Origin of the sequence: Tepidiforma sp. (assembly GCF_034432735.1) — a bacterium.
GTDB lineage: Bacteria > Chloroflexota > Dehalococcoidia > Tepidiformales > Tepidiformaceae > Tepidiforma.
This window is the reverse complement of the sequence record NZ_DAOUBJ010000101.1, coordinates 1-47,582: the sequence shown is the minus strand read 5'-3', so window position 1 is coordinate 47,582 and position 47,582 is coordinate 1. Positions and strand designations below refer to the sequence as shown.

The window sequence follows — 47,582 nt, the reverse complement described above, 5'->3', positions numbered from 1 at the left end:
CCTCCGAGGTTCGCCGGCCGTGAAGCAACTCGCGCTCTCGACCATGTTCGCTCAGCAAGAGCGGTTCGAAGATGGCGCGATGTTCGCTCGCTTCGCCGCCGAAGCTGGGTACGAGGCCATCGAGATTAGTCATTCGACGCCCGCAGAAAAAATCGATGCCATCCGGCGGGCGGGGCTGCTCCCCATCGTCTCCGTCCACCAGCCCGCACCGTATGTGCGGTTGCCGAATGGGCGGGGAAATTCCAGCCTCAATCTGGCTGCCCTGGACGAGGATGAACGGCGTGCTGCGGTGGCGGCTGCCCAGCGCTCGGTCACCGTCGCCGCGGAGCTGGGGGCTACACGCATCGTCGTACACCTCGGTCACGTTGGCCCCTCCGACCAGCAGTTCGAGGAAGAACTCGCCCTGCGGCGTGCATACGACGCGGGCGAGCGGAGCGGCGAGCGCATCGAAGCGCTTCGAACCACCCTCGTCGCCCGCCGTGCCGCAGCGGCGGAACCGCACCTGGCGGCGGCTCGCCGCTCCCTCGAAGAACTGGTCGCGTTCGCCCGGACGCATGGCATCGCCATCGGCATCGAGAACCGCTACCACTACCACGAGATTCCTCATCCCGAGGAGTACGCGGCCCTGTTCGAAGGTTTCTCCCCCGCCGAGGTAGGCTACTGGCACGACGTCGGCCACGCCGAGGTTCTGCATCGACTCGGCCTCATCGACCGCCATGCCTGGCTCGGCCGCTGGGCGGGTCGCTGCATCGGTGCCCACCTTCACGACGTTCTCGGTATTGGCGACCACCGCGCACCCGGCGACGGCGATGTCGACTGGCGGTACATCGTCGAAGGCGTCGGACATCTTTCCGCGTTCACGCTGGAGATCAACCAGCACCAGCCAGACGAGCGGGTCTCGGCCGCGCGCGCGTTTCTCGCGGGGGTCGGTCTCGCTTAGAACTCGAGCTCGAGGCTGATATCGAGCGCCCGCGCGCTGTGCGTGAGAGATCCGACGGAGATGGCATCGACTCCTGTCGCCGCGACTTCGCGCACCGAATCGAGCCGGATGCCGCCCGAGGCCTCGACCTTCGCTCGGCCGGCGATGCGGCGAACGGCCTCGGCCATCGCATCGACCGACATGTTGTCCAGCAGGAGCCAGTCCGGGCGGGCGGCCAGCGCTTCGTCGAGCTGCTCCAGCCGATCGATTTCGATTTCGACCAGCACGCCAGGCGAGCGCCGGCGGATGTCGTCCACCGCTTCGGACAGCGATCGGCCCCGCCGTCGAATCGCCTCCCGGTGGTTGTCTTTCACCATCGCCATAGCGGCAAGGTCGCGACGGTGATTCGTCCCCCCGCCGCATCGCACCGCATACTTCTCGAGATCGCGGAGGCCCGGGGTTGTCTTTCGCGTGTCGAGGATGGCGGCTCCCGTGCCCGCGACAGCATCGACAAAGGCGCGGGTGAGCGTGGCAGTGCCACAGAGCCGCTGAAGGAAATTCAAGGCAACACGTTCGGCCTGCAGCAGTGCCCGGACAGGACCGGCAACGGTCGCGAGTCGATCGCCTCGCCCGAAACGGTCGCCATCGGCGAAGTGGGGCTCGAACTCACACCGAGGGTCGATGAGCCGAATGCACGTCTCGGCCACCGCCAGCCCCGCCAGAACCCCAGCCTCCTTCGCGAGAAAGGTCGCTCTCCCGGCGAGTCCCGCATCGACCACTGCCAATGTCGTCACATCGTCGGCAGCGCGATCTTCTTCGAGCGCAGCCCGGACGAGGCGCTCGATCACCGAGGGGTCGAGGTCAGGGATCACGGACGAACACCTGACGGCGGCGCCAACGGACGTCATCGGTCTCAGGAAAGTCGCTCCGGAAATGACTTCCACGACTCTCGGTCCGACGAAGCGCCGCATGGAGCATGAGCGACGCAACGGTAGCCATCTGTCGGCGCTCGAACGCATCCCGGGTGACGGGTGTGGGCCCGCGCCTCGGCCACGACGAGAGCGTTGCCAAACCGCGCTCGAGCCCGCCGGCGTCCCGTTCGATGCCCGCGCACGCCCACATCATCGACTGGAGCGCGGCGTGGCTCGGCGGTTCCGTGGCAGGGGAAGGCAGCGGAATGGCATCCGCGGTCGGCGGAGCCGACCCGCCGGCCCCACTGGCGATATGCTGGACGACCCGCTTTCCGAAGACGACGGTCTCCATGAGCGAATTGCTCGCGAGCCGGTTCGCACCGTGCACCCCAGTGCACGCGCATTCGCCGCAAGCGTACAGGCCGGGAATCGTGGTCCGACCCCAAATGTCCGTGCGAACACCACCCATCAGGTAGTGCGCAGCCGGTGAAACCGGGATCGGATCGACCCGAATATCGATGCCGGCACCCTTGCAGTAGGCGAAAATCGCCGGAAAACGCGCCGCCAGGTCGATCGATCTCAGGCCGGTGCAGTCGAGCAAAACGTGGTCGGCTCCTTCTCGACGCATCTCGCGGACGATAGCGCGTGCCACGATGTCGCGCGGCGCGAGGTCGGCCAACGGGTGATAGTTCCGCATGAATGCCTCGCCAGCGAGGTTGCGCAAGACCGCCCCTTCGCCGCGAACGGCCTCCGAAATGAGGAAGGTTGGCACCCCCGGGACGCGCAGGGCCGTCGGGTGGAACTGGTAGAACTCGATGTCGGCGATTTCCGCGCCCGTCTCGAAGGCAAGCGCGACGCCGTCGCCGGTCGCGACCTCGGGGTTCGTGGTGTGCGAAAACAGCTGTCCGGCGCCGCCGGTGCCGAGGACGACCGCATTGGCCTCGTAGCGCTCCTGTTCGCCCGTCGGGAGAGCGACCGCCTCCACCCCACGAGCGCGGCCCCCCTCCACGACGATTCGGGTCACCAAGGTATGGTCGAGGATAGTGATCGACTGCTCCTGGGCCGCCGCCGAGAGGGCGGTTTCGATTTCTGCGCCTGTCCGGTCGCCTCCGGCATGAAGCACTCGTGCTCGGCTATGAGCAGCCTCGCGGCCGAGCGCGACTTCGCCCCCGAGCGAATCGAACGACACGCCGTATTCCACCAGGTCGCGGATTCGTGCAGGCGCCTCGTAGCACAGGATGCGTGCTGCCTCCTCGTCGACGAGCCCCGCGCCTGCCGCGATGGTGTCGGCCAGATGCTGGTCCGGCGAGTCGAGCGGGCCAACGGCCGCCGCAATCCCGCCCTGTGCCCACCGAGTGTTGCAATCGTCGATGCTCCCCTTGGTCAGCACGAGGACAGGCCCGAGGTGCCGTGCCTCCAGGGCGACGAACAGCCCGGAGATGCCGCTCCCCACGACGATGACCGCGTATTGCCCGCCGGGGGGAACCGTGCCCACCATGCAGTTAGTGTACGAGTTACACGAAGTCCCGACCAACACGACACGGTGTTCGCCTGTCGGGACAGTGCCCGGTATGCTGGTGAGCCATCGAGTTTTCTGAGAGAAGTAAAGGCCCCTACGATGTTTTCCAAGGTCCTAGTAGCCAACCGCGGCGAAATTGCACTCCGCATCGTCCGCGGCCTGCGCGACCTCGATATCCGTTCGGTAGCCGTCTATTCGGAGGTAGATCGCCTGTCCCAACACGTCCGCTACGCGGACGAGGCACACTACATCGGCCCGGCCGACGCCCGCGAAAGCTACCTGAACATGGAGCGGATCATCGACGTCGCGAAGCGCTGCGGCGCCGATGCCATCCACCCCGGCTACGGGTTTCTCGCCGAAAACGCGGAGTTCGCCGAGGCCTGCGAGGCCGCCGGCCTTGTCTTCATCGGCCCTTCGCCGGAGTCCATCCGGCTGCTCGGCGACAAGATCGAGGCTCGACACATCGCTGAACGGGCGGGTGTTCCCGTCCTTCCCGGTAGTGGCGAGCTCACCTCGGTCGACGAGGCGCTCGCTTTCGCCGAACGCATTGGATATCCGGTCATGATCAAAGCCGCGGCCGGCGGGGGTGGCCGTGGAATTCGTCTCATCGAGCGCCCCGAGGATCTGCCAGGGGCCGCGGCACGCGCGATGCAGGAAGCCGCCGCAGCATTCGGCAACCCGGCCATCTATGTCGAAAAGAATCTGAAGCGCGTGCGCCACATCGAAGTTCAGGTCATCGGCGACCGATACGGAAACATCGTGCCGCTCGGCGAACGCGAGTGTTCGATCCAGCGGCGCCATCAGAAGATCATCGAGGAGTGTCCGTCCGTGGCAGTGGGCCCGCAGCTGCGGCGCACGCTCTCCCGAGCTGCCGTTCGTATTGCCCGCGCTGCGAATTACCATAACGTCGGAACGGTCGAGTTCCTCCTCGATCAAGATGGGCATCACTACTTCCTCGAGATGAACACCCGGCTCCAGGTGGAGCATCCCGTCACCGAAATCGTCACCGGAACCGACCTTGTGAAAGATCAAATCCTCGTGGCAGCTGGAGAAGAGTTGCCCTACGAGGAAGCCGATTTGCTCACACGTGGTTGGGCAATCGAATGCCGCATCGTCGCCGAGGACCCCTTCAACAACTTTCTCCCGTCGGTAGGGCGGGTAGTGTTCGCCCGGGAACCTGCCGGTCCCGGCATTCGGGTAGAAAGCGCGTTGTACGATGGCGTCGAAGTCACTCCGTACTACGACTCACTCCTCGCCAAGGTCACGGCCTGGGGCCGAAACCGCGAGGGTGCGCGCCAGCGGATGAAGCGAGCGCTCGCCGAGTTCCGCGTCGTCGGCGTCGCGACCAATATCCCCTATTTGCAGCAGATCCTCGATCTTCCGGACTTCATCAGCGGCAACATTGACACGGGCTTCCTCGACCGAAACCAAGTCCTCGCCGAAGAAAACTACGAAGAGCAACGGCAGATCGCGGAGATTGCTGCTCTCCTCTTCGTCACGGCTGGCGAGCGTGATAACGGTGAGCAGCCATTCAACGGCCAGTCGGTCCCTTCGAATGGCTATCGAGGCACCATCGGCGCGTGGCGTCGTCAACAAGCCGGAACGACTCTCCTCGGGGGTGGCATGGGCCGATGGCCAAGAAGTATCTGATCCGGACCGAGGAGACCGCGGAGACCTACGAAGTCGAGCAGGATGCCGAGGGTATCCTCGTTCGCCGCGAAGGCGCCGAGCGCTGGACTCGAGTCGAATTGCACCGTGTCGGCGATTCCCAGCTGTACCTCCTCATCCATGAGCACCGGCCGGTAGAGATTTACCTCGAACGCCTCCGGGGAGGCGCGCGTGCCACGATCGGCCGCCACGCGTTCGATTTCCGGGTCGAGCGCTGGCGTCCGCAGGCCGCGAAGCTCGCAGCTCAGCAAGTCCAGACGGGTGTCCGACGGATCACCGCACCGATGACTGGCTCCATCGTAGAGGTGCGGTGCCGCGTCGGTGACCAGGTGGCGCAGGGCGACGTGTTACTCGTCATCGAGTCGATGAAAATGAACAACGAACTTCGGTCGCCCGCCGCTGGCGTGGTGGAGCAGGTCGCGGTGGCGGGAGGGCAGCGAGTCAACGCCGGTGACCTGCTGGTTGCGATCCACGTCGGCTAAGCAACCGCTGGTACCCTTGACCCCCGATCGTTGGCAACGCTACGGTAAGGATGGCTGTGCTAGACGGGGAGCTAGCGGTGCCCTGAACCCGCAATCCGCTATAGCGGGGTCGAATTCCTGCTCGAGGGCTGCGCTTTCGGGGACTGTCCTCTTCAGTCGGCGTCGAGGGTCTGGTCCTGCGCGGCGAGGCGCTCCGAACCTGGTCAGGTCCGGAAGGAAGCAGCCATAAGGGGTCTGCCTCGGGTGCCGCAGCCAACCGGACCTGAGCTGGCTGTCGCAGAGCAAGCCCGGGGGCCAGTTCGACAGCAGGTGCACGGCCACCTATCCCGCCTTCGACCGGCCCGGACCCGCCTCGGGCTCGCGTCAACTCACGAGGAGTCCGCGTGGCGCAGGCCCTGTCCAGGCCGTTCGTCCCTTCGCGCCTGCACCTGCGGCGCCGGCAGTTCGTCCGCCGCGCCCGTGCCCGCCTCTTCCGCGCCCGACACCACACGGCGGCCGTCCTCGCGGTTGCCGTCGTGATGACCCTCGGTTCGCTCGCATATCCCCTCAGAGCCACGCTCGTCGTTTCGGATGCTGGCGCTCGCGTGTACCGGACGGTATTCCCGGGGGAAGTTGCGTCCCTCCCAGGCCTCGATGACGTTGCTCTTCGACAGGCGCGGACCTTCGATGCCAACGGCCTCGCTGGTATCGGCATTCTGAGGGCACGGACCGCAACCGTCTCGGCCGACGGCCGCGAGGTCGTCATCCACTCGCGCGCGTCGACCATCGGTGGCCTGCTGGCGGAGGCGGGCATCGTGCTCGGTCCTCGCGACCGAGTACTCCTGGACGGCGTCGTCGCCAACCCGTCTACGCCGCTGACTGGCGTCCGGTTCACGGCGACGAGTGGCGCCGTTCCTGTTCCGACCGTCCCCACCATTACCGTCCAACGTGCGCGGCGCTACACCGTCTTCATCGATAACCTCCGGGTCGATGTTCAGTCGCCCGCATCGAACGTGGGGGAACTGGTTGCCGACCTCGGGCTCGTTATCCGCGAGGCCGACCTCGTGGAGCCACCGCCGGAAACCCCTCTTCTCGCTGGGACTGCGGTCCGTCTCGCGCCCGCGCGCACCATCGCCGTGGTCCTCGACGGAGTAGGCCAGGTCCTGTACACCCGCGCAGGAACGGTCGGCGAAGTGCTTCAGCTGCTGGAGCTTGGCGACGCCACCATCGATTCCCTTTCTCACGACGTCGACGCCTACCTCGCTGCCGGCAGCACGTTGGTCGTGGGGACCATTCGGACCGTCCGCGAAGAGGTTATCGAACCACTTCCGCCGGCCATCCTCACGGAGGAGGATCCCGCTCTGCCCCGCGGCCAAGTACGGCTGACTCCGGGCGAGGCGGGCGAACTCCGCGTGGTGTACGAATCGACTTACCGGAACGGCGTCCTCGAACGTCGCGAGACGCTCCTTCGCACCGTCGTCCGGCCACCCGTGGCGGCCCGTCAGATCATCGGGACGCGTGACGTGAACGGCGAGGGACACATCGTCCATGGTCCGGACTACAGCGGCCCCTATCGCAAGAAGGTCACCGTCTGGGCCACGTGGTACAACGCCAGCCATGGACCCTGGAAACGCGAGGACCCCTCCTACGGGCGGACGGCGACCGGCGTCATCGTCGATCGTGGGGTCTGCGCGGTCGACCCCGAGTTCATCCCGCTTGGAACGCGGTTCGTGGTGCCTGGGTACGGACTTTGCATCGCTGCGGATGTCGGCGGCGGAATCAAGGGCTGGAAAGTCGACCTTGGTTTCCCGGAGGACGCCGGCCCGAATCCCTGGCGAACCGGGAGCGTAGACATCTATATCCTCGACTGAGTTCGTGCCACCCCCCTACGATGGTCGTATGGCACGTTCGACCTCGGCGAGGCTGCCCGGCCCGCGTCCCCGCAAATCCCTTGGGCAGCACTTCCTGCGAGATTCCGGCGTACTGGCCGATATCGTTGCCGCCCTCGATGTCCCGGCCGGAGGGCTCGTCGTCGAGATTGGCGCAGGGACGGGTCAGCTGACCGCTTCGTTGCTCGAGGCGGGGTACGAAGTGCACGCCCTCGAAATCGAGTCGCGGCTGGTCGGGCACCTGCGTAACCGTTTCCGGCGCCATCCGCGGCTGCACATCCTCGAGACCGACGCGAGGCTCGTCGACTATAGCGACGTCGTGCCCCCGGAACGGCCGTTCGTCATCGCCGGGAACCTTCCCTATTTCGCCGCAAACCCCATCATCCGGAACGCCCTCGAACAGGCCCGCCGCCCTGCCCAGCTCGTCGTGATGGTGCAACGGGAGGTCGCTCGCGAGATTGCCGCCTCGCCGGGCGATTGGTCGTTGCTCTCGATTTCCGTTCATGTATACGCCGAGCCAGAGCTGTTGTTCGATGTTCCCCCGGAGGCATTCGACCCTCCGCCTGCCGTCTGGTCATCGGTCGTTCGGCTTACGACCCGCCCAGCGCCAGCGCTTCCCGAAGCTGAGATTCCCGGGTTCTTCGAATTCGTGAGCAAGGTGTTCCGCAACCCGCGCAAGCAGATTCACAATAGCTTGGCCCGCGGGACGTGGCTGCCGCCAGGGGGCGCCCGCGATGCGCTCCACCGGGCTGGGATCGACCCCACCCGACGCCCCGAAACCTTGAACCTCGACGAATGGCGCGCCCTTCAACGTTCCTGCTCGGAGGTGCTGACGCTTGCGTGAGCTGCTGGTGGCCCGCGCGCCGGCCAAAGTGAACATCGCGCTCGACGTGCTCGGCCGCCGCAACGACGGGTACCACGAGCTCGATACGCTCTTCCAGGAGCTCGAGTTGGCCGACGACATCGCACTCGAGCCAGCAGCTAGCCCCGAGATCGTGGTGGCCGGGCCCGAGGCGGGAGCGGCCCCGCCCAAGGAAGAGAACCTGGCGCTCCGCGCCCTCGCCAGCGCCGCTGCTGCTGCGGGCCGTGAGGCGATCTACCGAGTACGGCTCGTCAAACGCGTTCCTATAGCCGCCGGGCTCGGAGGGGGCTCATCCGATGCCGCGGCCGTCCTTCGACTGTGCGCCTGCGTATGGCCAGAGATTCGAACGAAGCTTCCCCCCTTGGCGCTGGAGCTCGGGAGTGACGTTCCCTACTTCCTGGTTGGCGGCACGGCTCGTGGCCGCGGGCGCGGCGAGCAGCTCGAACCACTGCCGCCTCTTGCCCCACACGACGTGGTGCTCTTTTTCCCTCCAGACGGACTCCAAGTTCCTCGCCAAAAGACAGCTGCGGTGTTCGCGGCGTTGGCTGTCCATTCGTTGCCGCCGCCCGCGGTTCCGCGCGTGCTACGGGCCATGCAGAAGGGGGAAGTTACCTCCCGCGACCTCGAGGGTGCGAACGCTCTGGAGGCCGCTGCGCTGGCAGTTCTCCCCGGCCTCGCGGCGCATCGCCGCCGCGTCGAGGACGCCATTGGCGAGCCGGTGGCCTTATCTGGCGCTGGCCCGACGTGGTTTTGGATTGGACCAGCCGGGTCCGGCAGCGGGATCGCCGATCGCGCCCGTTCCGCAGGCCTGCGATGCGTCGTCACCCGGACGGCGTCGCGGTGACCATGTCGACCATCATTGCCGGCTGGGCGATGGGCCACGTCATGGCCATCCTTTCCACATTCGCGCTCACCTATCTGGCCTTGCAGCCCGGCGCCGCCCGATTCTTGCGACGCGTACTCGACCCCGAAGTGCCTGGGGCGCTTATCGCGGTCCCGATCTCAATCGGGACCGCGGTTCTCTGGTCCATGGCCGGGCTCGTATTGGCCTCGTTCTATATCTTGGGCGACTTCCGCGCGATGCCCCCTGCCCTCGGCGCACCGAGTGGACCGTGGCTATTGCTGATCGCCGCGTTGGCGTGGCTTCCGGTCCCGCTCCTCTGGCTCATTTCACGGCGGCACTGGTGGCTCTGGCTTGGCATGTCGGGCGCGTTCGTGATGCTGTTCGGCTGGGCGATGCCCCTGCTCGGGGAGCAGTGATATACTCGCCGCACTCGTGAAATTCCGAACGAATCTCGGGAGGGCGCCGTTTGCCGGGAACCATCATCGACATGCACCTCCACACCACCCGGGGCGCCTCGGATTCCATGCTCGACCCGGATGACCTCATCGCCGAGGCGCGCCGCGTGGGACTTACCGGCGTCAATATCACCGAACACGACCGCATGTGGGAGCCGTGGGACCTCAATCCCTTCCGAAAGAAGCACGAAGGCATCTTCGTCTCCAACGGCATGGAAGTCTCGACCGACATGGGCCACATTCTCGCGATCGGGCTCAAGGGCTACGCTCCGGGCATCCGACGACTAGAGAAGCTGCGGGAGGTGGCGGACGAGCAAGGAGCGTTCCTCATCGTAGCGCATCCGTTTCGCCACTTCTTCGACCCGGTGCACTTCAAACGCGAGGGAAAGGAGCCGTTCCGCCTTACACCCGAGGAAGCAGCGAAGCTTCCGGTCTTCCAACTCGTCGACGCCATCGAGGTGCTGAACGGCTGCAACACCCCGCGCGAGAACTACTTCGCGCTTCAGGTGGCCAAAGTGCTCGGCAAGCCCGGTACCGGCGGTTCCGATGCCCACAGCACCCAGGGCATCGGCTATTTCACCGCCGTCTTCGAAGAGGAGCTCGTGAGCCAGGAGCACATGGTGGACCAGCTCCACAAGGGGCGCTTTTTCCCTGGCCGCGGCCTTCCCGAGGGCAAGCTCGAGAACTACTGGGAGACCGCGGAGCCCATCCCGTTCTACGAATGATGCTTCCGAAGTTCCCCCAGGTTCTCTTCTGATGGGTACCGGTCGGAGCGCCTGGTTGACCATCGGCGCCGCCGCGGCCGCCTGCGTTCCCGGCATCGTCTTCCGGTTCGCGGGCTACCACCCCCCTGCCGTTGCTGGGGCGGCTACCTTTGGCATTGCCATCCTCGCGGCGGCCTTTCTCCTGAGCTGGGGGGCGGAAACGGCCGAAATGGATATTTCGCAAGGGCTGGCGTTGGCCATCATCGCCATCATCGCCGTCCTCCCGGAGTACGCAGTCGACTTCGTCCTCGCCTGGAAGGCAGGTGCCGACCCGGCTGAGGCTCAGCGTGGCCTCGCTGTCGCCAATATGACCGGCGGCAACCGATTGCTCATTGGCCTTGGTTGGCCGGTGGTGTTCTTTCTTTTCGTCTACCGGACGCGCATCCGCGAGCTGGTCGTCGGTCGCGAGCGGAGCCTCGAGCTCACGTTCCTCGCGATCGCGACTGCCTATGTGATCTTCATTCCGCTCCGCGATCACGTAAGTGTCATCGACACGATAGTCCTCGTGTCGCTGTTCATCATCTACATGTTCTTCACGTCCCGGGTCGAGACCGAGGAAGTCGAGCTCGTTGGACCCGCAAAGGCGATCGGTGCGCTTCAGGCGGCCCGTCGCCGCGCTGTCGTGGGCGTGCTCCTAGCCTACAGCGCGGTCGCTATTTTCGCGTCCGCGGAGCCCTTTGCCGATTCTCTCGTTCACATCGGCGAGCAGTTCGGCGTGAGCGAGTTCTTCCTCATCCAGTGGCTGGCCCCGTTGGCCTCCGAGTCGCCGGAGGTCCTCGTGGCCTGTCTCCTCGCGTGGCGCGGGCGCGCCGCGGCGGGTATGGGTGTTCTCATCTCGTCGAAAGTCAATCAGTGGACACTCCTCATTGGCACGTTGCCGATTGCGTTTCTTGTTTCCGCCGGCGATTTCGGCTGGACGACCGGCCTGCCGCTCGATGCGCGGCAGCGCGACGAGATTTTCTTGACCGCCGCACAGAGCGCCTTCGCGATCGCCGTTTTCGCCAATCTGCGGATGTCGCGCTTCGAGGCATCGGCGCTCCTCGCCCTCTTCGCCACCCAGCTTTTCATCACGAACGAACATGCGCGCGTGCTCTATGGCCTTGCGTACGTCGTGCTCTGCATCGTCCTTCTCGCCTGGAACTGGCGCGCAGTGCCGCGAACCATTGCCGATGCCGCGACCATCATGAAGGGCCGTCCGATTCACGAAGAATCAGCGATCGAAGAGACAGCCGCTCGAGGCCGATAGCGCTTGGCTCCCGTCGGGATCTGCAAGGCGCGGTCGCCGAGATGGCGTCCGTCGATGAGCGCCGCGACCCTGGCAGGCCGTCTCCGACTGCCAATCGATGAGGAAAATGGTACGCCCGGGAGGATTCGAACCTCCGACCTTTGGGTCCGCAACCCAACACTCTATCCCCTGAGCTACGGGCGCATCCGAAACCATGGTGCCGAAGGTGAGATTTGAACTCACACGCCCACAGGGGGCACTACGCCCTGAACGTAGCGCGTCTGCCATTCCGCCACTTCGGCACGAACCGATTATCGGCCGACCGGCAACCCCGTTCAACCGAGAATCGCGTGGTGGGCGGTACTGGACTCGAACCAGTGGCCTCGTCGGTGTGAACGACGCGCTCTAACCATCTGAGCTAACCACCCGCCAGCTACCTCAGTCTATGTCCCGACCCGACCCTGTTCAAGCCGTCGAGTCCACATCCTGCCCTCCGCGTATCGGCCTGCTACAGTTGCCTCCATGAACGACCGATTCCGCATCGAGCGAGACGCCCTCGGCGAATTTCCGGTTCCGCGCGATGCCCTCTACGGTATCGATACCGCGCGCGCTATCGAGAATTTTCCCATTTCTGGTCAACGCTTCCCGCCCGCGATTATCCATGCCATCGCGTTGCTCAAGGCGGGCGCTGCCCGGGCGAACCAGCAGCTCGGTTTGCTCGATCCGGCCCTCGCCGAAGCCATCATGAAGGCCGCGACCGAGGTCGCCGAAGGCCACTGGGACGACCAATTTCTGGTGGACATCTACCAGACTGGCTCCGGCACTTCGAGCAACATGAACGTCAACGAAGTCATCGCCAACCGTGCGAACGAGCTTCTGGGTGGGGGCCCACGCGGCGTCTATCGCCCGGTCCACCCGAACGATCATGTCAACCGCGGGCAATCCTCGAACGACGTTATCCCTACCGCGATCCATCTCGCCGCTGTCCGCCGCATCCGCGAGCATCTGCTCCCAGGCTTGTATCGGCTCGAGACCGCCCTTCAGGCCAAGGCGAACGAGTTCGACGACGTCGTCAAGACCGGCCGAACCCATCTCATGGATGCGGTCCCTATCCGGCTCGGGCAGGAGTTCCGTGGCTATGCAGGGCAGATCGAACGGGCACGGCGTCGGGTGACGGCGGCGGCCGAGGCCATGCGCGAAGTGGCGCTCGGCGGGACTGCCGTCGGCACCGGACTCAACACTCACCCCGAGTTCGCCGGTCGAGTCCTCGCGTATGTCTCCGAGGTAGCGCGGGTTCAACTGGTCGAGACGACGAATCATTTCCAGGCACAAGCCGCGATCGATGGGATCGTCGAAGCCAGCGGTCACCTTCGTACGGCGGCCGTCGCTCTCGTCAAGGTGGCCAACGACCTGCGGCTCATGGCGAGCGGCCCGCGCGCCGGCATCGGCGAGATCGAGCTCCCTGCCTTGCAGCCGGGCAGCAGCATCATGCCGGGCAAGGTCAACCCCGTCATTCCGGAGGCCGTCGTTCAGGTGGCCGCCAGGGTTGTCGGTAACGACGCGACGATCGGGATGTGCGGTCAGTGGGGATTCTTCGAACTGAATACCATGCTCCCGCTGGCCGGCTCGGTACTGCTCGAGTCGATCGACCTGCTCGGGAATGTGGCGACCGTATTCGCCGAGAAGTGCATCGGAGGCATCCGCGCAACCGACCGCGGTCCTCGCCTCGTCGAACAGGGGCTCGCGGTGGCCACTCCGCTGGCATTGGAGATCGGCTACGACCGTACGGCCGAGCTGGTCAAGCTCGCGCTCGCCGAGGGTATCACCGTCCGCGAGGCTGCCCGTCGGGAGCTCGGGCTCTCCGATGCCGAGCTCGCCCGCCTGTTCGACTTCCGCCGGATGACGGGCGAGCGATGAGCAGCAACGCCCCGGCTGACCAGGGCTCTCCCGACCCGCCCCCGCGGCCAGTGCTTCCTGGTTCGGCCCGCCTGCGCGGGCTCCTCCGGTGGACAGTGGAGGATGACCGACAACCGCGCGGCCGCGGCTACCTCATCGCGGCCGCCTTCGTTGCCGGAGCTGTGGGGCTGCGTGCGCTCCTTGGGCTCCTTACCGAGGGACTCGCACCGACGTTCGTCATCTTTCTCGGTGCGGCGGCGGCGGTCGCATTCCTCGCCGGAACAGGGCCCGCGCTCGTCGCGACAGTGGTCTCGGTGGTCGTTGCAAGCCTCCTTTTCGTCGGAGAACCGGACCGGTTGGACATGACCGCCGCAAACGCGATCCTCGCTTCCGCATTCTTCCTCGAAGGGGTCCTGATCGCTGTATTCGGAGGCAGAATGCGGCGCCTCCTTCGCCGGCTCGTCGAGCGCGAGGCGGCGGTCACTGAACTCTACGAGCGCTCGGTCGCTCGCGAGCGAGAGCTCACGCGTGCCAACGAAGCGCTGCAACTGCTCGCGGATGCAAGCGGAGCGCTGAATCGGTCGCTCGACCTCGAACGGACGATGGTCGCGCTGGCATCGCTCATGGTGCCGCGCTTCGCCGATGCCTGTTTTGTGGACCTCATCGAAGACGGCAGCCTCCGGCGTGTTGCGCGTGCATGCGCCACCGAGGGGCTTGCCGCAGCCGTCGAGGCGTTCGAACGCGCCGAGGCAGCCGATGACATTCGAAGAGCGATTGGGAATGCAGTCCGCGAAGGCAACGCCTGGTTCGCCCCGGCAGTCAGCGACGAGCTGCTGCGGCGCCTCGCCGGTGGGCCGGCTTTGCTCGACGTTGCGAAGCCCCTGCGTGCGCGTTCGGTCATCGTGGTTCCAGTCGAATCGCGCGATGGTGTCTTCGGGGCGATGACCTTTTTGCGCGTGGGCGAGTCTCCGCCATTCGATGGCCGCGACCTCGACGTGGCTCGCCAAATTGGTATCCGCGCTGCGACGGCCTTCGAACATGCCCGCCTGTATTCGGAGGTCCGGAGGGCCAATCGCGCAAAAGACGAATTTCTCGGATTCATTTCCCACGAGCTGAGGACGCCGATAACCGTGATCCACGGTGGCGCCCGCGTCCTGAGATCGCGGCGAGCTGAGATCTCCGCAGAGGTCGCCGATGGAATTCTCGCCGATGTCGAGCGGGAGGCGGAGCGGTTGGCGCGGATGCTCCAAAATCTGCTCGCACTCTCCCGGGCCGAGCTCGATTCCGAATTCCCCGTCGAGCCAGTCCTGCTCCAGCGGCTCGTGCCTCAGCTTGCCCGCGCCCTCGACCCGGGCAATGCCTGCCGGCTCGAGGTGCGCGTCGAGACGCATCCGCCGCCCGTCGCCGCCGACCCTGGCTACCTCGAACACGTTCTGCGCAACCTCGTTCAGAACGCAGCGAAGTATGCCCCGGCAGGATCGAAGATCGAGGTCGTCGTCGCGGGCGATGCTATCGGTGGCACCGTTGCAGTCCTGGACGAAGGCCCGGGGGTGCCGCCGGATGACCTCGAGCGGATCTTCGAGCGGTTCTATCGGTCGGACCGAACGGCGAGCATCGCTCCGGGAGCTGGTCTCGGCCTGACCGTATGCCGAAGGCTCATCGCGGGCATGGGCGGCAGCATTCACGCCGAGCTCCGGCCAGAGGGCGGGCTCGCGGTCATCTGTCGGTTACCTGCGTACCGTGCCCAGGAGGCGGACGATGGGTGCTGAACCACTGCTGCTGGTCGTCGATGACGAGCCCGGTGTCCTGAGGCTGATCAAGCTCGAACTCGGAGCGCGGGGGTTCCGTGTCGTGACGGCTTCCAACGGCGAAGAGGCGCTCCGCCTGGCCGATGAGCAGCGCCCCGATGCCGTCGTCCTCGACCTCATGATGCCGGGGCTCTCGGGCCTCGAGGTCATGCGCAGACTTCGTGAGCGGTCCAACGTCCCGATCCTGCTCGTCACCGCCAAGGACAGGGACAGCGATAAGATTCGCGGTCTCGAATCAGGCGCCGACGACTACGTCGTGAAGCCCTTCAACCCTGACGAACTGGGTGCTCGAATTCGAGCTGTCCTCCGGCGGACTGTCGCTGGAGAAGTCCAACGGGTGATTCGTGCGGGGAATGTCGAAATCGACCTCGACCGTCGCCTCGTCCACAAGAGTGGCGCTCAGGTTTCGCTTACGCGGACGGAATGGCTCCTCCTGCAACACCTCGCCGCCAACCCCGACAAGGTCATCCTCGGCCCGGAGCTTCTGACCAAGGTCTGGGGCCCGGAATATCGCGACGACCTGCAGTATCTCCGGGTTTGGGTTTCGCGGCTTCGTGCCAAGCTCGAGGACACACCGTCGGAGCCGCGGATCATTCGGACGTTGCCGGGAATTGGCTACATGCTGGCGACCGATGATTCCGAAGATGGGGGAGCCAAGTAGCTCGGACTTAGGGGTCGAGCGGGTAGAAGACGAGCCCGGTGCCCAGTTTCGGGTGGAAGAAGGTCGACTTTTGGGGCATCCGCTCGCCCTGGTCAGCGAGCAGCATCACGTCCTGGATGCGCACGGGGTTGAGCAAAAAGGCCGCCGATCTGCCCGGTGACCGATCGAGGAAGGCAAACACCTCATCGAGGTCGTGCGTGTATTCCACGGCACCGGCGGCCAAGTCCGCGTCGGTGAATTCCCAGAGCGGCTCCAAGACGCCGTAGCGGAGGACGTTGGGACCGATATTCGCCCACGCCTCGGAGTGACCGGGAGGAACACGCCCGGCGAGCGAGGTGCCGGGCCGGCGTCGAAGCGCATGCACCTGCCGCGGTTCGAGCTCGAGCGCCACGGTATCGCAGGTCGCAAGGAGTTCGAGGAGCGCCGCCCGCCCCTCGGCTTCACCCTCCGGCAACTTCACGTGGTCGATCTCGAACGCCTCGCCGAGCCGCTGCCGCCAGTCGACAGGGGCCGGACGCGGCACGAGGCGGTGGATCGGGCGAATCACCAACCCAGGGTCGCCGGCGGCGACAATCGCGGCCATGGTGAACCGAGCAGGGTGGTCGGCTGGAAGCCGTTCGCGCTCCATTCGCCAATTGCGATAGTCGACTGCCGTCTCGTATCGATGGTGACCATCGGCGATGTAGAACGACTCGGCGAGCAGCGGAGCCAACTGGCGCATTTCGAACGGCCCACCTTCGACGGCCCAAAAGCGATGATGGTCGCCTTCCAGGCTGGTCGCCGTGGACGTGGGTGGCAGCTCGCTGATGACCCGTTCGATGAACGCGCGCAGCTGCCCGGCACGATCGCGTGCGATGCAAAACACCGGGCTGAATTGCACCCCGGTGGTCTGAAGGAGCCGCAGACGGTCCGCTTTCGGCCCGGACATCGTGAACTCGTGCGGTTTCACGAGGCCTGTTTCCCAGGGCTGCGCCTCGACGGCCGCGACGATGCTTCTGCGGCGGTAGACGTGCCCGTCCTCGACGAACTCTTGCTCGTAGACATAAATCATCGGCCGCTCGTCCCGTTTCAGGAGGCCCCGTTGGACCCAGTCCTTCACGAGACCTGCGACTCTCTCGTATCGGTCGTCGCCCCCTTCGGCAAGTTCGAGGTGAACGGCGTTGCAAGGGTTACGGGCCGCGAGTGCGCGCTGCATGGCCGGCGTGATGACGTCGTAGGGTGGTGCGAGGAGGTGATCGAGGGGACCGGCGGCTTCCGTGTAACGCAGGCCGCGGAAAGGTATGAACTGGGGCATCGGCGCTCCCTGTCTCGGCTCTCGAAGTTTGTTTCGCGGGGCGCCCGGCCGGTAAGATCCGAGTCCCCATGCCAACATACTGCGTCTTCTGCAACATTGTCGCGGGCAAAGAGCCCGCCAATATCATCTACGAAGATGACGAAATTATCGTCATCCAAAATATTCTGCGCTGGGTTCCTGTGATGCTCCTCGCAATGACGAAACAGCACACGACCCAGTCGGAGCTCTGGGCTTACCACATGGGCAAAGTCGGGCCCATTGCGGCCGAAATCGGTCGCCAGCTCTGTCCGGGCGGATTCCGTTTACTTTCGAACTTCGGTTACGACGCCATGCAAAGCCAGGAACACGGCCACCTCCACATCCTGGGCGGCACTTTCCTCGGCCACTATGTCGGCTAGCTCTGTACGAGCGCTTCGGCCTGCTTCGCGAAAAGCTCCCGAATTCCCAGCCTCGCCAGGTCGATCAACGCATTCATCGCGTCGCGGGTGAAGGGCTTGCCTTCGGCCGTTCCTTGGACTTCCACGAAGGAGTCTTCGCCCGTCATGACCACGTTGAAGTCCACTTCGGCCGCCGAGTCCTCCTCGTAGCAAAGGTCGAGCATCGGCACACCCTGCACGATACCGACCGAGACCGCCGCGACCGGGGCGGTGATGCACGCTTCGCTGACGATCCCTGCGCTCGCGAGTTTCCGCACGGCGAGCCGAAGCGCGACATATGCCCCGGTGATCGAGGCCGTCCGGGTCCCGCCGTCCGCTTGCAGCACATCGCAATCGAGCGTAATGGTCCGGGGACCCAGCAGCTCGAGGTCCACGACCCCGCGGAGCGAGCGGCCGATAAGCCGCTGGATTTCCTGAGTGCGCCCCCCGGGGCGGCCACGTTCGACCTCGCGCTGGCTCCGTGTGTGTGTAGCTCGCGGGAGCATCGCGTACTCGGCGGTGACCCAGCCGCTCTGCGTGTTCCGCAGGAAGGGCGGTTGACGGTCTTCCACGCTGGCAGCGCAGAGGACGCGAGTCCGACCGAACTCGACGAGGCAGCTCCCTTCGGCGAAATCGAGGACGTTGGTTGCAAGGTGAACACGGCGCAGCTCGTTCGGAGCGCGCCCATCGATTCGGGTCGTCATGACGGGCTCCGGGATGGGGGAATCGCAATCCGAGCGTATCCCTCGGGCCCCTCCTGGGCAAAGCCTACCGTTCGGTCTCGACCCGTACCTTGTGGGGTGAGAGCACGACGCGAACGTGCCCGTTCATGTCGGTCCGCAAGACGAGAGCGTCGCTCAATGCGGCGAGCGTCGCCGGGTGTGGATGCCCGAACGGGTTGCCTCGGCCGACGCTGATGACAGCGATGCCGCCATCGGCGAGCGCCAGAAAGGCTGGGTCGCTATCTCGCGAGCCGTGGTGCGGCACTTTCATGAGGTCGACCCTGCCATCGACCCGACCGGCGACGGCTGCCTGTCCGCGGGCATCGAGGTCGCCGGCCAGAAGTACCCGACGTTCCCCGTAACTCACGAGCAGGACGAGCGACCGTCGATTGAGGTCATCCGTGGCGTATCCGGATGACGGCCAGAGCACGTCGAACGTTACCCCGTCGACGATGAATCGGTCGCCCGCCGCGGCGACGACCGTCCGGCGGCCAACGGATTCGGCGACGAGCATCGCCGTGCGTGTCGAGTTGGTATCGCCGTTGGTCACGACCCGCGGGAGCCGGTACCGCGCATCGAGGCCAGGGAGACCGCCGATGTGATCCTCCTGCGGATGGCTCACGACGACCACCTCGATCGTCCGGTCCCACGGCGGCATCCGCTTGCCCAACTCCCGCGCCAGCCGTAGTTCGCTCGGGCCGCCGTCTACCAGCACCTGGGTCCCGCGCGGGGTGGTGACGAGAATGGCATCGCCCTGACCGACGTCGAGCACGTCCACCGTGAGCGCTGGCGGGCGGCCGCAGGCGCTCCCCGCAATCAGGAGGACTAGCCCGACAGCTGCTCCACCGATGACGAGACGACTGCCCAACTCGGCTCGCTCATATGCGGCGTCCGGCAGTTCCAGGTCTGGAGGCTGGAAGCGGTAGGCGACCACCGCCACCACACTGAGTGCCGCGGTCGCCGCGATGCCGATGTCAGTCAGTCCTTCCTCACTACCGACGGACGCCCACCGGAGGCCACCGGCTGCAGCAGCTGCCTCGAGGATGAACGCCAGCGGGTAGTACGCCAACGTACCGGTGACTTCGGCTGCGGTTCGCGAGACGAGGCCCAGAGCTGCCGTTGCGAGCGACGCCCAGAACGCCAGCGTCAGGACTGGCTGCACGACGAGGTTGGCGAGCGGCCCGACCACCGAAACGGTACCGAAATGGGCCCAGGTAATTGGCGCCGAAGCAGCCGAGGCGGCGAGCGAGAGGGCCATTACCTCGGTCGCCCAGTCGGGGAGCCAACTGGTCGTCCACCATCGCCGGGTTGCATCCAACGCATACCGTAGCCACGGGCCGATGGTGATGAGGCCAGCGGTCGCTGCGACGCTGAGTTGGAATCCGGCATCGAGCGCAAGCCCCGGCCAAGCTGCGGTCAAGACGATGACAGCGGCGGCGAGACCCGGCAGCCCGCTCTGCGGCCGTCCGACCAGCTCGCCGGCGAACAAGATCGCTGTCATCGCCGCTGCGCGGGCGACGCTCGGCTCGAAGCCCGCCAACGCCACATAACCTGCAACTGCTGCCGCGGCTGCAGGCCATGCGCGGGCGCGGCCTACGAGGCGCGAGCCAACCGCGAGCGTCATGGCGGCGACGAGGACGAGATTCGCACCCGAGACCGCAACCAGGTGCCTCAGGCCGCTCGCGTTGAACTGTGCCTTCACCTCCTCCGAGAGACCACCATCGCGTCCGAACGCGATCCCGCCCGCGAGCGATGCAGCCGGTTCCGGGATGGCGCGTTGCAGCGACCGGTCGAGTGCCAGGCGGAGCCTGGTGAGCTCTCTCCCGAGACCGGCGCCCGCTTCGAGGAATTCCGTCTTCGGGCGCCACATGACTGCTCCGATGCCCTGATTTGCCAGGTAGCTCCGGTAATCGAAGCCATCGAAGACGGGCGCTTCTTCCAGCTCACCTTCAAGGACGAGGCGGTCGCCGGGTAGGTACCGCTCGTACTGGTGGAGCCATACCCGGACTGTGCCGGGACGCGTCATCGTGCTCCCGTCGGCGAAAATCGCTCGCTCCACCCACACGTCGTACCCGGTCGTGAGCTCTCCGGGCTCGGGTTCGCTGGCGACAACTCCGGAGAGGGTAGCTTCCTGGCCGACCGCAGAAGCGATCGGCGGGACAGGTCTGTCGAGGGATTGCTCCAAGCGCAGACCGGCGACCCCTGCCGCCACGACCGCGGCCGCGACGGCTGGCAAGCTCGCTCGCCGATGAAGCGTCAGCGAAGCCCCGGCCGCCGCCGTCCAGGCAGCGCCCATCCACCAAGGAGCACCCCAGGCACCGACCGGCAACAGTCCGAGGACCCACGCCGCACCGACGGTCACCAATAGCATCGGGCGGGAGGCTACCAGAGACGGCCCAGGGCGGACACGCTCCGTTTGACGGGCCCTCGAGGCGCCGGTAGAGTCCGGCGACGAACCCCTCCCCGCAGTCCCAGCAGACAGGAGCAGCTGCATGGCCACACAGCGGCGCGACGCCGCCATTGTCGGTATCTACGAATACCCCAAGCGCAAGGCGCCGGGGGTGACTCCACTCCAAATCAAGGCGGAATGCGCTGCCCGCGCTCTCGAAGACGCCGGCCTTTCGTGGAAAGACGTCGATGGCCTCTACGATGCGCAGGACGGTGCCGGAATGGCGGGACTGAGCCTCGCTGAGTACTTTGGCTTCAAGCCAAAAGTCATCGACACGACCGCAGTCGGCGGCAGCTCCTACGAGTTCCACGCTGCGCACGCGAAACGGGATATTGCCGCTGGCCGGTGCAAGGTGGCGCTGCTGACCTACGGTTCTACGGCGCACAGCGATGCTCGCCGCATCGGCACCATGGGCGGCGGTAGCATGGGCGCCCCCAGCCCACTTTCGAACATGACCGACCCGTATGGGATGACACTCATCTCGAACTACGCCATGGTGGCCCGGCGCCACATGTATCAGTACGGGACGACCAGCGAACAGCTTGCCCGTATTGCGGTCGCGACACGTGCCCATGCCATGCGCAACCCCCAGGCCGTCCAGGCCATGACCGACCTCGAATTCCAGGACATTCGGGAGATCACCGTCGACGATGTACTCAACTCGAGGATGATCGCCGACCCTCTCCATCTGTTGGATTGCTGCATGGTGAGCGATGGCGGAGGGGCCGTCGTCATCGCTGCCCCCGAGGTAGCGCGCGACTGCCGCAAGAAGCCCGTCTGGATCATCGGCACTGGGGAAGCGACCAGCTACTCCGAGAATGGCAGCGACATCACCGTGAGCGCTGCCGCTCAGTCGGGGCCAAGGGCGTGGGCAGAGGCCGATGTCACGCCCGAGGAAATCGACGTCGCGATGATTTACGACTCGTTCACGATCACCGTCCTCGTCATGCTCGAGGATCTCGGCTTCTGCAAAAAGGGCGAGGGCGGTGCGTTCGTATCGGAGCAGCGTCTCCGCTTCGACAGTCCGCTGAAGCCGGCACTCAACACCGATGGCGGGGGCCTGAGTTCCAACCATCCCGGGATGCGGGGCATCTTTCTCCTCATCGAAGCGACCCGGCAGCTTCGGGACGAGTCGACCTCTCAGGTGCCCGACGCCCGACTTGCCATCGCCCATGGCAACGGCGGCATGCTCGCCACGAGCCACACGGGCGGCACTATCATCCTTGCGAGGGACTGATATGCCCGATAGACCGCAGCCCCGGTTTCCCGAGCCCGATACGCAGCCTTTCTGGGAGGCAACGAAGGAGCGCCGCCTCCTCTATCAGGTCGACCGCGACACTGGCGACGTCGTCTTCTTCCCGCGCCGCCACAACCCGAAGAACGGTTCCTCCAACCTCGAGTGGCGCGAATCGAAGGGGCTCGGCACCGTCTACACCTTCAGTGTCGTGCGGCTCAACCGCCACCCATCCTTCGCCGAGCTCGGCCCGTACGCCGTTGCCTACGTCGACCTCGACGAAGGCTTCCGCATGTTGACCAACGTCGTGAACGTCGCCGACCCAACGAAGGACGTGTACATCGGCCAGCGGGTGAAGCTCACCTGGCTCGAACAGTCCACCGGACTCGCTATCCCCGTCTTCGAGCCCGTCTGATACCCTCAGGTCAGGCGCGGACCTTCGGCAGAATGGCCTGGATGTCGATGAACCGGTCGGCGGCGTGCCTCAAGTTCGAGGCCGTGCTGCTACCCACGGACACCACTTCGACACGGACGCCCTTCGCCTGCACGACCTCGACCAAGCGCTCGAAGTCGCCATCTCCCGAGACGAGTACGACGACATCGAGCCGATCGAGCATTTCCATAATGTCGAGGGCGATCTCGATATCGACGTTCGCCTTGATGGTTCCATCCGCAAACCGGCGGAGCGGCTTCGTCACGACGCGGTAGCCCTGGTCGAGGAACGGCTCGGCGAAGCGCTGCGTTTCGATGCTTACCCCTGGGTCGTCGTGCACCGGAGAGTAGGCTACCGCCCGCACTAGCTGCCTGCCTTCGGAAAGGTAATCGAGCAGCTTTTTCCAGTTGACCCGGTGCTTGAGGCGATCGAGCGCCAGTTCGATGTTCGCCGCATCGACGAAGACCCCGATCCGCGGGGCAGGTGCTGCAGCCGGCCCCGACGCCTGAACTACGCGCCGAGCCAGGTCTTCCTGTACGCGCACGAGCTGCGCGAGCTGTCCGGCTTGCGCCTCCAGTGTTCGCGTGAGCGTTGAAATCTCGTTCGCCAGCTGGCTCAACTGCCTCTCTGCTGGTACCGGTGGTACCGGTGTCGATGTGCGGTCCTTCCGCGCGGGTGCCGTCGGTTCCAGCTCTCCGGGTGAGGGTGTCGCTTCGCGGGCTGGACCGCTGCGCTGCTGGCGACGTTGTCCGGGGCGTTCACCGGCTTGCGCGTCGCTCGAAGACTCGGATTGCGCGCCCGAGTCGGCCATGGCTGCAACCCGCGACCGGCGGCGGCGCGGGGGGTCCGCGGAAGGCGCCTGCGGTTCCGGCTCTTGTGGTGCGGCCTCTGGAGTCGCCGGCTGGGTCACCGTGGGGGCGAGGTTATCGGTTTCTGTTTTCCTCGGGGCACGACGACGCCGAGGCTTCGCCTCCGCGAGCGCTTCGGCCGACGGTTCGGGTGGAGGAGGTGGGGCCGGCTGCTCCGCCGGCATGGCCGCGGTTTTTTCACGCCGCGGAAAAATATTGAGTACCATAATCCATTCTCGGGGTTATCCCCCCATCCTTTGCAAAACACTGATTCTGGCTGCCACGTTGCGGGCGATGCGGTCGAAAGCGCGGGCAGATTCCGATTCGGGAGCACCGTACACGACCGGGATGCCTCTATCCGCGCCCTCACGCACCGCTGGCTCGATCGGGATTTCACCGAGGAAATCGATGCCGAGCTCCTCTGCGGCCTCCCGCGCGCCGCCGTGGCCAAAGATGTCATACCGCTTTCCGGTGTCCGGCGCGATGAAGTAGCTCAGATTCTCGATCATCCCGAAGACCGGCACGCCGAGCTTTTCGAACATCGCGACCGCCTTCATTGCATCCTCGACGGAGACCGCCTGCGGGCTCGACACGATGACCGCGCCCGTTATGGGGGCATCCTGAGCCATGCTCATCGATGCGTCGCTTGTCCCTGGCGGGAGGTCGATGATGAGGTAGTCGGTGTCGCCCCAAGGGACGTCGTGCAAGAGCTGGCGAACGGCGCTGCCGATCATCGGGCCACGCCATACGACCGGGGTTCCGCGTGGCAGGAGAAACCCGATCGAGACAACCCGGACGCCATACCGTTCGACGGGCTTCAGCCCATCGCTCGACCCCGCCTGAAGCCCCGGAGCCAACCCGAACATGGTGGGCAGATTCGGACCGGTGATGTCGGCGTCGATCAACCCGACGCTCGCTCCGGCGCGAGCGAGGGCGACCGCGATATTCGTCGCCACGGTCGATTTGCCGACTCCCCCTTTGTTGGATGCAACCGCGATGATGTTCCGAACGCCATCGATCGGCTTTTGACCCTCGCGGGGGTCGGTGGCCCGGACCTTGGCGCCCCATGCGATCTCGACGGCTTCGACGCCGGGGACCGTGGCGAGCGCGGCGCGGACATCCTCTTCGATGCGTTCCTGCAAGGGGCACGCTGGCGTGGTCAGTTCGACCGTGAGAGAGACCCGCCCGCCATCGATCGCGACATCCTTGACCATGCCGAGCCGGACGATGGAAGCGTGAAGTTCGGGGTCCTGGACGCTTTCGAGGGCGGCGGCGACTGCGTCGCGGTCTATCGTGGAGGCCGAAGTCATCCGCAATGGGCCTTTCGACTGGACTGGAGTTGCAGGGAAACCGGCCGGGCCGCGGGCCAATGGGCGAGAACCTGCACTCCGATCGTACCCCCTTTCACGAACCAGGCCAAACCCTGGGGCACTTTACCGCAGGTTACGCCCTCTCCCCATAGCCTCGTTTTGCGCCCCCAGCCGGTGGTATACTCTTGATTACCGACCGGTAAGCACCTTCGCGGAGCAGCCATGATAGAGACGACTTCTACGCCGGCGCAGACAGGCCAAGTGCTCTGCCGCCATCACTGGGTCATCGAGACCCCGAACGGAGCCATCAGCACCGGTCGCTGCAAGCGATGCGGCATCGTTCGCGATTTTCGCAACTCCTCGGAGGACCCGCTCTGGGACAGCGACAGCTTCAGCCTGAATGGTTCCCGTTTCCGCGGCAGGCGGACTTCGGACTCCTGACGCATCCGACGCATTCGTAGAGAAAGCGAGCGACGGGCCGGGCACTGCTCGGCCCGTCGCCGTTCTGCGCGGTACACTGAACACGTGCCGCCCGACCTCTCCGTGGAACTCGCTCCGAAGCACAAACGGAGTCTCCTCCTTCGGAACCCCGTCATGCCGGCGAGCGGAACGTTCAGCTGGGGCCTCGAGTTCCTGCACCACTTCGGTCCGGCCGGGATCGGGCGGCTGGGCGCGGTGGTCTCCAAAGGGGTAACAATGGAACCCAGGGCGGGCAACCGACAGCCGCGCGTCGCCGAGACCCCGGCAGGCATGCTCAACTCGATCGGGCTCCAAAACGTCGGGATCGAAGCTTGTATCCGCGAGTTGGCCCCCGAGTGGGCCCGTTGGGACACACCAGTCATCGTCAACATCGCTGGCGACACCGTCGATGAGTTCGGCGACATGGCCCGAATGCTCGACGGTGTTCCGGGCGTTGCCGCTATCGAGCTCAATATCAGCTGTCCTAACGTAGATACCGGAGGCATGGAGATAGGCCAGAGCGTGGAAGCCTCGGCCAGGGCGACCCGCGCGGCAGTTCGAAACACCGACCTGCCGGTCATCGTCAAACTCACCCCGAATGTGACAGACCCCGTAGCCCTTGCTCGGGCCTGCGCCGACGAGGGCGCTGCGGCCATCTGCGCGATCAACACGGTGCTCGGCATGGCGATCGATATCGAGCGTCGGCGGCCTGTACTTCCCCGGGCGCGCGGGGGCCTCAGCGGACCTGCGATCAAGCCAATTGCCCTGCGCATCGTGTACGACGTGGCCGGTGCGGTCGATGTCCCGGTCATCGGATGCGGCGGCATCAGCACCGCCCGCGATGCCATCGAATTTCTCATGGCCGGGGCAACGGCCGTCCAGGTCGGGACGGCCACGTTCGCGAACCCGCGCGCCCTTCTCGATATCGTGGATGGGCTCGAGGCCTGGTGCGTGGCCAGCGGCGTGACCCGCATCTCCGACATCATCGGATGTGCCCAGCCAAGTCCGGTGGCCTGACCATGCTTGCCGCTCGCCTCGAACGTCCGGGCGCCGTAGGGACCAGACCGCTCGCCATCGAACGGATCGCCCGGCCGGAGCCTGGTCCGGGTGAATTGCTCATCCGCGTGACCGCATGTGGAGTCTGCCGCACCGACCTTCAGCTGGTCGAAGGCGACCTTCCAGCCAAGCGACTCCCCATCGTTCCCGGGCACCAGGCCGTCGGGGTGGTCGTAGCGCTCGGAGAAGGTGTACACGGCTGGAAGCCGGGAGATCGCGCAGGTGTCGCATGGCTCGCGGGTGCCTGCGGCATTTGTCCTCGCTGCAAAACAGGCCGCGAGAATCTCTGTGAAGCCGCCGCCTTTACCGGCTGGGACCGCGACGGCGGCTACGCCGGCTATCTCACGGCGCGAGCCGACTTCGCCTTGCCACTCCCCCTCGGCTTCGACGACCTCCAGGCGGCACCGCTCCTTTGCGGCGGTGTGATCGGCTACCGTTCGCTCGAGATCAGCGGTATCCAGCCGGGAGGGCGTCTCGGCCTCTTCGGCTTCGGTGCTTCCGCGACCCTTGCAATCCAAGTGGCGCTCCACTGGGATTGCGAAGTCTACGTCGTGACTCGCTCCGCGGCGGAGCAGGAGCGAGCTCGCGCGCTGGGTGCCGTTTGGGCCGGGGGCTACGACGAATCCGTGCCCGTTCCCCTCGATGCCGCAATCACCTTCGCGCCGGCCGGCGATGTAGTCATCCGTGCGCTGGCCTCGATCGACCGAGGTGGCACGGTCGCCATCAACGCCATCCACCTCGACCGCGTGCCGCAATTTCCCTACGAGCTCCTCTGGTGGGAGCGTTCGCTCCGGAGTGTGGCGAATTTCACTCGCCGCGACGCCCGGGAGTTCCTCGAACTCGCCGAGACTATTCCAATCCGAACCGAGTTCGACGTGTATCCGCTGGAGGCCGCCAACGAAGCGCTGGCTGCGCTGGCGGAGGGTCGTGTTCGCGGGGCAGCGGTGCTCGACGTCGCTGGTTCGCTAGGCAGCGACGCGTAACAATTCCCCCGTGACCTACCGCGTCGGGATCATCAACGTCACCGGCTATGCCGGGCTGGAGGCGGCGCGCCTTCTTTGGAGCCACCCAGCGGCCCGCCTCGTTGCGGCCACCGGTCGCTCGCTTGCTGGCCAACGGCTCGGCGAAGCCTTCCCGTCGCTCGGTCTTTACGACGAGCTCACCATCACGAGGCAATCGACACCGACGTCGATATCGTCTTCTCTTCGCTTCCCACCGCCGAGAGCGCAAAGGCCTGTGCTCCTTTTGTCCGCAAGGGGATTCCGGTCATCGACATCGCTGCAGACTTTCGGCTCAAGGCTCCCGGTGCGTTCGAAGCATGGATGGGAGGAGGAAACCCGCATCCCGCGCCCGACCTCCTGGCCGAGGCCGTCTACGGCCTGCCCGAGCTCAACCGCGAACGCATTCGGAAGGCGCGGCTCGTGGCCAACCCTGGTTGTTACCCCGCCGCAGCCATTCTGGCCCTCGCTCCGGCTGTTTCGGCGGAGATTATCGAGCCGTCGATCATCGTGGACGCCAAGTCCGGCATCTCCGGCGCCGGGCGGGGTGGTGGTAGCGGGTTCGGTTACAGCGAGGTCAACGAGGACGTGTCCGCCTACAAGATCGCGAACCATAATCACCAGCCCGAAATTGCCCAGGAACTCGGTGCCTTGCGCGGCGGTGTCGAACCACGGGTCACGTTCGTGCCCCACCTCGTCCCAATGACCCGTGGCATCCATGCGACCTGTTACGCGCCACTCGCACGCACCATTTCGCAGGGAGATGTGTTCGCGCTTTATCGCGATTTCTACCGCGATGCGCCTTTCACGTCAGTGTCGGGGACGCCGCCTCACACCAAGCACACCCTTGGTACGAACCGCTGCATCGTCCACCCTGTCGTCGATGCTCGCAATGGCGTACTCGTCGTCGCCAGCGTCCTCGACAACCTGGGCAAAGGGGCCGCTGGGCAAGCCATCGAAAACATGAACCTGATGCTCGGCATCGACCAGACGGCCGGGCTGCAGTTGCCGGCGGTCTACCCTTGATGTTCGCGGTCGACCCCTCCGGGCACGTCACCACGCCGCGCGGCTTCCGCGCTGGCGCGACATTTGCCGGCGTCAAGACCTACGGCGAGGGCAAGCTCGATCTGGCGGTGCTCACGTCCGATTACCCCTGCGCGACGGCAGCTGTCTACACCCGCAGCCGGCTGCGGGCACCCTCGATCGAGATCAACCGCGCAAAACTCGCCGCGCGAGCGGCGCGCGGTGTCGTCGTCAACGCGGGCGTCGCCAACGCCAGTACCGGCGAACGCGGCTTGCGAGATGGTTACGAGCTTGCCCGGCTCGCCGCCGCCCGTGCCGGCCTCCCCGAAGAAGAGATGCTCGTCTGTAGCACTGGCGTCATCGGTCACTACCTGCCGATGGACCGCTTGGCATCCGCGATGCCGGCGATCGAGCTCACGCCCGAGGGCGGTCCCTCGTTCGCGCGGGCGATCATGACGACAGATACCCGACCGAAGACGGGCGCAGTTCGCTTCGGTCCGTATACCATCGGGGGCGCCTGCAAAGGTTCTGGCATGATCCATCCGAATATGGCGACCATGCTCGCCTTTTTGACGACCGATGCACCCGTCGAGCCAGGCTTCCTCCAAGTGTGCTTCGCGAGGGCAGTCGACGATTCCTTCAACCTCGTCTCGGTCGATGGCGATACCAGCCCCAGCGATACCGCCATCATTTTCGCGAACGGCGCAGCCGGCCATGAGTTGATTTCCGCGGAGTCGCCCGATGCCTGGGATTTCGCACTCGCGCTTCGTTCGCTCTGCGTTCACCTTGCTCGGGAGATTGCTCGCGATGGCGAAGGCGCAACCAAGCTTATCGAGTTCACCGTCACGGGCGCAGCCACCGTCGAGGATGCCCGCCACCTGGTGCGCCTCCTCAGCACTTCCTATTTGCTCAAGTCGGCAATCCACGGCGCTGACCCGAATTGGGGCCGCATCGCCGCCGTCGTCGGCAGATCGGGCGTCACGTTCGAAGAGGATGCGGTGACCATCGATCTCTGCGGTACTCGCGTCTTCGAGAACGCTCGACCTGCTCCGTTCGACCCTGCGGCGCTTTCCCTCGCCTTGCGCGGCCCGGAGGTTTCGGTGAGCGTCCATCTCGGGGCTGGTAGCGAAGCAGCGACCGGCTGGGGCTGTGACCTCTCTGCCGAGTACGTCTCGATCAACGCGGACTACCACACGTGAGCCACCGACCTTTCGTCATCAAGATTGGGGGAAGCACGCTCGGGGCGACCGATACGACCTACGCCGATATCGCCGCCCTTGCCCGAAAAGGCGATGTCCCGGTGGTGGTGCACGGTGGCGGTGCAGAGGCCAGCCGCTGGCTCGACGCGATGCACATCCCCTCGCGGTTCGAGCGCGGCCTCCGAGTGACCGACGAACGCGTGCTACCCGTGGTCGTGGCCGTCTTCGCCGGACTCGTGAACAAGCGAATTGTCGCGGCGATCGATGCCGCTGGTGCGCGAGCGGTGGGGATCTCTGGGGCCGATGCCCGTCTGCTCCGGTGCCGAATCGCCGACTCGGCGCTCGGCTTGGTCGGTGAGCCGCTAGAAGTCGACCCGGCGCCGATCCGGGCATTGCTCGACGCGGGACTGGTGCCTGTCATCAGCTCCATAGGCTGCGTGCCCAGCCAACCGGCGGACCAGCTGGTCAACGTGAATGCAGATACGGTGGCGGCAAGCGTCGCGGCTGCCGTCGGGGCGCGCCGGCTGGTGTTCCTGACCGACGTCGAGGGTGTCCGCGGGCCGGATGGCGAGCGCATCGACCGGCTCGATGCCGCACGTGCCCGGACACTCGTTGTCGATGGGACCATCTCCGGTGGCATGATCCCCAAGATCGAAGCCTGTCTCCACGCTGCCGGCCTTGGCGTTGAAGTGCAGATTGTCGACGGGCGCGTGCCGGGGGCCCTTCGCTCGCTCGATAATGCCGGGACCATCATCATCCCTGCAGTGTCTTAACATTCGCGGCCCGTTCGCGTGTTACCCTTGGGGGACTCGCACGACACCATGGAAGGCGCCGACCCCGTTTCTCCCCCGGCATCCATTCGCCCAATATCGGATGGCGAACCATTGCACGCCCGTGACCTCGATGATCCCGAGCTCTATCTCAACCGCGAGCTGAGTTGGCTGGAGTTCAACCAGCGCGTCCTCGCCGAGGCAAGCGACCCGCGCAATCTGCTCCTGGAGCGCGTCAAGTTCCTCGCTATCACCGCGAGCAATCTCGACGAGTTTTTCGCCAAACGGGTGGGGTGGTTGCGACGAATGCTCGCGACTGACGCCCGAGCGCGTACTGTCGATGGGCTCACGATCGCGGAGCAGTACGAGCTCGTCATCGACCGCTGTCACCGGATGCGCAACGAAATCGAGGAAGTCTGGCGAATCGAGCTCGTGCCCCAGCTCGCCGCCCATGGCGTGCGGGTGGTCAGATTCGTCGATCTCGAGCCCGAAGCGCAGCAGCGGCTGCAGGAGTACTTCGAGCGCTCTATATTCCCGGTACTCACGCCCTTGGTTGTGGACCCGGCTCATCCGTTTCCCTTCATCTCGGGCGGATCCCTCTCGCTGGCGCTCAACGTGCGCCACCCCGTGACCGGCCAGGACCGATTCGCCCGAGTGAAGGTGCCGCCCAATCGGCCGCGCTTCGTCGATGCCGGAGACCTCCGCTTCGTGCTCCTCGAGGACCTGATCGCCGCGCACGTCGGGATGCTCTTCCCCGGTATGGAGGTGACCGACTGTCAGGAGCTCCGCGTCCTTCGAAGTGCGGAGACTGGCACACCGGGCGAGGAAGCGGACGACCTGCTGGAACTTATCGAAAGTGCCCTCCGCCGGCGCCGCCTGGCAGAAGCGGTTTCCGTCGAAGTCACTGGCAGCCTCCCGCCTTCGCGGATGGAGCTGCTCCTCGAGGAGCTCCAGGTGACGGAACGCGAGGTCTATCGTTCGGCCGGTCCGCTGGGGCTACAAGACCTGTTTCAGCTCGCCAGCCTCGAGCTTGCCGAGCTTCGCGACCCCCCTTTCGCTCCAGCCGTGCCTTCGGCCTTCGCCGGAACAGGGGACGCCGCAGAGTTTTTCACCACCCTCCGCGAGCGCGACCTCCTCGTCCATCATCCCTACGAGTCCTTCGACGAGACGGTTGTCCGCTTCGTCGAGGAGGCTTCTGAGGACCCTGCCGTCCTGGCAATCAAGGCGACGATGTATCGCACCTCGCCGGACTCGCCCATTCTCGAGGCGCTCATCGATGCGGCTGGGCGCGGCAAGCAAGTCGCCGTTTTGGTGGAGCTCACAGCACGCTTCGACGAGGCGAACAATATCCTCTGGGCACGCAAGCTCGAGGCGGCTGGGGTTCATGTCGCCTATGGTCAACCCGACCTCAAGATCCACTCGAAGATCTGTTTGGTTGTCCGCGAAGAGCCAAGCGGCGTTACCATGTACGCCCACATCGGGACCGGGAACTACAACTCTCGGACGGCTCGCGTCTACACCGACCTTGGTCTCTTCACCGCCGACCCCGGGATCTGCGGGGACATCCTCCGCATCTTCAACCTCCTCACCGGTTTTGGCGAACATTTCAGAACCGACGTTGTACTCGCCGCACCATCCAACCTTCGGTCATCGATCGTCGAACGTATCGAGCGGGAAATCGCCCACGCTCGCGCCGGTCGCCCCGCTCGACTCATCTTCAAGATGAACGCTCTCGAGGACTTCGAATGCACCCGATTGCTCTACGAAGCGGCCATGGCCGGTGTGCAGGTCGACCTCGTGATCCGCGGCATCTGCCGGCTCCGCCCCGGCCTGCCTGGGCTCTCCGAAAACGTCCGCGTCGTCAGTATCATCGGACGGTTTCTCGAACATGCGCGCGTCTATTACTTCCACAACGCCGGCGACCCGGAGTTTTTCATCGGGAGTGCCGACTTGATGAAACGGAATCTCGACGAGCGCATCGAAGTGCTCGCTCCTGTCCGAGCGCCCGACCATCGCGCCCAACTCCTCGAACTGCTCGAACTGCAGCTCGCCGACCGCCGCCAGGGGTGGCACCTGCACGACCGCGACTGGCACCGCGACGAGTCGGCGACGGGGCCAGGTTGCCAGGCACTCCTTCTCGAGCGCGCGCCGTTTTCGTAAGTCCGTGGTCTTCCGGTTTCGTGGCGCCTGCCAAGGCCGTACCATGGCCACGGAGGCTGCCATGACCGACTGGATCGCCGAAGAACACCGCTACCTTTTCCAGAACTATGGGCGTCAGCCGGTCGTGATCGAACGCGGACTGGGCACGCGCGTCTGGGACGTCGATGGCAACGAGTATCTCGACTTCGTCGGTGGCATCGCGGTCAACGTGCTTGGTCACAGCCATCCGGCGGTCGTGCGGGCAGTCGCGGAGCAGGCCGAACAGCTGATTCACACCTCCAACCTCTTTTACACCAAGCCGATGATCGAGCTGGCGCGCATGCTCGTCGAGCATTCCGGCCTCGATCGGGCCTTCTTTTGCAACTCGGGGACCGAGGCCGTGGAGGCGGCCATCAAGCTGGCCCGACGGTGGGGCCGCGACACGCGAGCCGGCGCGTACGAAATCATCACCACCCAAGACGGTTTTCACGGTCGAACGTTGGGTGCCCTCTCCGCGACCGGCACAGCCCGTTACCGCGAACCCTTCGAACCGCTCCTTCCGGGATTCGCCATCGTTCCATGGAACGACCTCGATGCCGTGCGCGCCGCGACGAGCGAGCGCACCGTCGCGGTGATGGTGGAGCCGATTCAGGGTGAGGGTGGGGTCAACATGCCCGCGCCGGGGTACCTGGCCGGGCTCCGCGAGTGGTGCACCGAACGCGGGCTGCTGCTGATTTTCGACGAGGTTCAGACCGGTATCGGGCGCACCGGCGAACTGTTCGCCTTCCAGCACGAGGGCGTGAGGCCAGACATCTTGGTGCTCGCGAAGGGACTCGCGGGCGGCGTCCCCATTGGAGCCATCCTCGCCCGCGAGGACTTGGCGGCTCACTTCGTCAAGGGGGACCACGGCAGCACCTTCGGTGGAAATCCCCTCGCGACCGCAGCCGCGCTGGCCACGCTGCGCGAGGTCATGGCGCCGGGTTTTCTCGCGCGCGCACGCGAATCGTCTGCGCGCCTGCTCGCGCGGCTCCGCGCAATCGAGGACCGACACGAGCTCGTAACCTCGGTCCGCGGAAGGGGGATGTTGCTCGCGATCGGGCTCGCCCGTGAATGCTCTGCACAGGTGGTTGACGAGTGCCGGAGACGTGGCCTGCTGGTCAACAACGTTCGCCCGGATGCCATTCGGTTGCTTCCGCCGCTCAACGTCACGGACGAGGAGATTGACCGCGCCTGCGACATCCTCGAGGCGGCCATTGCCTCGCTCGATGCCCCACCGAAATAGCTCCCGCGGAGAGAAACGATGGGCGACGAATTTCGCGACTTCACTCTCGCCGCCGTGCAGGCGACGCCAGTCTTCCTCGACCGTGAGGGATGCATCGAGAAGGCGTGCCGGCTCATCGAGGAGGCGGCTCGCCGGGGCGCCGACCTCGCGGTTTTTGGCGAAACCTGGATTCCGGGTTATGCCGGCTGGGCGGAGCGGCGGGGAGCCGGCGGAATCGGCGGGCTCCTGCGCCGCTACATCCTCAACGCTGTCGAGGTCCCATCCCCCGCCACCGAGGCCCTTTGCACTGCCGCTCGGCGGGCCGGAATCGATGTCGCCATCGGGATCGCCGAGCGGGACGCCGTTACGCAGGGAACCATCTACTGCACGCTCCTCTTCATTGGGCGCGAGGGAGTCATCCTCGGAAAGCATCGCAAGCTGAAGCCGACCTTTTACGAGCGAATGGTTTGGGGCGAAGGCGATGGAAGCACGCTGCGGGTCTACGAGCGGCCCTACGGCCGGCTCGGCGGCTTGAACTGCTGGGAGCACCAGATGGTGCTGCCCGGCTATGCGCTGATCGCCCAGGGCGTGCAAATTCACGCCGCAGCCTGGCCGGGCGCCACCTTCACCCGCCAGGAAGTGCTTTCGCGCGCGTTCGCTATGCAGTCTGCGGCGTACGTCGTGATGGCTGGAGGGCTCCTGCGGGAGCACGAGATGCCGGAAGAAGTCCGCGCGGCCGGGATGAAGCCGCTCAACGGTCACTCCGCCATCGTCGGCCCGGATGGCGAAATCGTGGCGGGGCCACTGCTCGATGAGGAAGGCATTCTGATCGCGAACGCGAATCTCGGTCGCGTCATGCTGCAGCGGATGATCGCAGACCATGCTGGTCACTACAGCCGCCCCGACGTCTTCGAGTTCCGGGTGAACACCCAAGCGAAACGCCCGGCTCGGTTCGAACCAGCGACGGGCCTTGACGAAGCGCTCCGACGCGTGAAGGCAGCGCTCGACGATGGCACCCTGCGAAGTGCTTCCGAACTTCGAGCTGCCCTTGCGGATACGGCGCCTGCGCTGCTCGGGGAGGGCGAGTGAGCGCGTTGGTCGGCCTCGCCTTCCTCATCGTCGCTGCCATTGGCTTTTCACTTGCGGCGCTCGGGTGGCGGACTATCAAGACCCAAGCCGGCGTGAGCCCACTGAACCGCACGCCCGGTCCGTGGCTCGTTTTTGCCGGTGTCGCGCTCGCGGCTTCTGGGTTGGCGGTGGCGCCTTTTGCCTTCGCCGCTGCCCTCCCGGGCGCTTTTGCCGCGGTTCTGCTCTTCATTCTGGCGGCCATGACGGTGGCAGTCGCCGTGTCGGGCGCGATTGCGATTCGTCGCTCTTCCCGTCGCCCGAACGGAATCGGAGGGACGCGGTGAGCGATGACCGTGCTTTCGCGGCGCTGTTCCTCCTGGTCGGCCTGACGGGTTGTTCGCTGGTCTACCTGGGCTGGCTCGGCGGCCAGGGGCGACTTCGCCCCAACCGATGGGCTGGCATCCGCACCTCGTTCACCATGGCCAACGAGGAAAACTGGTACCGCACCCACCGCGCTGCCGCCCCGATCCTCATCGCGGCTGGCATCGTCCAGGGGTTGGGTGGGTTCCTTCTGGCGGGCGTGGCGACCGCTGGTCGGCTTCCGCCTTTGGCTGCCATCGGCGCTTTGCTGACGCTCGCGGCGGTAGCGCTGGTTGGCGCGATCGGTGGCTGGCTGATCGGCACGCGGTCCGCAAAGTCGCACTAGTGGCGCCCCCGCGCGATACTACTGGCGTACCCACTTCGCTTCGGGACTGGAACCAGCTGTGCCGAAACTCGTCCTCGCCTACTCCGGCGGCCTCGATACCACCACTGCCATCAAATGGCTGACCGTCGAACAGGGCTACGAGGTAATCGCCCTGAACATCGACGTTGGGAAAAGCCGCGAGCAACCTGTCGTCGAGTCTCGTGGCCTCGCCGCCGGCGCCGTAAAGGTGCGCGTCATCGATGCGCGCGAGGACTTCCTCCGCTATTTCGCATTTCCGGCCTTGGCTGCTGGTGCTGTCTACCAGGACCAGTACCCACTCGCCACGGCCCTCGCTCGGCCCTTGATGGCAAAGCTGCTCGTGGATGTCGCTCACGAGGAGGGCGCGGTGGCGGTGGCGCACGGTTGCACGGGGAAGGGCAACGACCAGGTGCGCTTCGATGTCGGTATCCAGACGCTCGACCCCTCCCTCAAGATCGTCGCTCCCACCCGGGAGAACGCGATGCCCCGCGAATACCAGATCGAGTACCTCAAGAAGCACGGGGTGGACATTCCATGGGGTGCGAAGGGGCCGTTCAGCATCGACGAGAATCTGTGGGGCCGAAGCGCCGAGGCCGGTGTCCTCGAAGACCCGTGGGCCGAACCGCCCCCCGAGGCGTTCGAATGGACGCGTGACCCGGAGGAAGCGCCTGCGACGCCGGCATACCTCGAGATCGAGTTCGAATCCGGTCTCCCGGTTCGCCTCGATGGCGAGGCCCTCGGGCCGGTCGAGCTGGTCGAGCGCCTGAACGACCTTGGCGGCCTCCACGGCGTAGGTCGCATCGACCACATCGAGGACCGGCTCGTCGGCATCAAGAGCCGCGAGATCTACGAAGCGCCCGCGGCGACCATCCTCCACACTGCCCATGCCGCCCTCGAGGCGATGACGCTTTCGAAGCAGCAGCTCAGGCTCAAGAAACTCATCGCTACCGAGTATGCAGAGCTCATCTACAACGGCCTTTGGTTCAGCGCCCATCACCAGGACCTCGCAGCCTACGTGGCGAGCACCCAACGCCACGTGACCGGTACCATCCGCGTCAAGCTCCACCGCGGCCGGGCCCTCGTCGTTGGACGCAGGGCCGCTCGGTCGCTGTACGACCGAGGCCTCGCTACCTATGATCGGGGCGACACATACGACCAGTCGGCCGCCGTGGGCTTCATCAATATCTGGGGGCTGCAAACCCGAACGCAGGTCCGGACGCAGCTCCTGGCGGAACTTCCCGAGGCGCTCCGAATCGCGACGGCGCATCAGCACGACTGACATCGAACAGAGGGGAACCACGACATGGCCGTTGCCACCGAACCCGCCGGGGCGATCAGCTACGAGGGTCCGAGTCCAGACACGGAGTTCCTCGGTTTCTCACAGGCGAATTTCCTCGTTACCGTACCTGGTTGGAAAGCGCGCGAAGTCGCCATCCTGTTGAACGCGCCCGCCGCCCGCCGCCTGCTGGCAGAACTCGGTCGCGAGGACACATCCGAAGCCCGCGACCAGCTGGCTCGACTCGTGGGCGAGGCATGGCTGAAGCGCGTGATCGAAGGACGAGCGCCCTTCGAATCCATCGTCACGGTGTCCAACGGGTTTCTCGACGAGCACCCCGACCTCCTCGCGGAGGTCCGAGCTGCCGCTAAGACGTCCTGACATGACTGTCCTACGCTCGAGCGGGGAGTGGTGGCGCGAAGCAGTCTGCTACCAGATCTACCCGCGAAGCTTTCAGGATTCGAACGGGGACGGCATCGGCGATCTCGAAGGCATCATCCGGCGCTTGGACTACCTCAACGACGGCACGCCCCGATCGCTCGGGATCGATGCCATCTGGCTTTCGCCAACCTACCCGTCGCCGATGGCCGATTTCGGGTATGACGTGGCGGATTATTGCGACGTGCACCCGGATTTCGGGACGCTCGAGACCATGGATCGACTGATTCGGGCTTGTCATCAGCGCGGCATCCGTGTGCTCCTCGATTGGGTCCCGAACCACACGAGCGACCAGCACCCCTGGTTCCTCGAATCTCGCTCTTCGAGGGACAACCCAAAGCGTAACTGGTACGTGTGGCGCGACCCGAAGCCAGACGGTTCACCACCCAACAACTGGCGTTCGGTCTTCGGCGGGCCGGCATGGACCTTCGATGAAGTCACTGGCCAGTACTATCTTCACTCGTTCCTCGCAGAACAGCCGGACCTGAACTGGCGCAACCCAGAGGTCGAACGAGCGATGTTCGACACGCTCCGGTTTTGGTTCGAGCGCGGGGTCGACGGCTTCCGCATCGATGTCGTTGGGCGCATCCTCAAGCACCCCGAACTGCCGGACAACCCTCCGAATCCGGAGTGGCGCCCAGGCGACCGTGAGCGCTTCAGCCAACTGTGGGTCTACAACCACAATTACTCCGACGTCTACGCCGAGGTTCGCCGCATCCGTCGCGTGTTCGACGAGTTCCCCGACCGCGTGGCCGTGGGAGAAGTCTTCGGAACGCCGGACGAGATCGCCCGCTATTACGGCGACCCTCAGGAGCCCGGCCTCCACCTTGCGTTCAATTTTCACTTCATTCACGAACGCGGCCACGAACCGACCCCGTGGCACGCGCCCGTGTTGCGCCGCATCATCGCCAACGCGGAGCGATCTGTCCCCGAGTTCAGCCAACCCTGCTTCGCGCTCAACAACCACGACCGCTCGCGGTTCGTCTCGCGCCACGATGCCGACGGCCGCGGTCGGGAACGTGCGCGAGCCGCGGTACTGCTCTTGCTCGGGCTCCGGAATACTCCGTTCATCTACTACGGCGAAGAAATCGGGATGGCCGACGTCGAAATCCCACCGGAGCGACAGCGGGACCCAGCCCGATTCCGCGCCATCGGCCGAGATCCTGCGCGGACGCCGATGCAGTGGGATGCTTCTCCTGGGCGTGGATTCACGACAGGCGAGCCATGGCTGCCGTTTGGCCCTGAGTCGCCCAACGTTGCCGAGCAAGATGGCGACCCCGATTCACTCCTCGAGCTTTACCGACGCGCAATCTGGCTACGAAAAGAGTTGTCCTCGGTGCGCCGCGGCAAGCTCAGTGCGCTAAGCAGTGACGATAGCGTCGTCAGCTGGTGCCGAAGCGAGGAAGGGACGCCGGCGGTCGCGGTGGCAATCAACACGAGCGCCGAGCCGGCCATTGCCAAGCTGCCATTCACGCGCGGACGCGTCGTGTTGTGCACCAACCGGGCGATGGAAGGCCTGCTCGCGTCAGGCAGTGTCGAGCTCCCGCCTCTCGGGGCGGTGTGGGCGATCGAAACGGAGGGCTGAGCTGGACGCTGCCCTCTGCTATGCTCCCCGGTGTGACTGGCCCTCGGCGAAAGGTTCTTCTTGCCGGCGGCGACGGCCGCCCCGCTCTCGGAAGCGCGCGCTCGCAACAACCCGGTGATCGACAACCCGACGAGGCGTGCAATTGTCCGGTCCTCGACGCCACCGAGTGGGACGCCGTCGAGAGTGACTGGGGCGACATCGCCTTCCTTGCGACGAACGTCAATGCGATCGCGGGCGTGCCCATCGGTTTGGATCGGGCGCGCGAGGCACTGTTCGCCCGCGCGGCAGAGCTGGGGCTGCGGGTTCCCGAAGACCCGATGCTTCTCATCAGCGAAGGCGCCTTTCGGCGCCGCGTTCTGCTGGAAGTCGAAGGCGATGGGGCGCCGACTGCCGTCGTTCGCCCCGGAGGTTTCGCCTACACGCGACTTTTGGAAGCGCCCTGGGGCGAGCTGAAGCGTGCGGCCGGCCGATTTCGCGATGAGGCCGAGGCGCGTTACGGCAAGCAACCCGACCAGATATTCGCCTGGTATCTCACCTGCCGCGTTTGTTCGAGGGCGCGAAATTTCGAGACGCTCCTCGTCGCCCACTATCAGCCGTGAGCGCAGAAGAACAGCTCGCGGTTTTCGTCCGGGTCCTGCTCGGGTTGGTCCTCGGGGCCTTCGTCGGCCTCGAACGTGAGTTCCGCGGCCACGAGGCCGGCATTCGGACCAACGCGCTCGTGTGCGGTGCCGCAACCCTCTTCGGCGCTGTTTCATTGGAGCTCGGCGACGACCGCGTCGCCGCTGGTGTCGTGCAAGGAATCGGTTTCATCGGAGCGGGTATCGTGTTCCAGCGGGGGCGCTCGGTGCACGGTGTGACGACCGCTGCGACGATCTGGATGATGGCAGCCCTCGGGCTCGCCATCGCCAGTCGAATGTACCTCCTGGCTTGCCTCGTCGCCGTCATGGTGGTTCTTCTTCTCGAGCTTGCGCCGGTCAGTGACTGGGTACTCGCACGTTCTCGGCCGCGGGGATGGCGCCGCTCGATAGAAGGCGGGCGCGCCAGCGGCGGTGACGCTTCGGAAGGGCCGCCAGTATCATGAGGTTCGCCATGGGACCGAACATCTGGGCCCGCCTTCGTTCGCCCCGCAGCCGCTGAGGCGGCGGGGCGTTTCGATTCCCTTACCTCCACCGGTACGACCCTCACTGGAGCCGCAGGTCATGTCCGAACGCTACGACCCCGCCGTGATCGAAGCCAAATGGCGCGAACGCTGGCTCGCCGATCGCCTCTACCATGCTCCGGACGACGACCCCCGCCCGAAGTGGTACGCCCTCACGATGTTCCCGTATCCCTCGGGGGACCTTCACACTGGTCACTGGTACGCGATGGCCCCGAGCGACGCGGCCGCCCGATACCGGCGAATGCGTGGCTACAACGTGCTCTTCCCGATGGGATTCGATGCCTTCGGTCTTCCAGCCGAAAACGCCGCCATCAAGCGTGGTATCGACCCGAAGGCTTGGACATACGCCAACATCGACAGGATGCGCGGCCAGCTCCGCATGATGGGGGCTTCCTTCGACTGGGACCGCGAAGTCATCACGAGCGACCCCGAGTACTACAAATGGACGCAGTGGTGGTTCCTGAAGTTCTACGAAAAAGGGCTCGCTTATCGCGCCGAGGCAGCGGCCAACTGGTGTCCAGGCTGTCAGACCGTGCTCGCCAACGAACAGGTGATCGACGGCCGCTGCGAACGTTCGGACGACATCGTGGAACGGCGTTTCCTGACGCAATGGTTTTTCCGCATCACGGCTTACGCTGAAGAGCTCCTCAGATTCGACGGAATCGAATGGCCGGAACGAATCAAGGTGATGCAGACAAACTGGATCGGACGTTCGGAGGGCGCAACGCTCGAGTTCCCGATCGACGTACCTGGCATCGAAAAGCCGCTCGAGGTGTTCACCACTCGACCCGATACCGTTTTCGGGGCCACCTTCATGGTGCTCGCACCTGAGCATCCGCTGGTCGAACGGATCACGACCGCAGAGCAGCGTTCGGCGGTGGACGAGTATCGGGTTCGCACGAGCCGAGAGACGGAAATCGAGCGCCTTTCGACGGAACGGGAAAAGTCCGGCGTTTTCACCGGGGCATACGCGATCAATCCGTTCAACGGTCGACGTATTCCAATTTGGATCGCGGATTATGTACTGGTCACCTACGGGACCGGGGCCATCATGGCCGTCCCGGCGCATGACCAGCGCGACTTCGAGTTCGCGCGAAAATACGGGCTTCCCGTCGTCCCTGTGTTCGACCACCCCGAAGTGGACGTCACGAAGCCGCTCGAGGCGGCGTTCACCCGCGGTACCAGGATGATCAACTCCGGCCCGTTCGATGGCACGCCGGCCGAGGAGGCGATTCGCCGCGTCGTCACCTTCGCAGAGGAGCAGGGCATCGGCCGGGCGACCGTTACCTACCGACTGCGTGATTGGCTAATCTCCCGGCAGCGCTACTGGGGTGCCCCAATTCCCATGATTCACTGCCCGGACCATGGGATCGTTCCCGTGCCCGAGAAAGATTTGCCCGTCCTTCTCCCCGAGAATGTTCGGTTCGACCCCACGGGCCAGTCGCCGCTCACCCAGGTGGAGGAATGGGTCAATGTGCCGTGCCCGATCGATGGGCGTCCTGCTCGGCGCGAGACGGACACGATGGACACGTTCATGTGCTCGAGTTGGTACCAGATGCGCTACATCGACCCGCACAACGATGAAGCGCCTTTCCGAAGGGAGCTCGCGCACAAGTGGCTTCCTGTCGACCAGTACACCGGCGGCGCCGAGCACGCGGTGATGCACCTGCTCTACACGCGCTTTTTTTGGAAGGCAGCTCGCGACCTCGGCATGGTCGAAGGGGATGAGCCGATGCTTCGGCTTTTCAATCAAGGTGTCATCCTGGGCCCCGACGGCAACCGGATGTCGAAAAGCCGCGGGAACGTGGTCGCCCCGGACGAGCAGGTCGCCCAGTGGGGCGCGGATTGCTTCCGTTGCCAGCTCATGTTCGTCGGTCCGTGGGACCAGGGCGGCCCGTACAACCCCACGGGCATGGCTGGCATCAGCCGGTGGCTTCACCGACTCTGGTCGCTCGTTGTCGACGACGTTGAGTTGACCGATGCACCGGACGCCCCGGCGACGCGAGAGCTCCGCCGCATGACTCACAAGACCATCATCTCGGCGACCGAAGATATCGAGCAGTTCCGCTTCAATACGATGATCTCGCGCCTGATGGAGCACACGTCGGCGCTCCACCGGGCCCGCGAAAGTGGGCCGGTCGACCGCTCAGCATGGGACGAGGGCATCCGCACGGCTCTGCTCCTCACCGCGCCGCTCGCCCCCCACATCACCGAAGAGCTCTGGCAACGCATCGGCGGTCCTTACTCGATCCACTTCCAGCCCTGGCCAGAGGCGAACCCTGAGCTCGCGCGCGATGTCGAAGTGGAAATCGCCGTCCAGGTGAATGGCAAGGTTCGCGACCGGTTGGTTGTGCCCGCTGATGCCGACGAGGAGTTCGTGGTTGCCCGAGCGCGCGATCTCGGGCGGATCGCTGCTGTGCTCGAGGGCCGGCAGCCGCGGAAGGTCATCTATGTCCCCGGGAAGCTGGTCAACCTGGTGGTTTGAGTGTTTTGTCGCTCAGGTTAGCCATCAAAATCACCGGGAGTTTACATTCGTGGGTGGACGTTCCGTGGCCGCGGCAGTAGGGTTCACGTGGAGGGGATGCGCAGCCCGCAAGCGCTCGCCCTCGAAGGAGACTTCATGCAAATCAAGAAGAATCCCCGCGAAGTCGGCTACCACCCCGAAACGATAACCAGGTACGAAAACGAACGGCCCGCCGCCGATTCCGAGCTCTACGGGGCGACCGCTCCCGAGGGCTCGTATGTCCGAGGTACGGCACCCCGCCCCGCAAGCCCGAATCCTCGCACCGAAGACCCCAGGGCGGAGGCGCCGGTTCGAAGCGAGAGCACCATCGACCGCCATTCATCGTTCGACGGGCGATTCGAGACCGAGCAGGACCTGCGCATCGAAGGTGCCGTCAGCGGCGAGGTGATTTGCCGCGGCATGCTCACCTTGGAAAAGGATGCGGCGGCTCGCGCGCGCATTCATGCGCGCGAGGCGACCATCAAGGGGCGGGTCGAAGGCGACGTGGTATGCACTGCGCGGCTGACCATCACGTCGACGGCGGTGGTGACAGGTACGATCCGCGCCCCGATCCTCGTGGTCGAGGAAGGGGCTTCCCTTTCCGGCAATGTGGATACAACGCAAAAGAGCAGCGACCTCGTGACCCGTTCGACCGCTCGGACTTCCGAGGCGGTTCCGGCCGAAACGCCGGCCCGGGCCCGGCGCGAGGCACCCTCGTTCGCGCTGGTTTCCAGCGACGCTGAAGCGGCGGTCGCCGAGCGGCGCTGAGCGCTCACTCGAACCAATTCCGCCGCCATAACAACAAGGGGGATTCGCCATCGAGCGAATCCCCCTTTGGCTTGGTGTGGACGCCAGTCGATCCGCCAAGCCGCGCCTTCGAAGTTCGTCAGGAGACCGTAAAATAAACCACCCCGTCGACCACCCACGTGTTGACATTCTTTTCAATCCGGCGCGCTGCCCGGCTCACTCGCATGGCAATGGCCCGAGGGGTTTCTCCGGGTGAGGGGACGAGCTTCCCCACCTTTCCCTGCGAAACCTGTTCCACGTACTTCTCGTACTCACGCATGCGAGCGGCAAGGCGCCCAGTCTGGCGAGCTGGTCGTGGGGCTTCGCTGTCCTTGATGACCGAAAACACTGCCATGTCTCGGAACTCCTTCATCGACGTTCTATCACATCGCAAGACGTGAACCTTCCTGTGAAATATAGCGCGTCTAGATTCGCAAGGACAAAGGCTTTGGGGGAGTCTGCTCAATTCGATTCGCGGTCGAGCTGTTCGAGGTTTTCCTGTACGGAGCCGAGCAGCTGAGTGAGCAATCGCTCTACGCGACCGAGGACTTCTCGGGTGTAACGATTGAGGTTTTCCAGCTCCTGTCGCGTTGCCTCGGCCGCTTCGCTCAGGTGGGCTGCAGCGGTCGCATCTGCCTCGGCGACAATTTGGCGGGCGCGGGCCTCCGCGTCCATGAGCAGCTGCTGGGCTCGCTCCTCGGCGGCCCGCGTTACCGCGTGCTCGTCGAGCATCCGCGCGCGCTCCAGCTCGGCGCGTTCCATAGTACGTCGCGCGCTTTGGTGGGCCGAGTCGATGATCTGTTGCCGAGCTTCGAGAATCTGGCGGGCTTGTTTCAGGTCGGCCGGAATGGCGAGCCGAAGCTGGTCGATCAGGTCGAGCAGGCGCCGCCGATCGACGACGAGGTTCCCGCCAACGGGCAGGCGGCGCGATTCGAGCACGAGCTGTTCCAGCTCGTCGATGAGCTCTAGAAACTCGAGCTGCGCCCCTTCCGGGCTCACGGCTACTCCTGGCCGAGTTTTCGGCGGAGGGCCGCCCGAACATGTGGCGGCACCAAGTCGGCAACATCGTACCCGAGGCGCGATACTTCGCGAATTCGGCTCGCGCTGATGTACAGGAATTCTTGATTGGCCATCAGGAAGACGGACTCGAGGTGAGGCGCCATTTTGCGGTTCATCATCGCCATGTCGAACTCGACCTCGAAGTCGCTGACGGCCCGGATACCTCGCACGATGGCGACCGCGCCCTTCCGCTTGGCGAATTCGACGGTCATTTCGTCGAATCCCTCGACTTCGACGGTTGGGAGGTTCGCAACGGCCTCTTTAACCATGTCGATGCGCTCTTCCCAGGTGAACATCGTCGCTTTGTCCCGCCCTTTGACCACGGCAACGATGACCCTGTCGAACAGGTGAGTCATGCGTACAATGAGGTCAAGGTGTCCATTGGTGACCGGGTCGAACCCGCCCGGGTAGACTGCGATCCTCATTACCCCTCCAAGTGGCGGTAGAACGCGACGGCGGTGTCACCGTAAACGCGCCGGTCGCGGAGTTCGAGCCCCAGCGGCCGCACCGGCGGATTGTATCGACTTCCATGCTCGTAGACGACCAGACCACCCGGAGCGAGTAACCGGCTCAGTCGCGCCAGGACTTCTTCCCGCGCCGGATCGTCGTAGGGCGGGTCGAGGAAGATGAGGTCGTACGGCCCATCGAGGCGGTCGAGGGCACCCGGAAGTCGGGTCCGCAGCACCGCTGCGCGGTCGCTGAATCCGGTCCTCGCGAGGCTTTGCAGGATCGCGTCGACGCAGGCAGCTTCGCCTTCGACGAACGTCGCTCGAGCTGCGCCACGGCTGAGCGCCTCGATTCCGAGCGCACCTGTCCCAGCGTAAAGGTCGAGTATGCGGGCACCTTCGACGGACGTGGAAAGGATGTTGAAGATCGCCTCCCGCACGAGCCCCGAAGTCGGCCGAAGCCGAATCCCTTTCGGTTCGGCGAGTGGTACTCCGCGAGCACTGCCGCCGGCAACCCGCACGCCCCGAGTGGTCATTTCAGTTCCTCGTGGTCGGGGTCGATGTTGGGTTTGCCGACTGGCGTGGCCGAACCACGACGTCGACCGAGTTCTCGAAGAGCGCTGCTCCATCGCTGAGGGTGAGCGAAATCGTGTAGTTCCCCGGCTCGGCAGGTGTGAACCAACGCGCCGACCCTCGCCCGGTGTCTTCGATCGTGCCGCCGCTGACCGACCAGCGTGGCTTGAGGTCCTCGGGATTCGGCTGGAGCAGCGTCGGGAGGCCACTGGTGACGAACGGAATGACGGCAGGCCATATATCTCCGAGCAATACGTTTTCGGACGCATCCTCGATGGCGACTCCGCCGAGTCGATACGTCGGGATGAGCTCGAGTTTGAATCCGACGCTGAATACATTTTCGAGGTACACCGTCCGGCTGCCGCCACCCTGAGGCTGTTTGTAGCTGAACGCCACTGTCGCCGTTTCCGGATACCAGCGAACTCCGGTGAGCCCCTCGTCTCGGTCGATGTTCGTCCCAGCGACGTCGATCTGGGTATTGGTCACGATCGCGTCGGCCTGTGCGCGAATGGAGACACGAGTTGCGATGTTCATCGCGTCAGCGAGCGTGAGTCGGTTGATCGTCTCACCGCCAGTCTCCGTCGCGTAGGGCGAAATCGTGAGCACCAGTTTCGAAGGCGGAACGCGGTCCACGAGTGACTGCAGAACTTCGGGCATGACGAGGCGATAGGTGGCCTGGTCGCGATACGGTGCGATTTTGATGAGGTCCACACGCTCGGCGATCGCCTGGTAGTCGTATGCGCCCTCGTCGATTCGATTCTGGGCCTTGATCGGCGACGGTAACGTGATGGTGAGCTTCTTGCCTTGCTGATGCAGTCGTTCAGCGAGTTCGCCGATGAAGAGCGTGAACGACGTCCGCTGGGTAGCCGGCAAATCGAGGTAGGCGATATCGATACCCGGCAGCCCCAGTTCGTTGACCTTGGCGACGATTTGCTGCACGTGGTTCGTCCGCGAGCGAGCATCGGCGAGGAGCGACTCCACGACTGCCACCTGTCCTTGAACCGATGCATTCGCCGCCACGACCGGATACACCTCGTACCCGGCATTCTGCGCGACCGTTCGACTCAGCTCCCCGCCGACGCTCCCGTCCGCGAGCGGTGCGAAGTCGATAGGGTGAACGATCGTCACGTGTGGGGCCGCTTGGGGATTGAGTGGCGCGTTATGAGGCAGATACGCTACGACCTCGCCTGCCGGTGTATTGCGCCGGAGCACCGCGATCACCGCTGGCGCGTCTTTGAAAGTCCCGGTGACCACCTTGCCCTGAGCGTCGAGCACTGCTGGAGCTACCGGCTCCCAGCGCTGAGCTGACTCGTCATAACGAAAAAAGCTCAACATCCGGCCGTCGGTGGCCGGACGGAGCAAGGCGGCCTGGACCTGGATGTCGAACCCCGTCTCGGTGGGAACCGCCTCGGGGTTCCGCTCGAAGATCCGCGAGGCGAACTCGTAACCGTCGGGCGCGGCGATGTCGCGGTTGGATGGACAGTAAACGCTGACGCAGTCGTCGCCGCCGCACAGCTGGCCATAGGTGAACCAACCCAGCAGCGCGACTCCGAAAAGGATGGCTGCGAGTGCTGCGATGCGCGCCGTCGGAGGCTTGGCCCGCCCGCCACGCAGACCTTGGCTGGCTCCGCCCGCTCCCCAAGGCAGGCGACCGCCGCCACCGATCATCGGCGGCGGGCTCCCGGGCGCGAATGACGAGACGATTCATCGTTGTGCAAGGCGAACCTCGGTCTCGATTATCCGGCCATTCCGATTGAGGACAACTTTGACGACGTCGCCCGGCCTGTGCATCGCGAGCGCGTTGAGCAGTGGCGTCTGTCCGTCGACCGGCGTGTCTCCGAGCTGGACGATGACATCACCAGCACGAACGCCCGCCTCGGCCGCAGCCCCGCCTTGGCGGATGCCGAGAATCACCGCCCCCGACTTCGTTGTGAGCGCTGGGAGTCGGGCTGCTACCTCCTCGTTGAGGTCGATGTGTTCGAGCTCGAGCGTCGGACGTGGAATCGGGCCTCGGGCCGCGATGATCGCTTCTGCGACTGCCATGGCGCGGTTCGAAGGAATGGCGAAGGCGATGCCTTCGATCGCTTGGCCCCCCGAAGTTTGGCGCAGGATCGTGGTTGGCAATCCGACGAGTTCACCCGCGAGGTTGACGAGCGCCCCGCCGCTATTGCCATTGTTGACCGCCGCATCGGTCTGGATGATGTCATCGTGTCGCATTCCGTCCAGGATGCGCGAACGATTGACGCCGCTGACGACCCCCATGCTCACCGAGCCGTAAAGCTCGCCGAGCGGATTCCCGATTGCGACCACCATTTCGCCCGGTTCGAGGCGCGACGAATCCCCAATCTCCATGACGCTGAGCCCAACTGGAGCAACCTGAAGCACAGCGATGTCGTTGAATGGGTGGTCGTGGCCGATGAGCACGGCCGGCCGCTCGGTGCCGTCCGCGAACACGACCTTGAGGTCATCGGT

The 47,582-nt window shown here is 65.2% G+C and carries 44 protein-coding genes, 3 tRNA genes, 1 other RNA gene and 1 pseudogene; 33 read left to right on the top strand and 16 right to left on the bottom strand.

Translation table 11 applies throughout. The annotated features are described in order from the left end of the window. A partial coding sequence (locus VAE53_RS09795) for a sugar phosphate isomerase/epimerase (protein WP_322819193.1) occupies positions 1-940 on the top strand: 940 nt, incomplete at its 5' end. Here VAE53_RS09795 and nadC read toward each other — a convergent pair. Continuing rightward, positions 937-1,791 (bottom strand): carboxylating nicotinate-nucleotide diphosphorylase, encoded by an 855-nt coding sequence (gene nadC, locus VAE53_RS09790; RefSeq protein WP_322819192.1) that lies wholly within the window; start codon positions 1,789-1,791, stop codon positions 937-939. The two genes, VAE53_RS09795 and nadC, sit on opposite strands and share 4 nt — an antisense overlap. Then, the gene (locus tag VAE53_RS09785) at positions 1,781-3,328 is read right to left on the bottom strand and encodes an L-aspartate oxidase (protein WP_322819191.1); all 1,548 of its coding nucleotides are present in this window, start codon (positions 3,326-3,328) and stop codon (positions 1,781-1,783) included. Before VAE53_RS09785 ends, nadC begins: the two co-directional genes overlap by 11 nt. A gap of 45 nt (positions 3,329-3,373) precedes the next feature. On the opposite strand from VAE53_RS09785, the gene VAE53_RS09780 reads away from it, so the two are divergent. From VAE53_RS09780 to VAE53_RS09740, 9 genes are all read left to right on the top strand, one after another. Further along, a complete protein-coding gene (locus tag VAE53_RS09780; RefSeq protein WP_322819190.1) occupies positions 3,374-4,999 on the top strand; it encodes an acetyl-CoA carboxylase biotin carboxylase subunit in 1,626 nt (541 codons plus the stop codon). Beyond that, entirely contained in the window at positions 4,981-5,499 is a 519-nt protein-coding gene (locus tag VAE53_RS09775) for a biotin/lipoyl-containing protein (RefSeq protein WP_322819189.1), read from the top strand. Before VAE53_RS09780 ends, VAE53_RS09775 begins: the two co-directional genes overlap by 19 nt. A 54-nt stretch (positions 5,500-5,553) precedes the next feature. Next, positions 5,554-5,816, top strand: an RNA gene (gene ffs, locus VAE53_RS09770) — signal recognition particle sRNA large type. Between the two features lie 66 nt (positions 5,817-5,882). After that, positions 5,883-7,349, top strand: a complete 1,467-nt coding sequence (locus tag VAE53_RS09765; protein WP_322819188.1) for a ubiquitin-like domain-containing protein — start codon at positions 5,883-5,885, stop codon at positions 7,347-7,349. A gap of 28 nt (positions 7,350-7,377) precedes the next feature. Further along, on the top strand, positions 7,378-8,211 hold the full coding sequence (gene rsmA, locus VAE53_RS09760) for a 16S rRNA (adenine(1518)-N(6)/adenine(1519)-N(6))-dimethyltransferase RsmA (RefSeq protein WP_322819187.1): 834 nt from the start codon (positions 7,378-7,380) through the stop codon (positions 8,209-8,211). Continuing rightward, the gene (gene ispE, locus VAE53_RS09755; protein ID WP_322819186.1) at positions 8,204-9,073 is read left to right on the top strand and encodes a 4-(cytidine 5'-diphospho)-2-C-methyl-D-erythritol kinase; all 870 of its coding nucleotides are present in this window, start codon (positions 8,204-8,206) and stop codon (positions 9,071-9,073) included. The genes rsmA and ispE overlap by 8 nt, the downstream gene beginning before the upstream one ends. A 2-nt stretch (positions 9,074-9,075) precedes the next feature. Further along, the gene (locus VAE53_RS09750) at positions 9,076-9,489 is read left to right on the top strand and encodes a hypothetical protein (RefSeq protein WP_322819185.1); all 414 of its coding nucleotides are present in this window, start codon (positions 9,076-9,078) and stop codon (positions 9,487-9,489) included. 50 nt (positions 9,490-9,539) lie between these two features. Then, positions 9,540-10,253, top strand: coding sequence for a PHP domain-containing protein (locus VAE53_RS09745; protein WP_322819184.1), 714 nt, complete (start codon positions 9,540-9,542; stop codon positions 10,251-10,253). Between the two features lie 55 nt (positions 10,254-10,308). Then, positions 10,309-11,538, top strand: a complete 1,230-nt coding sequence (locus VAE53_RS09740; protein WP_322819183.1) for a hypothetical protein — start codon at positions 10,309-10,311, stop codon at positions 11,536-11,538. 107 nt (positions 11,539-11,645) lie between these two features. On the opposite strand, the gene VAE53_RS09735 is transcribed toward VAE53_RS09740, so the two are convergent. From VAE53_RS09735 to VAE53_RS09725, 3 genes are all read right to left on the bottom strand, one after another. After that, positions 11,646-11,721, bottom strand: a tRNA-Arg gene (locus VAE53_RS09735). Positions 11,722-11,732: 11 nt separating this feature from the next. Beyond that, positions 11,733-11,819 (bottom strand) — tRNA-Leu (locus tag VAE53_RS09730). A 49-nt stretch (positions 11,820-11,868) separates the two neighbouring features. Further along, a tRNA-Val gene (locus VAE53_RS09725) sits at positions 11,869-11,945 on the bottom strand. Positions 11,946-12,039: 94 nt separating this feature from the next. On the opposite strand from VAE53_RS09725, the gene VAE53_RS09720 reads away from it, so the two are divergent. Genes VAE53_RS09720 through VAE53_RS09710 form a run of 3 tightly spaced genes read left to right on the top strand, consistent with a single transcriptional unit; the run spans position 12,040 to position 15,882 of the window. Next, complete coding sequence (locus VAE53_RS09720; protein WP_322819182.1) at positions 12,040-13,434, top strand: class II fumarate hydratase; 1,395 nt, start codon at positions 12,040-12,042, stop codon at positions 13,432-13,434. After that, positions 13,431-15,182 carry an ATP-binding protein gene (locus VAE53_RS09715; RefSeq protein WP_322819181.1) on the top strand — a complete coding sequence of 584 codons (1,752 nt, stop codon included), beginning with the start codon at positions 13,431-13,433 and terminating at the stop codon, positions 15,180-15,182. Before VAE53_RS09720 ends, VAE53_RS09715 begins: the two co-directional genes overlap by 4 nt. Next, positions 15,172-15,882: a response regulator transcription factor gene (locus VAE53_RS09710; RefSeq protein ID WP_322819180.1), complete on the top strand. Its 711-nt coding sequence runs from the start codon at positions 15,172-15,174 to the stop codon at positions 15,880-15,882. The genes VAE53_RS09715 and VAE53_RS09710 overlap by 11 nt, the downstream gene beginning before the upstream one ends. 7 nt (positions 15,883-15,889) lie before the next feature. On the opposite strand, the gene VAE53_RS09705 is transcribed toward VAE53_RS09710, so the two are convergent. Beyond that, complete coding sequence (locus VAE53_RS09705; RefSeq protein WP_322819179.1) at positions 15,890-17,176, bottom strand: DUF1015 domain-containing protein; 1,287 nt, start codon at positions 17,174-17,176, stop codon at positions 15,890-15,892. Positions 17,177-17,244: 68 nt separating this feature from the next. Between VAE53_RS09705 and VAE53_RS09700 the strand changes: the two genes are divergently transcribed. After that, positions 17,245-17,574 carry an HIT domain-containing protein gene (locus tag VAE53_RS09700; protein ID WP_322819178.1) on the top strand — a complete coding sequence of 110 codons (330 nt, stop codon included), beginning with the start codon at positions 17,245-17,247 and terminating at the stop codon, positions 17,572-17,574. On the opposite strand, the gene rph is transcribed toward VAE53_RS09700, so the two are convergent. Both rph and VAE53_RS09690 read right to left on the bottom strand, forming a co-directional pair. Beyond that, positions 17,571-18,296: a ribonuclease PH gene (rph, locus tag VAE53_RS09695; RefSeq protein WP_322819177.1), complete on the bottom strand. Its 726-nt coding sequence runs from the start codon at positions 18,294-18,296 to the stop codon at positions 17,571-17,573. The genes VAE53_RS09700 and rph overlap by 4 nt on opposite strands. Before the next feature lie 64 nt (positions 18,297-18,360). Continuing rightward, on the bottom strand, positions 18,361-20,685 hold the full coding sequence (locus VAE53_RS09690) for a ComEC/Rec2 family competence protein (protein WP_322819176.1): 2,325 nt from the start codon (positions 20,683-20,685) through the stop codon (positions 18,361-18,363). 121 nt (positions 20,686-20,806) lie between these two features. Between VAE53_RS09690 and VAE53_RS09685 the strand changes: the two genes are divergently transcribed. Next, a complete protein-coding gene (locus VAE53_RS09685) occupies positions 20,807-22,000 on the top strand; it encodes a hypothetical protein (protein WP_322819175.1) in 1,194 nt (397 codons plus the stop codon). 1 nt (position 22,001) lies between these two features. Further along, positions 22,002-22,412: an OB-fold domain-containing protein gene (locus tag VAE53_RS09680; RefSeq protein ID WP_322819174.1), complete on the top strand. Its 411-nt coding sequence runs from the start codon at positions 22,002-22,004 to the stop codon at positions 22,410-22,412. A 10-nt stretch (positions 22,413-22,422) separates the two neighbouring features. Here VAE53_RS09680 and VAE53_RS09675 read toward each other — a convergent pair whose 3' ends face one another. Next, a complete protein-coding gene (locus VAE53_RS09675) occupies positions 22,423-23,049 on the bottom strand; it encodes an NYN domain-containing protein (RefSeq protein WP_322819173.1) in 627 nt (208 codons plus the stop codon). A 471-nt stretch (positions 23,050-23,520) separates the two neighbouring features. Then, complete coding sequence (locus VAE53_RS09670) at positions 23,521-24,588, bottom strand: Mrp/NBP35 family ATP-binding protein (RefSeq protein WP_322819172.1); 1,068 nt, start codon at positions 24,586-24,588, stop codon at positions 23,521-23,523. Between the two features lie 525 nt (positions 24,589-25,113). Between VAE53_RS09670 and VAE53_RS09665 the strand changes: the two genes are divergently transcribed. From VAE53_RS09665 to VAE53_RS09585, 17 genes and pseudogenes are all read left to right on the top strand, one after another. Further along, positions 25,114-26,064, top strand: coding sequence for a dihydroorotate dehydrogenase (locus VAE53_RS09665; RefSeq protein ID WP_322819171.1), 951 nt, complete (start codon positions 25,114-25,116; stop codon positions 26,062-26,064). A gap of 2 nt (positions 26,065-26,066) precedes the next feature. After that, complete coding sequence (locus VAE53_RS09660) at positions 26,067-27,086, top strand: zinc-binding alcohol dehydrogenase family protein (protein ID WP_322819170.1); 1,020 nt, start codon at positions 26,067-26,069, stop codon at positions 27,084-27,086. Positions 27,087-27,096: 10 nt separating this feature from the next. After that, positions 27,097-28,127 (top strand): annotated as a pseudogene (gene argC, locus VAE53_RS09655) (N-acetyl-gamma-glutamyl-phosphate reductase). Continuing rightward, positions 28,127-29,323, top strand: a complete 1,197-nt coding sequence (gene argJ, locus VAE53_RS09650; protein WP_322819194.1) for a bifunctional glutamate N-acetyltransferase/amino-acid acetyltransferase ArgJ — start codon at positions 28,127-28,129, stop codon at positions 29,321-29,323. The pseudogene argC and the gene argJ overlap by 1 nt, the downstream one beginning before the upstream one ends. Then, positions 29,320-30,096 carry an acetylglutamate kinase gene (argB, locus tag VAE53_RS09645; protein ID WP_322819169.1) on the top strand — a complete coding sequence of 259 codons (777 nt, stop codon included), beginning with the start codon at positions 29,320-29,322 and terminating at the stop codon, positions 30,094-30,096. The genes argJ and argB overlap by 4 nt, the downstream gene beginning before the upstream one ends. 111 nt (positions 30,097-30,207) lie before the next feature. Beyond that, complete coding sequence (ppk1, locus tag VAE53_RS09640) at positions 30,208-32,253, top strand: polyphosphate kinase 1 (protein WP_322819168.1); 2,046 nt, start codon at positions 30,208-30,210, stop codon at positions 32,251-32,253. 61 nt (positions 32,254-32,314) lie between these two features. After that, entirely contained in the window at positions 32,315-33,514 is a 1,200-nt protein-coding gene (locus VAE53_RS09635; protein WP_322819167.1) for an acetylornithine transaminase, read from the top strand. Between the two features lie 18 nt (positions 33,515-33,532). Next, entirely contained in the window at positions 33,533-34,582 is a 1,050-nt protein-coding gene (locus VAE53_RS09630; protein ID WP_322819166.1) for a carbon-nitrogen hydrolase family protein, read from the top strand. Then, positions 34,579-34,905: a hypothetical protein gene (locus VAE53_RS09625; protein WP_322819165.1), complete on the top strand. Its 327-nt coding sequence runs from the start codon at positions 34,579-34,581 to the stop codon at positions 34,903-34,905. Before VAE53_RS09630 ends, VAE53_RS09625 begins: the two co-directional genes overlap by 4 nt. Further along, a complete protein-coding gene (locus VAE53_RS09620) occupies positions 34,902-35,267 on the top strand; it encodes an SdpI family protein (RefSeq protein WP_322819164.1) in 366 nt (121 codons plus the stop codon). Before VAE53_RS09625 ends, VAE53_RS09620 begins: the two co-directional genes overlap by 4 nt. A 58-nt stretch (positions 35,268-35,325) precedes the next feature. Then, a complete protein-coding gene (locus VAE53_RS09615) occupies positions 35,326-36,564 on the top strand; it encodes an argininosuccinate synthase (RefSeq protein ID WP_322819163.1) in 1,239 nt (412 codons plus the stop codon). A gap of 24 nt (positions 36,565-36,588) precedes the next feature. Next, entirely contained in the window at positions 36,589-36,942 is a 354-nt protein-coding gene (locus VAE53_RS09610) for a hypothetical protein (protein WP_322819162.1), read from the top strand. A 1-nt stretch (position 36,943) separates the two neighbouring features. Then, on the top strand, positions 36,944-38,584 hold the full coding sequence (locus VAE53_RS09605; RefSeq protein WP_322819161.1) for an alpha-amylase family glycosyl hydrolase: 1,641 nt from the start codon (positions 36,944-36,946) through the stop codon (positions 38,582-38,584). 32 nt (positions 38,585-38,616) lie between these two features. Continuing rightward, complete coding sequence (locus VAE53_RS09600) at positions 38,617-39,183, top strand: hydrolase (RefSeq protein ID WP_322819160.1); 567 nt, start codon at positions 38,617-38,619, stop codon at positions 39,181-39,183. After that, complete coding sequence (locus VAE53_RS09595; RefSeq protein ID WP_322819159.1) at positions 39,180-39,665, top strand: MgtC/SapB family protein; 486 nt, start codon at positions 39,180-39,182, stop codon at positions 39,663-39,665. The genes VAE53_RS09600 and VAE53_RS09595 overlap by 4 nt, the downstream gene beginning before the upstream one ends. A 118-nt stretch (positions 39,666-39,783) precedes the next feature. Next, on the top strand, positions 39,784-42,228 hold the full coding sequence (gene leuS, locus VAE53_RS09590; RefSeq protein WP_322819158.1) for a leucine--tRNA ligase: 2,445 nt from the start codon (positions 39,784-39,786) through the stop codon (positions 42,226-42,228). Between the two features lie 96 nt (positions 42,229-42,324). Further along, positions 42,325-43,014, top strand: coding sequence for a polymer-forming cytoskeletal protein (locus VAE53_RS09585; protein ID WP_322819157.1), 690 nt, complete (start codon positions 42,325-42,327; stop codon positions 43,012-43,014). Positions 43,015-43,132: 118 nt separating this feature from the next. Here the strand turns inward: VAE53_RS09585 and VAE53_RS09580 are convergent, their stop codons facing one another. From VAE53_RS09580 to VAE53_RS09555, 6 genes are all read right to left on the bottom strand, one after another. After that, a complete protein-coding gene (locus tag VAE53_RS09580; protein WP_322819156.1) occupies positions 43,133-43,387 on the bottom strand; it encodes a hypothetical protein in 255 nt (84 codons plus the stop codon). 107 nt (positions 43,388-43,494) lie between these two features. Then, complete coding sequence (locus VAE53_RS09575; protein WP_322819155.1) at positions 43,495-44,031, bottom strand: hypothetical protein; 537 nt, start codon at positions 44,029-44,031, stop codon at positions 43,495-43,497. Between the two features lie 2 nt (positions 44,032-44,033). Next, positions 44,034-44,516: a pantetheine-phosphate adenylyltransferase gene (gene coaD, locus VAE53_RS09570; RefSeq protein ID WP_322819154.1), complete on the bottom strand. Its 483-nt coding sequence runs from the start codon at positions 44,514-44,516 to the stop codon at positions 44,034-44,036. Next, positions 44,516-45,073: a 16S rRNA (guanine(966)-N(2))-methyltransferase RsmD gene (rsmD, locus tag VAE53_RS09565; protein WP_322819153.1), complete on the bottom strand. Its 558-nt coding sequence runs from the start codon at positions 45,071-45,073 to the stop codon at positions 44,516-44,518. Before rsmD ends, coaD begins: the two co-directional genes overlap by 1 nt. A gap of 1 nt (position 45,074) precedes the next feature. Beyond that, entirely contained in the window at positions 45,075-46,778 is a 1,704-nt protein-coding gene (locus VAE53_RS09560) for a glycosyl hydrolase family 18 protein (RefSeq protein WP_322819152.1), read from the bottom strand. Between the two features lie 36 nt (positions 46,779-46,814). Next, a partial coding sequence (locus VAE53_RS09555) for a trypsin-like peptidase domain-containing protein (RefSeq protein WP_322819151.1) occupies positions 46,815-47,582 on the bottom strand: 768 nt, incomplete at its 5' end.

Bases quoted from the DNA above. Each gene is read 5' to 3' on its own strand.
- VAE53_RS09660 (WP_322819170.1), top strand. From the start codon at position 26,067: ATGCTTGCCGCTCGCCTCGAACGTCCGGGCGCCGTAGGGACCAGACCG.
- VAE53_RS09700 (WP_322819178.1), top strand. From the start codon at position 17,245: ATGCCAACATACTGCGTCTTCTGCAACATTGTCGCGGGCAAAGAGCCC.
- VAE53_RS09715 (WP_322819181.1), top strand. From the start codon at position 13,431: ATGAGCAGCAACGCCCCGGCTGACCAGGGCTCTCCCGACCCGCCCCCG.
- rsmD (WP_322819153.1), bottom strand. From the start codon at position 45,073: ATGACCACTCGGGGCGTGCGGGTTGCCGGCGGCAGTGCTCGCGGAGTA.
- VAE53_RS09710 (WP_322819180.1), top strand. From the start codon at position 15,172: ATGGGTGCTGAACCACTGCTGCTGGTCGTCGATGACGAGCCCGGTGTC.
- VAE53_RS09785 (WP_322819191.1), bottom strand. From the start codon at position 3,328: ATGGTGGGCACGGTTCCCCCCGGCGGGCAATACGCGGTCATCGTCGTG.
- rph (WP_322819177.1), bottom strand. From the start codon at position 18,296: ATGACGACCCGAATCGATGGGCGCGCTCCGAACGAGCTGCGCCGTGTT.
- coaD (WP_322819154.1), bottom strand. From the start codon at position 44,516: ATGAGGATCGCAGTCTACCCGGGCGGGTTCGACCCGGTCACCAATGGA.
- VAE53_RS09750 (WP_322819185.1), top strand. From the start codon at position 9,076: ATGTCGACCATCATTGCCGGCTGGGCGATGGGCCACGTCATGGCCATC.
- VAE53_RS09685 (WP_322819175.1), top strand. From the start codon at position 20,807: ATGGCCACACAGCGGCGCGACGCCGCCATTGTCGGTATCTACGAATAC.
- VAE53_RS09705 (WP_322819179.1), bottom strand. From the start codon at position 17,176: ATGCCCCAGTTCATACCTTTCCGCGGCCTGCGTTACACGGAAGCCGCC.
- VAE53_RS09775 (WP_322819189.1), top strand. From the start codon at position 4,981: ATGGCCAAGAAGTATCTGATCCGGACCGAGGAGACCGCGGAGACCTAC.
- VAE53_RS09680 (WP_322819174.1), top strand. From the start codon at position 22,002: ATGCCCGATAGACCGCAGCCCCGGTTTCCCGAGCCCGATACGCAGCCT.
- VAE53_RS09605 (WP_322819161.1), top strand. From the start codon at position 36,944: ATGACTGTCCTACGCTCGAGCGGGGAGTGGTGGCGCGAAGCAGTCTGC.
- VAE53_RS09560 (WP_322819152.1), bottom strand. From the start codon at position 46,778: ATGATCGGTGGCGGCGGTCGCCTGCCTTGGGGAGCGGGCGGAGCCAGC.
- VAE53_RS09720 (WP_322819182.1), top strand. From the start codon at position 12,040: ATGAACGACCGATTCCGCATCGAGCGAGACGCCCTCGGCGAATTTCCG.
- rsmA (WP_322819187.1), top strand. From the start codon at position 7,378: ATGGCACGTTCGACCTCGGCGAGGCTGCCCGGCCCGCGTCCCCGCAAA.
- VAE53_RS09670 (WP_322819172.1), bottom strand. From the start codon at position 24,588: ATGACTTCGGCCTCCACGATAGACCGCGACGCAGTCGCCGCCGCCCTC.
- VAE53_RS09635 (WP_322819167.1), top strand. From the start codon at position 32,315: ATGACCGACTGGATCGCCGAAGAACACCGCTACCTTTTCCAGAACTAT.
- argJ (WP_322819194.1), top strand. From the start codon at position 28,127: ATGTTCGCGGTCGACCCCTCCGGGCACGTCACCACGCCGCGCGGCTTC.
- VAE53_RS09610 (WP_322819162.1), top strand. From the start codon at position 36,589: ATGGCCGTTGCCACCGAACCCGCCGGGGCGATCAGCTACGAGGGTCCG.
- VAE53_RS09690 (WP_322819176.1), bottom strand. From the start codon at position 20,685: ATGCTATTGGTGACCGTCGGTGCGGCGTGGGTCCTCGGACTGTTGCCG.
- VAE53_RS09585 (WP_322819157.1), top strand. From the start codon at position 42,325: ATGCGCAGCCCGCAAGCGCTCGCCCTCGAAGGAGACTTCATGCAAATC.
- VAE53_RS09630 (WP_322819166.1), top strand. From the start codon at position 33,533: ATGGGCGACGAATTTCGCGACTTCACTCTCGCCGCCGTGCAGGCGACG.
- VAE53_RS09580 (WP_322819156.1), bottom strand. From the start codon at position 43,387: ATGGCAGTGTTTTCGGTCATCAAGGACAGCGAAGCCCCACGACCAGCT.
- leuS (WP_322819158.1), top strand. From the start codon at position 39,784: ATGTCCGAACGCTACGACCCCGCCGTGATCGAAGCCAAATGGCGCGAA.